This is a genomic window from Pseudomonas sp. S3_B11 (genome assembly GCF_054667715.1).
Genome location: NZ_CP162749.1, coordinates 4,467,671 through 4,524,663, shown reverse-complemented (window position 1 = coordinate 4,524,663; position 56,993 = coordinate 4,467,671). Strand labels below are relative to the sequence as shown.

51 protein-coding genes (2 of these 51 running past the window's edge) are annotated in these 56,993 nt (G+C 61.5%); 21 read left to right on the top strand and 30 right to left on the bottom strand.

The genetic code is table 11. From position 1 onward, the window contains the following. Positions 1-397, bottom strand: the 5' portion of a protein-coding gene (locus tag AB4O22_RS20345; protein WP_223470185.1) for a COG3650 family protein. The gene continues 278 nt to the left of window position 1, outside the view; only the first 397 of its 675 coding nucleotides appear in the window; the start codon lies at positions 395-397; its stop codon lies off the left edge, out of view. Positions 398-457: 60 nt separating this feature from the next. Then, positions 458-1,057 carry a short chain dehydrogenase gene (locus AB4O22_RS20340; RefSeq protein ID WP_003198462.1) on the bottom strand — a complete coding sequence of 200 codons (600 nt, stop codon included), beginning with the start codon at positions 1,055-1,057 and terminating at the stop codon, positions 458-460. 104 nt (positions 1,058-1,161) lie between these two features. Here AB4O22_RS20340 and AB4O22_RS20335 point away from each other — a divergent pair, with 104 nt between their 5' ends. After that, positions 1,162-2,076: a LysR family transcriptional regulator gene (locus AB4O22_RS20335; protein WP_003198464.1), complete on the top strand. Its 915-nt coding sequence runs from the start codon at positions 1,162-1,164 to the stop codon at positions 2,074-2,076. Between the two features lie 122 nt (positions 2,077-2,198). Here the strand turns inward: AB4O22_RS20335 and AB4O22_RS20330 are convergent, their stop codons facing one another. The 9 genes from AB4O22_RS20330 to AB4O22_RS20290 form a co-directional block, all read right to left on the bottom strand. After that, on the bottom strand, positions 2,199-2,678 hold the full coding sequence (locus tag AB4O22_RS20330) for a DoxX family protein (protein ID WP_013692420.1): 480 nt from the start codon (positions 2,676-2,678) through the stop codon (positions 2,199-2,201). Beyond that, positions 2,675-3,433: an HvfC/BufC N-terminal domain-containing protein gene (locus tag AB4O22_RS20325; protein ID WP_053161966.1), complete on the bottom strand. Its 759-nt coding sequence runs from the start codon at positions 3,431-3,433 to the stop codon at positions 2,675-2,677. Before AB4O22_RS20325 ends, AB4O22_RS20330 begins: the two co-directional genes overlap by 4 nt. Continuing rightward, on the bottom strand, positions 3,430-4,299 hold the full coding sequence (bufB, locus tag AB4O22_RS20320) for an MNIO family bufferin maturase (RefSeq protein WP_436263100.1): 870 nt from the start codon (positions 4,297-4,299) through the stop codon (positions 3,430-3,432). Before bufB ends, AB4O22_RS20325 begins: the two co-directional genes overlap by 4 nt. 25 nt (positions 4,300-4,324) lie before the next feature. Next, positions 4,325-4,630 (bottom strand): BufA1 family periplasmic bufferin-type metallophore, encoded by a 306-nt coding sequence (locus AB4O22_RS20315; protein ID WP_013692423.1) that lies wholly within the window; start codon positions 4,628-4,630, stop codon positions 4,325-4,327. A gap of 153 nt (positions 4,631-4,783) precedes the next feature. Beyond that, entirely contained in the window at positions 4,784-5,485 is a 702-nt protein-coding gene (locus AB4O22_RS20310) for an ABC transporter ATP-binding protein (RefSeq protein ID WP_003198474.1), read from the bottom strand. Continuing rightward, complete coding sequence (gene livG / locus AB4O22_RS20305) at positions 5,486-6,253, bottom strand: high-affinity branched-chain amino acid ABC transporter ATP-binding protein LivG (protein ID WP_003198476.1); 768 nt, start codon at positions 6,251-6,253, stop codon at positions 5,486-5,488. Continuing rightward, positions 6,250-7,506 (bottom strand): high-affinity branched-chain amino acid ABC transporter permease LivM, encoded by a 1,257-nt coding sequence (locus tag AB4O22_RS20300; RefSeq protein ID WP_003198478.1) that lies wholly within the window; start codon positions 7,504-7,506, stop codon positions 6,250-6,252. Before AB4O22_RS20300 ends, livG begins: the two co-directional genes overlap by 4 nt. After that, complete coding sequence (gene livH, locus AB4O22_RS20295; protein WP_003198480.1) at positions 7,503-8,426, bottom strand: high-affinity branched-chain amino acid ABC transporter permease LivH; 924 nt, start codon at positions 8,424-8,426, stop codon at positions 7,503-7,505. Before livH ends, AB4O22_RS20300 begins: the two co-directional genes overlap by 4 nt. Positions 8,427-8,656: 230 nt before the next feature. Then, positions 8,657-9,784 (bottom strand): branched-chain amino acid ABC transporter substrate-binding protein, encoded by a 1,128-nt coding sequence (locus tag AB4O22_RS20290; RefSeq protein ID WP_003198482.1) that lies wholly within the window; start codon positions 9,782-9,784, stop codon positions 8,657-8,659. 340 nt (positions 9,785-10,124) lie between these two features. Here AB4O22_RS20290 and AB4O22_RS20285 point away from each other — a divergent pair, with 340 nt between their 5' ends. Next, positions 10,125-10,430 (top strand): DUF2288 domain-containing protein, encoded by a 306-nt coding sequence (locus AB4O22_RS20285; RefSeq protein ID WP_003198483.1) that lies wholly within the window; start codon positions 10,125-10,127, stop codon positions 10,428-10,430. Between the two features lie 287 nt (positions 10,431-10,717). On the opposite strand, the gene AB4O22_RS20280 is transcribed toward AB4O22_RS20285, so the two are convergent. After that, positions 10,718-12,895, bottom strand: coding sequence for a hypothetical protein (locus AB4O22_RS20280; protein ID WP_003198485.1), 2,178 nt, complete (start codon positions 12,893-12,895; stop codon positions 10,718-10,720). A 351-nt stretch (positions 12,896-13,246) separates the two neighbouring features. Between AB4O22_RS20280 and AB4O22_RS20275 the strand changes: the two genes are divergently transcribed. Next, complete coding sequence (locus AB4O22_RS20275) at positions 13,247-14,596, top strand: spinster family MFS transporter (RefSeq protein ID WP_003198487.1); 1,350 nt, start codon at positions 13,247-13,249, stop codon at positions 14,594-14,596. A 138-nt stretch (positions 14,597-14,734) separates the two neighbouring features. On the opposite strand, the gene AB4O22_RS20270 is transcribed toward AB4O22_RS20275, so the two are convergent. Both AB4O22_RS20270 and pobA read right to left on the bottom strand, forming a co-directional pair. After that, positions 14,735-16,270, bottom strand: coding sequence for an MDR family MFS transporter (locus tag AB4O22_RS20270; RefSeq protein ID WP_013692425.1), 1,536 nt, complete (start codon positions 16,268-16,270; stop codon positions 14,735-14,737). A 51-nt stretch (positions 16,271-16,321) separates the two neighbouring features. Continuing rightward, a complete protein-coding gene (gene pobA / locus AB4O22_RS20265) occupies positions 16,322-17,512 on the bottom strand; it encodes a 4-hydroxybenzoate 3-monooxygenase (RefSeq protein WP_003198491.1) in 1,191 nt (396 codons plus the stop codon). A 175-nt stretch (positions 17,513-17,687) separates the two neighbouring features. Between pobA and AB4O22_RS20260 the strand changes: the two genes are divergently transcribed. After that, a complete protein-coding gene (locus AB4O22_RS20260; protein WP_460097026.1) occupies positions 17,688-18,581 on the top strand; it encodes a helix-turn-helix domain-containing protein in 894 nt (297 codons plus the stop codon). A 7-nt stretch (positions 18,582-18,588) separates the two neighbouring features. On the opposite strand, the gene AB4O22_RS20255 is transcribed toward AB4O22_RS20260, so the two are convergent. The 6 genes from AB4O22_RS20255 to arcD (AB4O22_RS20230) form a co-directional block, all read right to left on the bottom strand. After that, the gene (locus tag AB4O22_RS20255; protein ID WP_003198496.1) at positions 18,589-18,765 is read right to left on the bottom strand and encodes a hypothetical protein; all 177 of its coding nucleotides are present in this window, start codon (positions 18,763-18,765) and stop codon (positions 18,589-18,591) included. A gap of 260 nt (positions 18,766-19,025) precedes the next feature. Then, complete coding sequence (locus AB4O22_RS20250) at positions 19,026-19,385, bottom strand: DUF5064 family protein (RefSeq protein ID WP_223470175.1); 360 nt, start codon at positions 19,383-19,385, stop codon at positions 19,026-19,028. Positions 19,386-19,450: 65 nt separating this feature from the next. Beyond that, the gene (gene arcC, locus AB4O22_RS20245; RefSeq protein ID WP_223470173.1) at positions 19,451-20,380 is read right to left on the bottom strand and encodes a carbamate kinase; all 930 of its coding nucleotides are present in this window, start codon (positions 20,378-20,380) and stop codon (positions 19,451-19,453) included. Between the two features lie 156 nt (positions 20,381-20,536). Next, positions 20,537-21,547, bottom strand: a complete 1,011-nt coding sequence (locus AB4O22_RS20240; RefSeq protein ID WP_003198502.1) for an ornithine carbamoyltransferase — start codon at positions 21,545-21,547, stop codon at positions 20,537-20,539. A gap of 84 nt (positions 21,548-21,631) precedes the next feature. Next, the gene (gene arcA, locus AB4O22_RS20235; RefSeq protein WP_223470171.1) at positions 21,632-22,888 is read right to left on the bottom strand and encodes an arginine deiminase; all 1,257 of its coding nucleotides are present in this window, start codon (positions 22,886-22,888) and stop codon (positions 21,632-21,634) included. 31 nt (positions 22,889-22,919) lie between these two features. Beyond that, positions 22,920-24,347, bottom strand: a complete 1,428-nt coding sequence (gene arcD / locus AB4O22_RS20230) for an arginine-ornithine antiporter (protein WP_223470170.1) — start codon at positions 24,345-24,347, stop codon at positions 22,920-22,922. Positions 24,348-24,743: 396 nt separating this feature from the next. Here arcD (AB4O22_RS20230) and arcD (AB4O22_RS20225) point away from each other — a divergent pair, with 396 nt between their 5' ends. Beyond that, a complete protein-coding gene (gene arcD, locus AB4O22_RS20225) occupies positions 24,744-26,171 on the top strand; it encodes an arginine-ornithine antiporter (RefSeq protein ID WP_460105997.1) in 1,428 nt (475 codons plus the stop codon). A 137-nt stretch (positions 26,172-26,308) separates the two neighbouring features. On the opposite strand, the gene AB4O22_RS20220 is transcribed toward arcD (AB4O22_RS20225), so the two are convergent. The 7 genes from AB4O22_RS20220 to gap form a co-directional block, all read right to left on the bottom strand. Further along, complete coding sequence (locus AB4O22_RS20220) at positions 26,309-27,655, bottom strand: CoA transferase (RefSeq protein ID WP_223470166.1); 1,347 nt, start codon at positions 27,653-27,655, stop codon at positions 26,309-26,311. Between the two features lie 34 nt (positions 27,656-27,689). After that, positions 27,690-28,115, bottom strand: a complete 426-nt coding sequence (locus tag AB4O22_RS20215; RefSeq protein ID WP_460097733.1) for a YbaN family protein — start codon at positions 28,113-28,115, stop codon at positions 27,690-27,692. A gap of 179 nt (positions 28,116-28,294) precedes the next feature. Next, complete coding sequence (locus tag AB4O22_RS20210) at positions 28,295-28,885, bottom strand: biliverdin-producing heme oxygenase (RefSeq protein ID WP_223470164.1); 591 nt, start codon at positions 28,883-28,885, stop codon at positions 28,295-28,297. A gap of 168 nt (positions 28,886-29,053) precedes the next feature. After that, positions 29,054-31,648: a TonB-dependent receptor gene (locus tag AB4O22_RS20205; protein ID WP_223470162.1), complete on the bottom strand. Its 2,595-nt coding sequence runs from the start codon at positions 31,646-31,648 to the stop codon at positions 29,054-29,056. A 119-nt stretch (positions 31,649-31,767) separates the two neighbouring features. Beyond that, on the bottom strand, positions 31,768-32,730 hold the full coding sequence (locus tag AB4O22_RS20200) for a FecR family protein (RefSeq protein WP_223470161.1): 963 nt from the start codon (positions 32,728-32,730) through the stop codon (positions 31,768-31,770). 100 nt (positions 32,731-32,830) lie between these two features. Beyond that, positions 32,831-33,352 (bottom strand): RNA polymerase sigma factor, encoded by a 522-nt coding sequence (locus tag AB4O22_RS20195; RefSeq protein ID WP_003198520.1) that lies wholly within the window; start codon positions 33,350-33,352, stop codon positions 32,831-32,833. Positions 33,353-33,601: 249 nt separating this feature from the next. Continuing rightward, positions 33,602-34,603, bottom strand: coding sequence for a type I glyceraldehyde-3-phosphate dehydrogenase (gene gap / locus AB4O22_RS20190; protein ID WP_003198523.1), 1,002 nt, complete (start codon positions 34,601-34,603; stop codon positions 33,602-33,604). A gap of 231 nt (positions 34,604-34,834) precedes the next feature. Between gap and edd the strand changes: the two genes are divergently transcribed. The 11 genes from edd to AB4O22_RS20135 all read left to right on the top strand — a co-directional run bounded on the left by edd (position 34,835) and on the right by AB4O22_RS20135 (position 48,431). Next, entirely contained in the window at positions 34,835-36,661 is a 1,827-nt protein-coding gene (edd, locus tag AB4O22_RS20185; protein WP_003198525.1) for a phosphogluconate dehydratase, read from the top strand. Then, on the top strand, positions 36,658-37,617 hold the full coding sequence (locus AB4O22_RS20180) for a glucokinase (protein WP_460097024.1): 960 nt from the start codon (positions 36,658-36,660) through the stop codon (positions 37,615-37,617). The genes edd and AB4O22_RS20180 overlap by 4 nt, the downstream gene beginning before the upstream one ends. Before the next feature lie 177 nt (positions 37,618-37,794). Then, on the top strand, positions 37,795-38,526 hold the full coding sequence (locus AB4O22_RS20175; RefSeq protein ID WP_003184616.1) for a response regulator: 732 nt from the start codon (positions 37,795-37,797) through the stop codon (positions 38,524-38,526). Continuing rightward, positions 38,516-39,985, top strand: a complete 1,470-nt coding sequence (locus AB4O22_RS20170; RefSeq protein WP_003198529.1) for an ATP-binding protein — start codon at positions 38,516-38,518, stop codon at positions 39,983-39,985. The genes AB4O22_RS20175 and AB4O22_RS20170 overlap by 11 nt, the downstream gene beginning before the upstream one ends. 157 nt (positions 39,986-40,142) lie before the next feature. Then, positions 40,143-41,402: a D-mannose isomerase gene (locus tag AB4O22_RS20165; protein ID WP_223470157.1), complete on the top strand. Its 1,260-nt coding sequence runs from the start codon at positions 40,143-40,145 to the stop codon at positions 41,400-41,402. Positions 41,403-41,518: 116 nt separating this feature from the next. Next, positions 41,519-42,820: an ABC transporter substrate-binding protein gene (locus AB4O22_RS20160; protein WP_038859552.1), complete on the top strand. Its 1,302-nt coding sequence runs from the start codon at positions 41,519-41,521 to the stop codon at positions 42,818-42,820. 181 nt (positions 42,821-43,001) lie between these two features. After that, entirely contained in the window at positions 43,002-43,910 is a 909-nt protein-coding gene (locus tag AB4O22_RS20155) for a carbohydrate ABC transporter permease (protein WP_003198535.1), read from the top strand. Next, the gene (locus AB4O22_RS20150) at positions 43,903-44,748 is read left to right on the top strand and encodes a carbohydrate ABC transporter permease (protein WP_003198539.1); all 846 of its coding nucleotides are present in this window, start codon (positions 43,903-43,905) and stop codon (positions 44,746-44,748) included. The genes AB4O22_RS20155 and AB4O22_RS20150 overlap by 8 nt, the downstream gene beginning before the upstream one ends. A gap of 2 nt (positions 44,749-44,750) precedes the next feature. Continuing rightward, on the top strand, positions 44,751-45,911 hold the full coding sequence (locus AB4O22_RS20145; protein WP_038859362.1) for an ABC transporter ATP-binding protein: 1,161 nt from the start codon (positions 44,751-44,753) through the stop codon (positions 45,909-45,911). Positions 45,912-46,038: 127 nt separating this feature from the next. Further along, positions 46,039-47,385 (top strand): carbohydrate porin, encoded by a 1,347-nt coding sequence (locus AB4O22_RS20140; protein ID WP_027912040.1) that lies wholly within the window; start codon positions 46,039-46,041, stop codon positions 47,383-47,385. Between the two features lie 191 nt (positions 47,386-47,576). Further along, positions 47,577-48,431 (top strand): D-hexose-6-phosphate mutarotase, encoded by an 855-nt coding sequence (locus AB4O22_RS20135; protein ID WP_027912039.1) that lies wholly within the window; start codon positions 47,577-47,579, stop codon positions 48,429-48,431. Positions 48,432-48,586: 155 nt separating this feature from the next. Here the strand turns inward: AB4O22_RS20135 and AB4O22_RS20130 are convergent, their stop codons facing one another. Continuing rightward, positions 48,587-49,447, bottom strand: coding sequence for a MurR/RpiR family transcriptional regulator (locus tag AB4O22_RS20130; RefSeq protein ID WP_170842276.1), 861 nt, complete (start codon positions 49,445-49,447; stop codon positions 48,587-48,589). A gap of 196 nt (positions 49,448-49,643) precedes the next feature. Here AB4O22_RS20130 and zwf point away from each other — a divergent pair, with 196 nt between their 5' ends. The 3 genes from zwf to AB4O22_RS20115 are packed head-to-tail and all read left to right on the top strand — an operon-like array spanning position 49,644 to position 52,496. Then, positions 49,644-51,113, top strand: a complete 1,470-nt coding sequence (gene zwf / locus AB4O22_RS20125; RefSeq protein ID WP_003198549.1) for a glucose-6-phosphate dehydrogenase — start codon at positions 49,644-49,646, stop codon at positions 51,111-51,113. Then, complete coding sequence (gene pgl / locus AB4O22_RS20120) at positions 51,100-51,813, top strand: 6-phosphogluconolactonase (protein ID WP_039010757.1); 714 nt, start codon at positions 51,100-51,102, stop codon at positions 51,811-51,813. Before zwf ends, pgl begins: the two co-directional genes overlap by 14 nt. 17 nt (positions 51,814-51,830) lie before the next feature. Continuing rightward, on the top strand, positions 51,831-52,496 hold the full coding sequence (locus AB4O22_RS20115) for a bifunctional 4-hydroxy-2-oxoglutarate aldolase/2-dehydro-3-deoxy-phosphogluconate aldolase (protein WP_013692437.1): 666 nt from the start codon (positions 51,831-51,833) through the stop codon (positions 52,494-52,496). Positions 52,497-52,675: 179 nt separating this feature from the next. Here the strand turns inward: AB4O22_RS20115 and AB4O22_RS20110 are convergent, their stop codons facing one another. Beyond that, complete coding sequence (locus AB4O22_RS20110; RefSeq protein WP_460097023.1) at positions 52,676-53,863, bottom strand: aminotransferase class V-fold PLP-dependent enzyme; 1,188 nt, start codon at positions 53,861-53,863, stop codon at positions 52,676-52,678. A 17-nt stretch (positions 53,864-53,880) separates the two neighbouring features. After that, positions 53,881-54,117 (bottom strand): DUF3820 family protein, encoded by a 237-nt coding sequence (locus AB4O22_RS20105; RefSeq protein WP_027912035.1) that lies wholly within the window; start codon positions 54,115-54,117, stop codon positions 53,881-53,883. Positions 54,118-54,323: 206 nt separating this feature from the next. On the opposite strand from AB4O22_RS20105, the gene AB4O22_RS20100 reads away from it, so the two are divergent. After that, positions 54,324-54,788, top strand: a complete 465-nt coding sequence (locus AB4O22_RS20100) for a ferritin-like domain-containing protein (protein WP_003198561.1) — start codon at positions 54,324-54,326, stop codon at positions 54,786-54,788. 254 nt (positions 54,789-55,042) lie between these two features. After that, positions 55,043-56,993, top strand: partial view of an FUSC family protein gene (locus tag AB4O22_RS20095; RefSeq protein WP_003198563.1) — the 5' portion only. It continues 50 nt past the right edge of the window; 1,951 of the gene's 2,001 nt are visible here — the first part of the coding sequence; its start codon is at positions 55,043-55,045; the stop codon falls past the right edge of the window.

Here is a 56,993-nt window from a genome sequence, read left to right as displayed (position 1 = left end):
GTCCTGCGGCGCGCAGAATCACTCGTTTGAAGTCAACGTCTTCGCAAGCCGTTCCCGAGCGCTCCAGGCGATACAGTTGTTCAACGTCCAACTGACTGTCGGTGCCAGCCGCTGCGCTGGAGACGATACGGCCACGGACATCGGCAAACAGCTTGCCCTGGTCATCGGCCAAGCTGGCGGCCTGCTGCAGCACGCTAGTGCCACCGCTGTCGCTGACGATGTAGCGGCGCTGTTCCTGGCACGGCTGGAACACCAGCTTGCCGTCGGCCGCCGTGAGCTCGCCCTGCATGCGCGTCTGGCCGGCGTGGGAGGCGCTCTGACGTGGGGCATCGAGCAATTGGCAGCCGGTGAACAGCGGCAGGAGGGCGATAAACAGCAGGGAGCGGGCGGCACGCATCATTGGGTCTCCAGACAAGTGCCGCCAAGTTACTCAGACTGATCCTGCATCACAAGGGGGTTAGCCCACGTGAAAGGTCTGACCGGTTTGCAGGCCTTCGACACTCTTGGCGTAGGCCAATGCGACATCGACGGCCGGAACCGGTTTGTAGCCGCGGAAGTACGGGGCGTACTTGTCCATGGCTTCCAGCAACACGTTCGGGCTCACCGAGTTGACCCGCAAGCCCCGTGGCAACTCGATTGCCGCGGCGCGCACGAAACTGTCCAGGGCACCGTTGACCAGGGCCGCCGAAGCACCACTCTTGATCGGATCGTGGCTGAGCACGCCGGTGGTGAAAGTGAAGGACGCGCCGTCGTTGGCGAACTCGCGGCCGATCAGCAGCAGGTTGACCTGGCCCATCAGTTTGTCTTTCAGACCCAGGGCGAAGCTGTCTTCGGTCATGTCGGCCAGGGGCGCAAAGGTGACGTTGCCGGCGGCGCAAACCAGGGCATCAAAGCGGCCGGTCTTTGCGAACAAGGCACGGATCGAAGCGCTGTCGCTGATATCCACCTGCAGTTCACCGCTGTGGCGGCCGATTCGAACGATCTCGTGGCGCGGCGACAATTCGTTATCAATGGCCGAACCGATGGTGCCGTTAGCGCCGATCAACAGGATTTTCATGAGCTGTTCCTCAATGGGGTGAATGAGTTTTCAGTCTAGAGGGGTTCTTTCCATTGATAATCATGCTAATAGGCAACCTTTGGTTTTCAATTGGAAACAATCCAATGAGCGAAATGGATGACCTGGCGGCGTTCGCCGTGTTGATGGAGGCCGGCAGCTTCACCCAGGCGGCCCAGCAGTTAGGCTGCAGCAAGGGCCAGTTGTCCAAGCGCATCAGTCTGTTGGAGAGGCGGTTTTCGGTGGTGTTGCTGCAACGCACCACGCGGCGCCTGAGCCTCACGGCGGCAGGGGCGGCGTTGCTGCCCCAGGCCCAGGCGCTGCTGGTGCAGGTAGAAAGGGCGCGTCAGGCATTGGCCCGGTTGAAGGACGATATTTCCGGACCGGTGCGTATGACGGTTCCGGTTTCGTTGGGCGAAACGTTCTTCGAAGGCTTGCTGATGGAGTTCGCTCGTACGTATCCCAACGTGCAGATCGAGCTGGAGCTCAACAACGGTTACCGTGACCTGACCCGCGATGGTTTCGATCTGGCGATCCGTTCCGACGCCGCCATCGACGAGCGGCTGGTGGCCCGGCCATTGTTGGCGTGGCACGAAATGACCTGCGCCAGCCCGGCCTACCTGGAACGCTATGGCGAACCTGAGACCCCTCAGGCCCTGGCTGAGCATCGCTGCCTGCTCAACAGCCACTACAGCGGCCGGGAAGAATGGCTTTACCACCAGCAACACGAACTGCTGCGGGTCCGAGTGTCGGGGCCGTTCGCCAGTAACCACTACAGCCTGCTGAAAAAAGCCGCCTTGGCCGGCGCCGGAATCGCCCGGCTGCCGTCGTACCTGCTGCATGAGGAGTTGGCCGACGGACGCCTGCACTGGCTGCTGCGCGACTACCAGACCCGGCGCATGCCGATGTACCTGGTGCACCCGTACCAGGGTGGATTGCCCAAGCGCACCCAGGTGCTGGCTGACTATCTGATCGACTGGTTCAAGCGCAGCGGCGAGGCGTTGGATCGGCTTCAGCGATAGTCCATCCATTGGACAGTCCCTGTGGGAGCGAGCTTGCTCGCGAAGGCGGTGGCACATCCGGCATTTGTGCAAGCTGACCCGCCGCTATCGCGAGCAAGCTCGCTCCCACAGGGGATCTGTGTTCAGTCGTGGGCGTAACGCCTGGCAATCAGGTGGTCGATGGACAGTACCCCCGGCCCGCGCGCCATCAAGTAAAGCAAGACCGCTGCCCAGGTGCCATGGGTCGGGTAGGCGTCCGGGTAGACGAACAGCTGGATGGTCAAGGTCATCCCCAGCAAGGCCAGCGCTGAAAAGCGTGTCGCCAGGCCAAACAGGATCAGGACCGGGAACACATGCTCGGCAGAGGCTGCCAGGTGCGCAGCCAGTTCCGGTGACAGCAACGGCAGGGCGTATTCGCTTTTGAACAGGGGAATAGTCGAGTCCGCCAGCCGCGGCAGACCGATCTGGAAGGTGCCGTCGAACAGGTCGATGGCCAGGCCTTCGATTTTGGTCTGGCCGGATTTCCAGAACACCGCGGCAATCGAGAATCGCGCGATGAAGGCGATCAGGCTGTGGGGGATTTTCTCCAGCCATTGAATGGAACCGGCAATCAGCGTGTTCATGGGGATACCTGTCCAGCTAGGAGGTGAGTGATAGCTCTGTGGCGAATGAGCCCCGCCAGGGTCTGTTCCAGGTCGAGGTCGATTGAGGTTTCAATGGCGGCGGTCAGGGACCGCCCCTGTTGCAGGGCGCTGATGAACCCATGGGCCGCGTGATTGATCGCGAACACTTGCACATCGAGGCCGTCGCGCAGCACCAAGGCGTTTTGTGCAGCAGACGCCTCGAACGGTACGGGTGTCTCGTGCTGATGGGCGGCCCAGATCGTCACCACGGCGAAGGGCGATTGCAGCAGCCGCAGTGACGGGTGCAGACCGATCTTCAGGTGCCTTGTCAGCGTGGGGGATGACAGCGCCTCGACGATGCGTTCTTGCGCCATGGGCTCGGCGTCGGCGGCATGCCAGGCTTGCAGGTGCAGTCGTTCCAGGCGGGCGACGTCCGCCAGATACGGTACGCAGGCGGCGGGTTCGAAGCCTTCGATGAACCCGGCAAAATCATCCCCATAGTTGCTCATCACCGGGCTTCGCGGTGGCGCCGACTGGACGTAGACCCCAGCCATGCCTCGGAAAAATTCCTCGCCCACCAGTTGCGTCACCACCGGGTAATTGTCGGCCAGGGCGTTGATCAATGAGCTGAGCACGTTATTGCGGTACACCGCGAAGCGGCTCTGCGGGTCGGCGCCGTTGGCGCTGACCAGGCCGGGCGGACAAGCCTTGCGCGGGTCGAGCAGGGCGGCGGCGAATGTGCGCTGGTCGCTCATGACCGGGCTCCAACGGCATTTAAAAGTTGATCGGCCTGGCGCGCTTCGGCCAGCAGCACCTCCCATGGGGGGATGTGGTTGTCGCGCTCGATCAAGGTGGCTACCGGCCCGGTCTGCGCCAGAACCTTGAGGTACAGCTGCCAGACTGCGTTGTCGATTGGCGCGCCGTGGTCGTCTATCAACAGACGCTCGCCAAGGCTGTCGGTGTCTTCGGCAAAACCGGCCAGATGGATTTCGCCGGTCGCTTGCAGCGGCAGGGCGTTGAGGTAGGCCAGTGGATCGCGGCGGTGGTTGATGCACGAAACGTAAACGTTGTTCACATCCAGCAGCAGGCCGCAGCCGGTGCGCCGGATCACTTCGCTGATGAAGTGTGGCTCGTCGAGTGTCGAGGCTTCGAACGCCAGATAGGTCGCCGGGTTCTCCAGCAAGAGCGTGCGTTTGAGGCTGGACTGCACCTGGTCGACGTGTTCGCAGACACGGTCTAGGGTCGCTTCGTCGTAGGCCAGGGGGAGCAGGTCATTGAGGAACACCGGGCCGTGGCTGGACCAGGCCAGGTGTTCGGAAAAGGATTGGGGCTGATAGCGGTCGATCAATGCGGCCAGGCGCTGCAAATGCGCGATATCCAGCGGCCCCTCCCCACCGATCGACAGGCCGACGCCGTGCAGCGACAGCGGGTACTGTTCGCGTATCCGCCCCAGGAAGTGGTGAAGCGGCCCGCCGGCCACCATGTAGTTTTCCGCGTGCACTTCGAAAAAGCCCAGATCCGGTCGGGTCTGGAGCACCTCACGAAAATGCTCGCTCTTGAGCCCCAACCCTGCCCTTGGCGGCAGCCGGTTATCATTGGCGAGGGATGGGGTATTCAACATGCTGGCGGGCCTCCGGCAGATGCGATCAGGACTTGGCTTTGAACGCTTCGAGCTGGCCGAAACCGGTGGGGGAGGTTTCGCTTTTGGTAGTGGTGCAAGTGCCTTTGGGTACCGATTTCCAGGCGTTGCCCTGATAGTCCATTTTCGCCGTACCGGCGCAGGTGGTGCCGGCACCGGCGGCGCAGTTGTTCTTGCCTTTGAGGGCGACACCGAAGCATTTCTCCATGGTGTCGTCGGCTGCGTGGACGGTCGAGACGGCTGTCATGCTCAGGGCAGAACCCAGGGCCAGGATCAGGGCGGTGGCGGACAGGGTGCGGGTCGAAACAGTCATGATTATTCTCCAGTCATTCAGGGAAATGAACCGGCGTTAGCGCCGGTCTGCTGAACTAGAGAAGGGGGATGGGGAAGTGTTACAGCGGGTCCTCGATTTTTTTGTCTACTCCAAAAAAAACGGCCCGAAGGCCGTTTTTCTATAGCTGCAGACTCAACCGCCCAGGTACGCCTCGCGCACTTTCGGGTCGGTCAGCAGGGCTTCACCGGTGCCTTGCATCACCACGCGACCGTTCTCCAGCACGTACGCCCGGTCGGCGATTTTCAGCGCCTGGTTGGCGTTCTGCTCCACCAGGAACACCGTCACGCCATCCTTGCGCAGTTGTTCGATGATGTCGAAGATCTGCTGGATGATGATCGGTGCCAGGCCCAGGGAAGGCTCGTCGAGCAGCAGCAGCTTGGGCTTGCTCATCAGCGCACGGCCGATGGCGAGCATTTGCTGTTCGCCGCCGGACATGGTGCCGCCGCGCTGGGTAAAGCGTTCTTTCAGGCGTGGGAAAAGGTGCAGGACCTTGTCCATTTGTTCCTGATAGTCGCCCTTGTCAGTGAAGAATCCGCCCATGGCGAGGTTTTCTTCCACGGTCAGCCGGGCAAATACCCGACGACCTTCCGGCACCACCGCGATGCTCTTGCGCATGATCCGTGACGAGTCCTGGCCCACCAGTTCCTCACCCATGTAGCGGATGCTGCCGCTGTGGGCCTGGGGCGAACCGCAGAGCGTCATCAGCAGGGTGGATTTGCCGGCGCCGTTGGCACCGATCAGCGTCACGATTTCGCCCTGGCGGACTTCGACGTTGACGCTGTGCAAGGCCTGGATCTTGCCGTAGAAGGTGGAAACGTTTTCGAATTGCAGCATTTACGCTTCCCCCAGGTAGGCTTTGATCACTTCAGGATTGTCGCGGATCTGTTCCGGCGAGCCGTTGGCCAGGGGGGTGCCCTGGTTGATCACGACGATGTGGTCGGAAATGCTCATGACCAGCTTCATGTCGTGCTCGATCAGCAGCACAGTGACGTTGTGCTCCTCGCGCAGCACGCCGATCAGCGCTTTCAGGTCTTCGGTTTCCTTGGGGTTCAGGCCGGCGGCCGGCTCGTCGAGCATGAGGATCCGCGGACGGGTCATCATGCAGCGGGCGATTTCCAGGCGTCGTTGCTGACCGTAGGCCAGGGTCCCGGCGGTACGGTTGGCGAATTCCTTGAGGTTGACCTTGTCCAGCCAGTACTCGGCGTACTCCATGGCGTCGCGTTCGCTTTTGCGGAACGCCGGGGTCTTGAACAGGCCGGCAAAGAAGTTGGTGTTCAGGTGACGATGCTGGGCGATCAACAGGTTTTCGACCGCCGTCATGTCCTTGAACAGCCGCACGTTCTGGAAGGTGCGCACCACACCCTTGCGGGCGATCTGGTGGCCGGGCAGGCCCTGGATCGGCTCGCCGTCCAGCACGATGGTGCCACCGGTGGGCTGGTAGAAGCCGGTCAGGCAGTTGAACACGGTGGTCTTGCCCGCGCCGTTCGGCCCGATCAGCGCAACGACCTGTTTCTCTTTCACGGTCAGGGCTACGCCATTGACCGCCAGCAAGCCGCCGAAGCGCATGCTTAAATTTTCAACTTTCAGGATCTCGCGGCTCATTTGCGCAGCTCCATGTGGGGGCGTTGCATAGGAAGCAGACCTTGAGGACGCCAGATCATCATCAGCACCATCAAGGCGCCGAACATCAACATGCGGTATTCGCTGAATTCACGCATCATTTCGGGCAGCAGGATCATCACGATGGCTGCCAGGATCACGCCCAGCTGCGAGCCCATCCCGCCCAGCACCACGATGGCGAGGATGATCGCCGACTCGATGAAGGTGAAGGATTCCGGCGTCACCAGGCCCTGGCGTGCGGCGAAGAAACTGCCGGCAAAACCGGCAAACGCAGCACCGAGGGTGAAGGCCGACAGCTTGATGATCGTCGGGTTGAGACCCAGGGCACGGCAGGCGATTTCGTCTTCACGCAATGCCTCCCAGGCGCGGCCGATCGGCATGCGCAGCAGGCGGTTGATGACGAACAGCGCGGCCAGGGCCAGCAACAGGGCAACCAGGTAGAGGAAGATCACCTTGTTGATCGAGTTGTATTCCAGGCCGAAGTACTCGTGGAAGGTCTGCAGGCCTTCGGCGGCTTTACGTTCGAAGGTCAGGCCGAAGAACGTCGGTTTCTCGATGTTGCTGATGCCGTTCGGGCCACCGGTGATGTCGGTCAGGTTGCGCAGGAACAGACGGATGATCTCGCCAAAACCCAGGGTCACGATGGCCAGGTAGTCACCGCGCAAGCGCAGGACCGGGAACCCCAGCAGGAAACCGAAGGTGGCGGCCATCATCCCGGCGATCGGCAGGCAGATCCAGAAGCTCAGGCCGAAGTAGTGGGACAGCAGCGCATAGCTGTAGGCGCCGACGGCGTAAAAGCCGACATAACCCAGGTCCAGCAGGCCGGCCAGGCCTACCACGATGTTCAGGCCAAGGCCGAGCATCACGTAGATCAGGATCAGCGTGGCGATGTCCACCGCGCCGCGGGAGCCGAAGAACGGCCAGACCAGTGCCACGACGATCAGGCCCAGCACGATCCAGCGCTGGGTCGATGGCAGGGTGAGGAAGTTGCTGGCCTTGGCCGGGATCACCGGCAGGCCGGGCGACGACTTCCACATGGCGCTGATCTGCGTGCTGAACAGCACCCGCAGGAACATCAGCAGCGAACACACGGCGATGGTCGCCAGGATGGCCGGGCTGGTGCCATGCACTTCCAGGTTGATGCCGACGATGGTCAGTTTAAGACCCAGTACCGGGTAGGCCACGGCCCAGACCAGCAGGGCGCTGAAGAGCGCCGATTTGAGATGCCTAGTCATACTTTCTCAACCTCCGGGCGGCCCAGGATGCCGGTCGGCCGGAATAACAGAACCAGAACCAACAAGCCGAATGCCACGACGTCCTTGTACTGGTCGCCGAAGATGTCGGCGCCAAAGGCTTCCGCCACGCCCAGCACCAGCCCGCCGAGCATCGCGCCGGGAATGCTGCCGATGCCGCCCAGTACCGCGGCGGTGAAGGCTTTCAGGCCGACGAGGAAGCCGGCGTTGGGGTTGATCACGCCGTATTGCATGCTCAACAGCACCGCGGCGATGGCCGCCAGGGCCGCACCGATGACGAAGGTCAGGGCGATGATGTTGTTGGTGTTGATGCCCAGCAGGTTGGCCATCTTGATGTCCTCGGCACAGGCGCGGCAGGCGCGGCCCAGGCGGGAACGGGAGATGAACAGCGTCAGGCCGAGCATGGCGACCAGGGTCACCACGAACACCACGATTTGCATGTAGGAAATCAGCACTTCATGTGCCCCACCTGGCCCGATGGCAAAGTTGCCCGGAATCAGGTTGGGTATGGATTTGTCCTTGGAGTCTTGCGAAAGCAGTACCGTGTTCTGCAGGAAGATCGACATGCCGATGGCGGAAATCAGCGGGATCAGACGGTTGCTGCCGCGCAGGGGGCGGTAGGCGATCCGTTCGATGCTGTAGCCATAGGAGCTGGTGACGACGATGCTCGCGATGAAAGCCGCGGTCATCAACAGCGGGACACTGTCGAGTCCCATCATGCTCAGCCCGGCGATGGCGATGAACGCCACGTAGGAGCCGATCATGTACACCTCGCCGTGGGCGAAGTTGATCATTCCAATGATGCCGTAAACCATCGTATAGCCGATGGCGATCAGGGCATACGTGCTGCCAACGGTCAGGCCGTTAACCAGCTGCTGGAAGAAGTGATAGATGTCAGGCATTACAGCGCTCCTAAAAACCTGATACGCATTTCACTGGTGGAGTCATTTTCCCGCCCGGGTCCCGTGGATCTGCATCCACTTCGAACACGAGGTTTGCCAGCGAACCGCTGATGACGGTTTTGAGATTTTCAGGTGGGGAGACTGGCGGATCACGCCAGCGCGGCCCAATACATTTAAAACAAAGCCCACGGCACGCCGTGGGCTTTATTGGCAGTCAGTCAGACCAGGCCTTACTGAGGCGAAGCTTCGGTTTTAGGTTTGCCGAAGTGCCACTCGTAGACCACGAACTTGAAGTCCTTCAGGTCGCCCTTCGCGTCGAAGCTCAGGTCACCGGTTGGGGTCTTGAAGGTGCCGGCGTGGATGGCTTCAGCCACTTTGGCCGCGTCTTCGCTCTTGGCTGTGGTGATGGCCTGGGCAATCACCTGGACAGCGGAGTAGGACGGGAACACGAACGGACCGCTCGGGTCTTCTTTCTTGGCCTTGAACGCGTCAGCCAGGGCGACGTTGGCCGGATCCTGGTCGAAGGATTTCGGCAGGGTCACCAGCAGGCCTTCGGAAGCGTCCTTGGCGATTTGCGAGATGGAGTCGTTACCCACGCCTTCCGGACCCATGAACTTGGCCTTCAGGCCTTTTTCCTGGGATTGACGCAGGATCAGGCCCAGCTCCGGGTGGTAGCCGCCGTAGTAGACGAAGTCGACGTTGGCTTGCTTGAGCTTGGCGATCATCGAGGAGAAGTCTTTGTCGCCGGCGTTCACGCCTTCGAAGACGGCAACCTTGACGCCTTTGCCTTCGAGGGTTTTCTTCACGGCGCTGGCGATGCCTTCACCGTACTGCTGCTTGTCGTGCAGGACCGCAACGATCTTCGGCTTGACGTGGTCGGCGATGTAGTTGCCGGCCGCAGGGCCTTGGGCGCTGTCCAGGCCGATGGTGCGGAAGATCATCTTGTAGCCGCGAGCGGTGATGTCCGGGCTGGTAGCGGCCGGGGTGATCATGACCACGCCTTCGTCTTCATAGATGTCCGAAGCCGGCTGGGTGGAGCTGGAGCACAGGTGGCCGACCACGAACTTGACGCCGTCGTTGACGACTTTGTTCGCGACCGCGACCGCTTGTTTTGGATCGCAGGCGTCATCGTATTCAACGGCGACGAGTTGCTTGCCGTTGACGCCGCCCTTGGCGTTGATCTGTTCGATGGCCATTTTGGAGCCACTGAATTGCATGTCGCCGTATTGGGCTACAGGGCCGGTTTTTGGGCCGGCGATGCCGATCTTGATGGTGTCGGCGGCGAACGAATGGCTGGCAACCCCGGCCAGAACCATAGCGGCAAACAGTTTGGAAATCTGCTTAGTAGCCTTAGTCATAGTGCTCCACTCATGCTGTTGTAGTTTTTATAGTCCTGGCGCCGTAGCAGCAGAACCGGGTCAGATATCTTGGATATCCTCGCGGAAAATGCCCCCGGCAACTGTACCGGTACAGTGTAGAGCGCCGATTGTTGGCAAGGGAAGCTGGCGCTTGGGGGCAAAACCTGAGGGTGTCGCTTAATTGAAAGAAAAAGACAGAATAGCGGCGGGGTTTTGTCCGGTCATATCGGCAATCCTTGGCTTTCCTGCGCTTTTCAATCGGTACTGCAGTTGCTAACGGGTTTTTCTGCCAGAGCACCGACGTTATCATTCGCGCCGATTTCTTTTCCGGACAGGTCCCATGAGTCAAGAACCTAGCACCCTCTATGCCAAGCTGCTTGGTGAAACCGCATCCATCACCTGGAAAGAGCTGGAGCCGTTCTTTGCCAAGGGTGCCCTATTGTGGGTCGATCCGGCACTGGATTTGATCGCAGCCGCCGAGGCCGTCGCCCAGGACGAAGGTACCAAAGTCGCCGCCTGGCTGGCCGCCGACCAGCTCGCCAAGCTGTCTGAAACGCGGGCGCTGGATTTTCTGGAACGCGATCCGCAGCTTTGGGCGGTGGTGGTTTCGCCCTGGATTATGATCCAGGAAAGGGCGTCGAACTGATCGATGCACCAAGTTGGTTCGTATTCGGGCGGGCAAGAAAGTGTGTAGGTGAGTAGCGTGATGGCGTCCTGCCGTGGCGAAACGCCACAGGGGAGGGTGACGTATACGTAACGGGAACAGTTTATGGAGCAGCCTTTGGGCTGCTCAATTGTTTCTGGATGTTGTCCAGGTGCGGGATTCAGGACCGCTATCGCGAGCAGCCTCGCTCCCACATTGGGTCTGTGTTCACAAATCCCTGTGGGAGCGAGCTTGCTCGCGATTGGAGGCAACACGGTGCTGCGCCGGCCTCAGTAAGTCCTGCCAGTATGGTTATTAAGGGAAATAACCTTGGTCTTGCCAATGCGGTGACGGTAGATCTCGCGCAGGTACTTGATGGCTTTTTTCACGCAGTCGCGGGACAGGCGGATGTCGTTGATCGAGACGAACTTGTCCTTGTCGTTGATCAGCTCGCGATACTTCTTCTCGTACATCGGCTTGATCGCGTACCAGTTGGTGTCGAGGATTTTCGCCGGGTTTTCGAATTCGTTGAGCAGGTCGTCGATCCGTTCTTCGTCGAAGTCTTCATTGATGATGAAGTCCAGGATCGAGTTGTCCAGGGTGTCGTCGAAGCGGTACGGGGTGCGGGCGAAGCAGCGTTTGATGAAGGCCACGATCAGGGTCAGGAAATCATCCGACAGGCACGGGCTCTTGGCGATCAGGGTGGTCAGCGACAGGTTGGCCGACGCGCCGATCACCAACGCGTAACGCTTGAGCGTGGTGTTGGGGAACAGGCTGTTGAGGTGGGTCTTGAGCCGGTTCAGGTCCATGTAGGACAGCTTGTAGTCCTTGGGCAGGGAGACGATGGACACCACCGACGAGCAGTTCTTGAAGAAGTGCAGGTCATGCAGGGCCGCGGCGTCGTAGCCGGAATTCTTGTACTGCTCCAGCGACGCCCGGTAGCGCTTGGATTCGATCGGCAACAGACTGATGCCTTCGATGGCCTGGGTGACCTTGTTGAAGTGCGGCAGGTCGATGGAACGGAAGAACAGGTCGTCGATGTTCAGGCGCGGCGGTTCTTTCTCGAACACCTTGAACTTGTCGCCGCTCGGCGCCGGGGTTTCCGGGACGACGGACTCGGCGTAGGCAATCGCCACCGGGCCGGCCAGACTCATGAACAGGTCGTTGGCGTCCAGGCGAATGGTTTCGCCAATGTCGATGCCGGCACGGCGGAAGTAGTTCTGATCGTAGTCGGTGGTAACCGCCTGGGCCGTCAGGATGTTGAAGATCTGCTGGGAGATGTACTGGTTGGCGTGCTTCTCCATGGCATTGACATCAATGTTCTGGATGTTGCCGTCATCGCTTTCTTCGGCATAGCGCATGATGTCGTTGGAGATCAGCATCATCGCGTTCCATGGGCGGATACGGCCCATCACGCTGGCTTCGCTGCTGTCTTCGTTGGCGAAGTTGTACGAGAAATCCCATTCTTCCGACAGGTACTTGCACAGCAGGCGTCCGGCGTTGATGTGCAAGGCTTCGGACATTTCGCTGCGATGGTCGGAAATATTCGGCAGTACGCAGATGCCGCTGGTGAAAATCGGTTCGAAGACGAAGGAGTGACCGCTCTTGCTGTCGTGTTCGTCCATCGGCTTGGTGTCGAACGTCTTGTTCATGTACGAGTATTGCTGGGCCAGGCCGAACTCCGAGGCCATGCCTGAACCGGTACCGCCGCCAGCACTGAAGATCGAGAAGTACAGGCGCGACTGGTTGGCCTTGATACCGCAGCTGTCGATCAGGTACGAGTGGATCATTTTCCAGTCGGGGCTGGAGAAGCGCTGGGTGTCCTTGTTCAGGATGATCTTGGCCAGGTACTGGCCCAGGATCGGCGCGTTACCGGCGCCACCGGCGTGGACTTCCGACAAGTCCATGATCTTCATCTTGCTGTAGTCGCGCAAAAAGCCGCTTTTCTCGCCCTTGCGCGAAAAACGGATACGCCCGGCGATGTCCTTGTCCAGGTCGCCGAGCATCACCAGCGGTTCCACCAGGAACACCGGTTTGCTGGCCTTGCTGGTGCCAAGACGCAGGTTGTTGCGGATCCACTGCGCGGGGCTGTAGCCCTTGTCGCTGTAAGCCTTGTCTTCAGCATTGAATTCGTTGAGGTAGAACTTGCGGGCGTTGTACACCAGCTCCGCCACGTCCAGGGCGATGTTGGAACCGCAGCGCCCCAGGCCGATCAGGCACACCGACGGGAATTCCTGCTGGGCGCGGTCGCTCTCGTCTTCCACCAGATGGGGCGGTCGCGGGAACACCGCGTCGCGCAGGCCATCGAGGTTGTCGAGGATCCGGTCGGTGTTGGTTTCGGTGAAATACAGATACTGCTGAGTCGACAGGGGACGCGAGCTGCTCGATGGTTTCGAGACTTCAGGGCCGTTGGCGGCCGGGCTCAGGGTCAGATCGGATACCGCAGTGGCTGTTTTTTTGGAAGTCATTGTGCGCCATATGCCTGAACTGGTTGGCTCGACGAGCGCTGTCATCGAGCCATCGCGGATGGGAGCTCGCGTCCTGGATGGCGCGAAGGTCGGCCCCGAGCGTCCAGGGCTATAGCCTGGGCGCCGCTCGAGAGATTCTTTCCTGATAGGTTGAATCGGCCACCGGCAGGCGATCTTTAATCAAGAATGGGCGAAATGATGGCAATTGTTACAGGAAATTGACCGTTATCAAGAAACGCGCCGCTCGCCATGGGTGGGTATCAGCCTTGCGAATGATTGGAGACAGTCCGCACACCGCTGTCTAGATTGCAGATTCCGCTAATGCTCCATAACAATAAAAGAGACGGACCCATGCAGAACTCGACCCAAGCGGCGAATGCCTGGCGCATTCTGTTCCTGTTGTTCCTGGCCAACCTGTTCAACTTCTTCGACCGCACCATCCCGGCGATCATCATCGAGCCGATCCGCATGGAGTGGAGCCTCAGCGACTTCCAGATCGGCATCATCGGCACCGCTTTCACCATCGTCTACGCCATTGCCGGGTTGCCATTGGGACGCATGGCCGATACCGGTTCGCGCAGCAAGTTGATGGGCTGGGGCCTGGCGACCTGGAGCGCGCTGACGGCGGTCAACGGCCTGGTGGGCAGTTTCTGGGCGTTCCTGCTGGTGCGCATGGGCGTCGGGATCGGCGAGGCGAGCTATGCGCCGGCGGCCAACTCGCTAATCGGCGATCTGTTCCCGGCCCATCGCCGGGCGCGGGCCATGGGCATCTTCATGCTGGGCCTGCCGATTGGCTTGTTGCTGGCGTTCTTCACCATCGGCGCGATGGTCAAGGCCTTTGACAGCTGGCGCGCGCCGTTCTTTATCGCCGCGGTACCAGGCTTGGTGCTGGCGTTGTTCATGTTCTTCATCAAGGAGCCCAAGCGCGGCGCGGCGGAAACCGTGCAGGTGTCCCAGGAAAAAATCGACCGGCCGATCCGTCGAGTGTTGGCGATTCCCACTTTCCTGTGGTTGGTGCTGGCCGGGTTGTGCTTCAACTTCGCCACTTATGCCTGCAACTCCTTCCTGGTGCCGATGCTGCAACGCTACTTCCTGATGCCGTTGCACGAGGCGGCGGTGGCCACCGGGATCATGGTGGGCGTGACCGGTTTGTTCGGCTTGACCCTCGGCGGCTGGATCGCCGACAAGATTCATCAGCGCGTGCCCAGTGGTCGCTTGCTGTTCGCCGCGTTCAGCCTGGTGATCTCGACGCTCACCACTGCCTGGGCATTGCATGCCGGGCGGATTGAAATCGGTGTGTTCGTCGCGGTGTTCAGTGTCGGCTGGTTGTTCGCCTATACCTTTTATACCTGCGTGTACACGGCGATCCAGGACGTGGTCGAGCCGCGCTTGCGGGCTACGGCGATGGCGCTGTTCTTCGCTGGCCTGTACTTGCTCGGTGGCGGCCTGGGGCCGGTGGTGGTGGGTGGCTTGTCCGACTACTTCGCCCGCACGGCCATGGCCGCGGCCGGGGTCGACCAGATGACCGAGGCGTTCAAGGCCATCGGCCTGCATGATGCGATGTACCTTATCCCGGTCGCGCTGTTCCTGACCATGGTGTTCCTGTTCCTGGCGTCACGCTGCTTCGTGCGCGATGCCAAGCGGATGAAGGACGGGATGAGCGCGGTGGTGCTGCCCGAAGGTGTCGTGGCGACTGCCTAAAGAGATTTTGTGGCAATGATGCTGATCGTTCCCACGCTCTGCGTGGGAACGCCTCGACGGACGCTCTGCGTTCGGCTCTGCAGGGGCGCGGAGCGTCCCGGGCTGCATTCCCACGCAGAGCGTGGGAACGATCATGTGCTAGCGGACCTTCTCATCTCGCCCGCGCAGCAAGCGATTGGGCATCGCCAGCGCCGCGGCCAACCCCAGCAGCGACACCGCCGCGCTGATCGCCAGCAAATGCCGGAACGTCGCCTGCAACTCCTGGCGCAAGGCATTTTGTGCCTCGCCCGGGGCGGCGTTGAGGCCGTCCAGCAAGACGCTGCCGGAATGCCCTTCACCGATCATCGACGAGCTGGCAAGCTGGGCGAAGCTTGAATCCTGCAGCAAGGCCAGCAGCAACGCCGACATCAGTGCCACGCCCACCGCGCCGCCAAGGGAGCGGAACAGGTTGGTGGTGCTGGTGGCGACGCCGATGTCCTGTTGGTGCACGGCGTTCTGCGCACCCACCAGTGAAGTGGGAAACTGCATGCCGGAGGCGATGCCGCTGAGCAGCATGAACAGGCTGCTCAGCCAGAGCGCGGCGGGCGGGGTGAAAGCCATGCCGAGGATAGCGAACGGGAAGAGCAGGGCGCCGCTCAGGATCATCGGCTTGTAGCGCCCCGTGACCGAGGTCCGGCGTCCGGCGAAATACGCGCCGATCGGCAGCCCGATTGCCAGCGGCAACAAGTGCAACGCCGCACTGTCGGCACCGGCGCCGGTCACGCTCTGGAAGCGCAATGGTACCAGCACCGTCAGGGAAATAGCCTGGAAGCTGGTGAAGAACACCGTGCACCAACACAGCACCGCATCGCGGTTGGCGAACAGGTGCATCGGCAACAACGGCTCCCGCGCCCGGCGCTCGTGCCAGGCGAACACCCCCAGCGCTGCGCCTGCGCAACCCAGCAATCCCAGCACTTCACGGCTGTGCCAGGCATGGCCCTGGCCGACCTGGGTGATCCCCAGCAGCAGCGCCGTCAGGCCGATGATCAGCAACACGGTGCCCAGGTAATCGATGATCGGCGTGCGTTGCGGCACCGGCAACCCGACCAGGCTGCGTCGGGCCACCCACCAGGCCACCAGTCCCAGCGGCAGGTTGATCCAGAACACCCAGCGCCACGACAGGTACTCGGTCATGTAGCCGCCGAGCACCGGCCCGGCGACGCTGGCCACCGCGTACATGCTGCTGAAATAACCCTGGTAGCGACCGCGTTCGCGGGGCGGGATGATGTCGCCGATGATCGCCTGGCTCACCGAAATCATCCCGCCGGCGCCGATGCCCTGGAAAATCCGCGCCAGCACCAGTTGCTCCATGTTTTGGGCCAGGCCGCAGAACAGCGAGGCCAGGGTGAACAGGCCCATGCCGAACAGCATCAGCGGCCGGCGACCGTAGAGGTCACCGAGCTTGCCGTAGATCGGCACCGCCACGGTCATGGCGACCATGTAGCCGGAAATCACCCAGGCCAGCAGGCTGACGTCGGCAAACTGTGCGGAGATGGCCGGCATCGAGACGGCGACGATGGTCTGGTCCAGCGCACCCAGGAAAATCGCCAGCATCAGGGCTGCCAGCACGCTGCGGATGGCCGGTTTTGGGGCTTGGAGCGTATTGAACTGAGTCAAGGCAGAACCTGCGGGCATCGCACCGGAGAGGCAAAATGGACGAAACCCGCAGTTTAAGTCGATAGGCGACTATTCGATAGCCTCGTAAGGAAGTCCGACGTAATTTTCCGCGATAGTCTTGCGACCGGCCTCGGAGTCGACGAAATATTCCAGCTCGGCTTCGCTGATGCGCTGGTTGAAGGCATCGTCGTCGAAGCGGTGCAGCATCGAAGTCATCCACCAGGAAAACCGCTCGGCTTTCCAGACGCGCCGCAGGCAGATGGCCGAATACTTCTCCAGCAGATCCACACGGCCGTCGCGATAGACCTTGAGCAGGATATTGAATAGCGTGCTGACATCGCTGGCCGCCAGGTTCAGCCCCTTGGCGCCGGTGGGCGGGACGATGTGGGCCGCATCGCCCACCAGGAACATCCGCCCATACTGCATCGGCTCGACCACGAAGCTGCGCAGCGGGGCGATGCTTTTCTCGATGGACGGGCCGGTCACCAGGGCTTCGGCCAGGTCGGCGGGCAGGCGGTTTTTCAGTTCATCCCAGAAACGCTCGTCCGGCCAGTCGGCCACTTGTTCTTCGGCGGGCACTTGCAGGTAATAACGGGTGCGGGTCTTGGAGCGCATGCTGCACAAGGCAAAGCCGCGTGCGTGGCGAGCATAGACCAGTTCTTCGTGGACCGGCGGTGTGTCGGCCAGCACGCCGAGCCAGCCAAACGGGTAGACCCGTTCGAAGACCTTGAGTTTTTCCGCAGGAATGGACTGTCGCGCCACGCCGTGGAAACCGTCGCAACCGGCAATGTAGTCGCAGTCCAGGCGCCAGGTTTCCCCTTCATGCTCGAAGGTCACGAAAGGGGTTTCGGTTTGCATGTCGTGGGGCTGGGCATTGCTGGCCAGGTACAGGGTCCGGGCGCCGGCGGCTTCGCGGGCGGCCATCAAGTCGCGGGTCACTTCGGTCTGGCCGTAGACCATGACATTTTTACCACCGGTCAGGCCCTTGAGGTCGATGTGCACCCGCCGATCGTTGAGCACCAGTTCAAAACCGTCATGGGGCAGGCCTTCGGTGTCCATGCGCTGACCAACGCCAGCCTGGCGCAGCAGCTCGACCATGCCTTGCTCCAGCACACCGGCGCGGATGCGGCTCAGTACGTATTCCGGGGTCTGGCGTTCGAGGATGACAGTGTCGATCCCGGCGTTGTGCAGCAACTGGCCGAGCAGCAGGCCAGAGGGGCCGGCACCGATAATAGCGACTTGGGTCTTGAGGGTTTTCATTGTTGTTATGACTCGCACGAAGCACGCGACCAGGGTCGGTGTTGATTATTAGAAATCGAGTGCCTACATTTTTCGCTTGCGGACCTGTCAGTTGAAGGGGAAAACTGAGCCGATACCTGTTCTTTTTACCAATTGGTGCGATTATCGCCCGCAACCCCAGGCCCGGATCCATGTTATGAAAAAACCTGACCTGCCTTCGATCCCGGTGTTCAAGCTCTATGGCGAGAGCCAGGAATGGCCGACGCCGGACTTGTTGCACTGCGAGACCATCTCCAAGCGCAGTCGCGAGCATCAATGGGAAATCAAGCCTCATCGGCATGCCGATCTGTGCCAGTTGTTGTTCGTCTTCAAGGGCCAGGCGGAACTGGAAATCGAGGGCCGGCGCACGCTACTCACCGAGCCGGCCGTGCAGATCCTGCCGCCGCTGTCGGTCCATGGCTTTCGTTTTTCCGAGGATGTGGAAGGTTACGTGGTGACCCTGGCGGCGCCGCTGGTCACGCACCTGCAAGCGCAACTGGGGCATTCGGTCAACGTCCTGGCCCAGGCCGAAAGCTACCCCGCCCTTGAGAATGCCGAGTACCTCAACAGCCTGTTCAGCGCCTTGCAGAATGAGTACGTGGGGCATCAACCGGCGCGGGAAATGCTGATGCATGCGCTGGTCAGCGTGATCATGGTCTGGGTCAGCCGCCAGGTGATGGAGCGCCACACCCAGGCCCAGCGCCCGCAACGGGCCCGGGAATACCTCAACGGCTTCATTCAGTTGGTGGAAGAAACCTATCGCGAGCACGTCAAGGTCGAGGACCTGGCCCATCGCCTGGGTATTTCCGTGTCGCACCTCAACGGCACCTGTCGGGAACTGGCGGGGCAACCGGCGTTGCAGATCATGCATGAGCGCCAGTTGCTGGAAGCCAAGCGCCTGCTGACCTACACCGGCATGACCATCTACGAGATTTCCGAAATGCTCGGGTTTTCCGATCCGACCAACTTCACCCGGCTGTTCCGCCGACGCGTCGGCATCTCGCCCAAGGCGTTCCGGGACCGGCTCAAGACCGATCAACAGGACGACTGACCACGCCTCAGCGCAGGGCGTTGAGGGTTGCGCTGTGGGGGATGCACCGTTCGAAGTTGCAACTGGCGTATTCACGGGGCAGTTGCCTGGCCTGCTCGACCCGGTAGGCCGCAGTGCCGTACAGCGCAAGCGTGGCGGCGCAGGTGACGAAAATGGCGAGGCGTCTTTTTATTTTAATGTTCATGGCGGTGACCTCTGAACGAATACCCGGGGGTACTACTTTCAGAATAGGTCAGCTATAGCGAGTTGCCAGCCAGGCAGGCTTTGTGTGTAACCCGATATTCAGAACACTGATATCCCTTTGTGGGAGCGAGCTTGTGGGAGCAAGGCTTGCCCGCGATGCAAACACCTCGGTGCAACTGATAGACCGAGGCGATGCCATCGCGGGCAAGCCTTGCTCCCACAGGTCTGCTCCCACAAACAGGGGTAGGGGTTTTCAGGCGGTTATGCCAGGTGTTCTGGTTTCATCGGGTCGCCCGGCTTGACGTCCAGTTGCTTGCGCACGTCCTCGAACATTTCGTCGTAGTACTTGTGCATCGAGCCGATGCTCGCGGTCTTGGGCAAGCCATACTTCTGGGCGACGCGCGTGGCATGGCGGGCGAAGTCGAAGGCCTGGTCCTTGGCCAGGAAGAACGTCTCGTCCAGGGACTTGTCTTCGACGGTGCCATGCACCCGGAATGACATGCCCGTGCCCTCCTTGCCGTCCTGATCGACCTTGTAGTCGATGCACAGGTTGTAGCTGAAGTCATCCTTGTTCAGCGCATGGCGCTCCATGTGCAGGTGTCCGGGTTCGAACATGGCCATAAGCAACTCTCCTTTGAAGGCATGGGGAGTAGGGCAGACCCTGGATCCGCCCCGCAAGTTTCCTGTTATCGATAAGCGATGCCAGGTGTCGCCGTGCTGATGCGGGTACCGGCCTTGCCCTGGACGATCGCTTCGATGTCCGAGAGTGAACCGATCACCGCAACCTTGCCAGTGTTGCGCGCGAATTCGCAGGCGGCCTGGACCTTCGGCCCCATGGAGCCGGCGGCGAAGCCGAGCTTTTCCATTTCGTCGGGGTGGGCCTGGGCGATGGCTTTCTGGGTCGGCTTGCCGAAGTCGATGAACGCGGCGTTGACGTCGGTGGCGATCACCAGCAGATCGCTTTCCAGCTGTTCGGCGAGCAGCGCCGAGCACAGGTCCTTGTCGATCACCGCTTCCACACCTTGCAGCTTGCCGTCGGCGTCGTACATCGTCGGGATGCCGCCACCGCCAGCGCAGATCACGATGCTGCCCTTTTCCAGCAGCCATTTGATCGGGCGGATTTCAAAGATGCGCTTGGGCCTGGGGCTTGCGACCACGCGGCGGAACTTGTCGCCATCCGGGGCGATGGCCCAGCCTTTTTCGACGGCCAGTTTCTGCGCCTCTTCCTGGCTGTAGACCGGGCCAATGGGCTTGGTGGGTTTTTGGAAGGCCGGGTCGTTGGCGTCCACTTCCACCTGGGTCAGGAGCGTGGCGAAGGGGACTTCGAAATCCAGCAGATTGCCCAGTTCCTGTTCGATGATGTAGCCGATCATGCCTTCGGTTTCGGCGCCGAGCACGTCCAGCGGATACGGGGTGACTGAGGTGTAGGCCGCCGCCTGCAACGACAGCAGGCCGACCTGCGGGCCGTTGCCGTGGGCGATGACCAGTTGGTTGCCAGGGTGGATTTTCGCGATCTGTTCGGTCGCGGTGCGGATGTTGATGCGTTGATTGTCTGCGGTCATGGGTTCACCCCGACGCAGGAGGGCGTTACCGCCCAGGGCAACGACGATACGCATGGTGCTGTCCTTTCAAAAATGGAACGAGAACGCAGTGATGATCGTTCCCACGCTCTGCGTGGGAACTCCGCCCGGGACGCTCCGCGTCCCCTGTGACGCAGAGCGTCACCGGATGCATTCCCACGCAGAGCGTGGGAACGATCACTCTTCAAGCGCCTAGATATCCGCCAACGCCGACACCAGGATCGCCTTGATGGTGTGCATGCGGTTTTCCGCTTGCTCGAAGGCGATGTTGGCCGGCGATTCGAACACTTCCTCGGTCACTTCCACGCCATTGGCCAGGTTCGGATAACGGGCGGCGATGTCCTTGCCGACCTTGGTTTCGCTGTTATGGAACGCTGGCAGGCAGTGCATGAATTTCACCCGCGGGTTGCCCGAGGCTTTCATCATTTGCGCGTTGACCTGGTAGGGCAGCAATTGCTCGATGCGCTCGTCCCAGGCTTCCACCGGCTCGCCCATGGACACCCAGATGTCGGTGTGGATGAAGTCCACGCCCTTGACGGCTTCCTTCGGGTCTTCGGTGATGGTGAGGCGCGCGCCACTTTCGGCGGCGAAGGCCTGGCACTGGTCGATGAAATCCTGGTGCGGCCACAAGGCTTTCGGCGCGCCGATGCGCACGTCCATGCCCAGTTTGGCGCCGATCATCAGCAGCGAATTGCCCATGTTGTAGCGGGCATCGCCCAGGTAGGCATAGCTGATGTCATGCAGCGGCTTGTCGCTGTGTTCGCGCATGGTCAGGGTGTCGGCGATCATTTGGGTGGGGTGGAATTCGGCGGTCAGGCCGTTGAACACCGGCACCCCGGCGAACTTGGCCAGTTCCTCGACGATTTCCTGTTCGAAGCCTCGGTACTCGATGGCGTCGAACATCCGGCCCAGGACCCGGGCGGTGTCTTTCATGCTTTCCTTGTGACCGATCTGCGATGACACCGGGTCGATGTAGGTGACGTGGGCGCCCTGGTCATGGGCCGCGACTTCGAAGGCGCAGCGGGTGCGGGTCGAGGTTTTCTCGAAGATCAGCGCGATGTTTTTGCCTTGCAGGTGTGGACGCTCGGTGCCGGTGTATTTGGCACGCTTGAGGTCGCGGGACAGGTCCAGCAAGTAGTGCAACTCGCGGTTGGTGTGGTGCATCAGACTCAGCAGGCTGCGGTTGCGCATGTTGAACGCCATGATGTGGATCTCCTCAGGTGTAGGTTATCCCCGGGGCCGGTCTCTGCCGTGGGATGCAGAGCAGTGCCGGCCCAGGCTCAAAGGTTAGTAATCGATCGGGTCGCGGATGATCGGGCAGGTCATGCAGTGACCGCCGCCCCGGCCCCGGCCCAGTTCGCTGGCACTGATGGTGATGACTTCCACACCGGCCTTGCGCAGCAGCGTGTTGGTGTAGGTGTTGCGGTCGTAGCCGATCACCACGCCTGGCTCCACGGCCACCACGTTGTTGCCGTCGTCCCATTGCTCGCGTTCGGCGGCGAAGCTATTGCCGCCGGTTTCCACCACTCGCAGCGCTGGCAGCTTGAGGGCCGCGGCCACGGTGTCGAGGAAACTGCTGTCCTCGCGGCGCACGTCGATGCCGCCGGGTTTGCTCTCGTCAGGGCGCAGGGAGAAGGCGACGATCTGGCTCACCACTTCCGGGAAAATCGTGACCAGATCGCGGTCGCAGAAGCTGAACACGGTGTCCAGGTGCATGGCGGCGCGGGATTTCGGCAAGCCGGCGACGATCACTCGCTCCACGGCTTTGTTCTTGAACAGGTTCAGCGCCAGTTGGCCGATGGCCTGACGGGACGAACGTTCGCCCATGCCGATCAGCACCACGCCGTTGCCGATGGGCATCACGTCGCCGCCTTCGAGGGTGGCGTTGCCGTGCTCCTGGTCCGGGTCGCCGTACCAGACCTGGAAGTCAGCCTGGGTGAACTCGGGGTGGAATTTGTAGATGGCGCTGGCCAGCAGGGTTTCCTGGCGGCGCGCCGGCCAATACATAGGGTTCAGGGTTACGCCGCCGTAGATCCAGCAAGTGGTGTCGCGGGTGAACTGGGTGTTGGGCAGCGGCGGCAGGATGAAGCTGGAGTGCCCGAGGAAGTCGCGGAACATCTGGATGGTCTTGCCACCGAAGCTGTCCGGCAGGTCATCGGCCGAGACGCCACCGATCAGGAATTCGGCGATATGGCGCGGCTCCAGGCTGCGCAGCCACGAACCGACTTCGTTCACCAGGCCCAGGCCCACCGAGTTGGCGGTGATCTTGCGCTGCAGGATCCAGTCCAGGGCTTCGGGGATGGCGACGATGTCGGTCAGCAGGTTGTGCATCTCCAGCACGTCGATGTCGCGCTCGCGCATCTTGGTGACGAAATCGAAATGGTCGCGCTTGGCCTGGTTGACCCAGATCACATCGTCGAACAGCAGTTCGTCGCAGTTGTTCGGGGTCAGCCGCTGGTGGGCCAGGCCTGGGGAACACACCATGACTTTACGTAATTTGCCGGCTTCGGAATGCACGCCGTATTTCACTTTTTCCGTGGTCATTACAAATCCTCCAGTTAGAACAATCAGCCAACTACAAGGTCAGGAAGCCGTCGTAGAGCCCGTAGGCCGCCACCAGGGCGCCTGCGATCACTGCGGCGAAAATCAGCTTCTCGACAGAGGTGAAAATCGGTTTGCCCAGCTCGCGCTTGGCCTTGGCGAACAAAATCGCGCCTGGGGCATAGAGCAGGGCGGAGAGCAGCAGGTACTTGATGCCGCCGGCATACAGCAGCCACACCGCATAGATCAGGGCGATGGCACCGATGGCCAGGTCTTTGCGGCGCTCGGCCAGGGCGTTTTCATAGGTCTCGCCGCGCACCGCCAGCAACACGGCGTAGGCCGCCGACCACAGGTACGGCACCAGGATCATCGAGGTGGCGAGGTAGATCAGTGACAGGTAGGTGCTGGCCGAGAACAGGGTGATGACCAAAAACACCTGGACCATCGCGTTGGTCAGCCACAGGGCGTTGGCCGGTACGTGGTTGGCATTCTCCCGGCGCAGGAACTCGGGCATGGTGTGGTCTTTGGCGGCGGCGAACATGATCTCGGCGCACAGCAGCACCCAGGACAGCAGGGCGCCGAGCAGCGAGATGATCAGGCCGACGCTGATCAGCACCGCGCCCCAGTGTCCCACGACATGCTCCAGCACGGCGGCCATGGACGGGTTCTGCAGCTTCGCCAGTTCTGGCTGGGTCATGATGCCCAGGGACAGCACGTTCACCAGCATCAGGAACAGCAGCACGGTGATGAAACCGATGACGGTGGCCTTGCCCACGTCGGTGCGTTTCTCGGCGCGGGCGGAAAAAATACTCGCGCCCTCGATGCCGATGAACACCCACACGGTGACCAGCATCATCCTGCGCACCTGGTTCATCACGCTGCCCAGGTCCGGGTTCATCGTGCCCCAGATGTCCCGGGTGAATATCTCGAGCTTGAAGGCGAACACCGCGATCAACACGAACAGCACCAGCGGCACGACCTTGGCGACGGTGGTCACCAGGTTGATGAACGCGGCTTCCTTGATGCCGCGCAGCACCAGCCAATGCACCGCCCACAACAACACCGAGGCGCCAATCACCGCAGCTACGGTGTTGCCTTCACCAAAAATCGGGAAAAAGTAGCCCAAGGTGCTGAACAACAATACGAAGTAGCCGACGTTGCCCAGCCAGGCGCTGATCCAGTAGCCCCAGGCGGATGAGAAACCCATGTAGTCGCCGAACCCGGCCTTGGCGTAGGCATACACCCCGCCATCCAGATCGGGTTTGCGGTTGGCCAGGGTCTGGAACACGAAGGCCAGGGTCAGCATGCCGACGGCGGTAATCGCCCAGCCGATCAGCACGGCACCGACATCGGCACTGGCCGCCATGTTTTGTGGCAAGGAAAAGATTCCCCCGCCGATCATTGAGCCGACCACCAGTGCAACCAGCGCACCCAATCGAAGTTTTCCGGGTGTATCAGACATTTGCGAGACTCCAGTGCAGGAGAAGAGAGTCGACAGACTAAGTCGATTTGAAAGTTGAATATCTGATCTGGATCAGTGCATGACAACATTCCATTGTTAATGAAGGAGTTAACACCATCCGTTGGCGTCTTGAAGTTGCTCGAAAGGCCCGTTTCAGGGCCTTTGGCAAAGGGTTTGTGAAGGTTTTCTTGCCGCAGGATTATTCACGCTAGTTGATTTCCGTTGAGTCGCAACTATTTTGTAGGCTGCATTCGTGACAAAAAGATAATGGGTGTCATGGTCTTTTTAATTACGCTCTTGGAGAATGGCCGAGTCATAAGCCTTTGGACTTTGTGTGGATGACGTTATTCAAAAACGTTATGTCGCTTTATTTACTTAATTTAATAGTGAGAAAAAATGCCGCAGCCGATTGAAAAGTTGCCACTGGGCGCACTGATCGCACTGGTGGTGGGGTCAATGATCGGCGGTGGGATTTTTTCCCTGCCGCAAAACATGGCGGCTCGGGCCGATGTCGGTGCGGTGCTGATCGGCTGGTCGATTACCGCCGTCGGCATGCTGACCCTGGCCTTCGTGTTCCAGACCCTGGCCAATCGCAAGCCGGAATTGGATTCGGGCGTGTACGCCTATGCCAAGGCCGGCTTCGGCGACTACATGGGCTTCTCGTCTGCCTGGGGCTACTGGATCAGCGCCTGGATGGGCAATGTCGGCTACTTCGTGTTGCTGTTCAGCACCTTGGGCTACTTCTTCCCGGTGTTCGGCCAAGGCAACACGCCGGTGGCCATCGGGTGTGCGTCGTTATTGCTGTGGGCGGTGCATTTCCTGGTGCTGCGCGGGATCAAGGAGGCGGCGTTGATCAACCTGGTGACCACCGTGGCCAAGGTCGTGCCGCTGTTGATGTTCGTCGTCATGGCCGCCGTGGCCTTCAAGGCCGAGATTTTCACCCGCGATATCTGGGGCGCGATGAGCCCGGACCTGGGCAGTGTGATGGACCAGGTGCGGCACATGATGCTGGTGACGGTGTTCGTGTTCATCGGCATCGAAGGCGCCAGCGTCTATTCGGCACGGGCAGAGAGACGTGCGGACGTAGGGCGTGCGACGGTGATCGGGTTCCTCGGGGTATTGGCGCTGCTGGTGCTGGTGAATGTGTTGTCCCTGGGGGTCATGAGCCAGCCGGAACTGGCGCAGTTGCAGAACCCGTCCCTGGCCGGTGTCCTGGAGCACATTGTCGGGCCTTGGGGGGCGTTGCTGATCAGCCTGGGGCTGGCGGTTTCACTGTTGGGAGCCTTGTTGTCCTGGGCACTGCTGTGCGCTGAAATTCTCTATGCCACCGCCCGGGACAGGATCATGCCGGCGTTCCTGACCAAGGAGAATGCCAACCACGCGCCGGTCAACGCGCTGTGGCTGACCAATGGCATGATCCAGCTGTTTTTGCTGATCACTCTGTTTTCCGCAGGCACCTACACCAGCCTGATCTATCTCGCCTCGTCGATGATCCTGGTGCCATACCTGTGGTCGGCGGCCTATGCGGTGCTGCTTTGCGCCAGGGGGGAAACCTACGAACAGGGCTCGGCCCGGCGCATGAAAGACCTGTTCATCGGTGGCGTCGCGCTGTGCTACGCGGTGTGGCTGCTGTACGCCGGCGGCGTGAAATACCTGCTGCTGTCGGCGCTGTTGTACGCGCCCGGGGTGATCCTGTTTGCCCAGGCCAAGCGCGAGCAGCGCCAACCCTTGTTCACCCATGTGGAAAAGGGGATTTTTGCTTGCGTGATGTCAGGGGCGGGTATGGCGGCGTATGGGTTGTACAGCGGGTTTTTGGCGTTGTGAGGCTTACCGCGATGTTGAGGCGATTCCTGTGGCGAGGGGATTTATGTGGGAGCAAAGCTTGCTCGCGAAACAGGCGCCTCGATTTCTGAGAGACCGCATCGCTTCCATCGCGGGCAAGCCTTTCCCACATCAACCCGTCACCACCGTGCTCGATGCGCGCCCAGTTCCGCCGCTGGCAAGGTCCATTGCAGCGGCGTCCCGGTGATTTTCAAGGGCACCTGCAGGCGATGGGCCGGTCCCCATGGGGTCTGTTCGACCACCAGGCCCTGATCATCCTCGGCCTCGGCTCGCAATGGGCTCGAATCCCCGGCGCCACGTTCGATCAACAGCTTCGCCGTGCGTGCCAGTGACAAGCGTGCCGAGCCGCCGTGACCGCTTGCCAGGCGCCGGGACAACAACACCAGGGCGCTGGCCGCCAGCAGATAGCCGGTGCCGTGATCCAGCGCTTGCACCGGCAGCGGTGTCGGTTTGTCGGTGTGTTTCCAGCCCATGCCGGTTTCGGCGATGCCGCTGCTCATTTGCACCAGGCTGTCGAAGCCGCGCCGGTTCTGCCACGGACCGCTCCAGCCATAGGCATTGAGGCTGACGTCGATCAGGCCGGGGGCCATCTGCCGGCGCTGCTCGGCGCCGTAGCCCAGGCGTTCCAGGGCGTCGGCACGGTAGCCGTGCAAGAGGATGTCGGTGTCCTTGAGCAATGCCTCGAACGCCGCGCGATCTTCGGCCCGATGCAAGTCGAGGCGGGCGCAGCGTTTGCCCAGGGTGACTTCTGGCACCACGCCGGGTTCGTTCCAGGTCGGCGGGTCGATGCGCAGCACGTCGGCCCCCAGGCCGGCGAGGAAGCGGCTGGCGATGGGGCCGGCCAGCACGCGGGTCAGGTCCAGCACCTTGAGCCCCGCCAGTGGCTGGGTCACGGAGCCGAGCCAGGGTTTGCGCTGCTCTCCAGTCGTTTCACTCAGGTGTACCAGCGGCTCGGCATTCACCGCCAGGCCTTGGGGATGGACCTGCCACGCCTGCCACGAACGCATCTCGGCAGCACAACCGCCAGCGTCGACCACGGCCTGTTCCAGCTCGGCCTTGTTCCATCGGGCCACCCTGGCCGCCATGTCGGCGCGGTCGGTGCAGGTGCCGAGGACTTTTTCCGCCGCAAGGCGATGATGCGGTGCGTTGGTGTGCAGGCGAATCCAGCCGTCGGCGCTGGCGTAGTCGCCGGCCACCGGGTCCCACATCGGCGGCACGCTCCAGCCGATGGGGCGCAGGGAGGTGGAGAACCAGAACGACGCCAGGCGTCGGTCGACCTCGACAGGTGGCAGGCGAGCGGTTTGTTGCTGGATGAGTTCGGCGGTCGCCTGCCCGGCCACGGCGATGCTGGCGCTGGCCAGCTCCGTGACGGCGAAGGCCGAGGGCAGCGCACCGTCGCCAGTGAAGGTGATCGGGGTCGTGGGCAAACCGAGTGCGGTTTGCATGGACGTGAGCAGATCTGACATCGAAAGCCCTCCAGTACGAGAGGGCGATCATAGTTCAAAAATCCGTTGGGGGTCGCTGCGCATCCCGGCGGTAGCAAGAGCCCTGTGCCTGTTCCGGGCGCGACCAGATCCACAGATTGCCCAGGCCCATGCCGGCGAGCGCGAGGTAAACCGGCCAGCCGTGGTCGAGCAGCACCAGCATCAAGCATGCGCAGAGCAGCATGCTGGTGGTGGCACCGATCTTGGCCCGGCGCGGGATGACCTTGCCGTTGCGCCAGTTGTGCAGCATCGGCCCGAACAGGCGATGGTTCTCCAGCCAGGCGCTCAGGCGCGGTGAACTGCGGGTCGCGGCCCAGGCGGCCAACAGGATGAACTCGGTCGTCGGCAAGCCGGGCACGACGATGGCGACCAGGCCGATGGCCAGGCTGGTGTAGGCGAGCAGGGCGAAGAGCAGTTGGGTGAGTTTTGAGGGGCGGTTCATCAGCGTTTTTTCAATCACGCACAATTCCTGTGGGAGCGAGCTTGCTCGCGATGGCGGTGGGTCAGTTGGCATTGATGTCGGCTGTGCTGACGCTATCGCGAGCAAGCTCGCTCCCACACTGGTTTCTGGGTGACTGAAGATATGCATCCACCCATAAATCTTCTGTGGGGCGGTGTGAATCAGGCCAACTCGGCCGCGTAGGCTTGTTCCAGCAGCACCGTAAACCGGTTGAATGCGTCCAGCGCGCCTTGGTCCGCCTCGGCTTCCTGCTGTTCGGTGAAGACCAGGCCGTCTAGGGTGCGGGTGAAGGATTTCCAGCCTTCGGCGCGCCCTCCGGCAGGTTCTGCCAAGTGCCGGGCGCCGAAGGTCTCGCTCAATCCCAGGCCCACGGCACGCTTGATCAGGAACGCGGCGCCGAGCTTGGAGCCTTCGGAGACGAACAGCCAGCCCAGGGCTTCGGCCTGGGTCGGGTTTTTCACCGCGCCGGCCACTGGCGCAGGGACTTCGGTGTCCAGGTCTGCCAGATCCGCCTTGGCCGCCTCTGCCCGGCACCGGGCCGGGAGGTCGGGGATCAGGGCGGACAGTTCGGCGTCGTTGTACAGCGCCACCAGCTCCGACTGGAACAGGTACTGGGCGACGACGAAACGGGCGAAGCTGGCCGGGGTTTCGAACGGGGCGTGGGCCTTGACCAGCGCGTCGAGCCGGCTGTGGGGCTCGTGGGTGATCTGGTTCAGGCGTTGGGAGCGTGAAGCGGGATGTTGTGTGTTCATGAAAAAATCCTTCGAATTAGAACGGTGTGGCAAGGGGTGTGGGAGCAAAGCTTGCTCGCGAAACAGGCGCCTCGATCTCTGAAAGACCGCATCGCCTGCATCGCGGGCAAGCCTTGCTCCCACATGACTCTCCTCATCACAGGTATTTGTTTTGCCTGGCAAATCGAGTCAGATATCCCAGATCAGGTTCACCGCGAAGTTACGCCCCGGCGCCGTCAGGCGATCGAGGTTGGCGGGGCTCAGCACCGCCGCTTCGCCGACGCTGTCGTAGCCGCGCACGTCGTCCCACAGCCAGTACTTCTTGTCGGTGAGGTTGTAGAGGCCGCCGCTGACGGTTACATCGTCGGTCACCTTGTAGAAACCGCTCAGGTCGAGGATGCCGAAGCCCGGTGTCTTGAACTGGCTGCTCACGCCATCGGGCGAGTTGAAGTTGCTGTCGTCGACGCGGTCCTTTTTCTTGACCAAGGTCCAACTGAGCAAAGTGCCGTAGCGGTCCTGGTCGTAGCCCAGGCCGAACACGCCGGTCAGCGGGTTGACGCTGTTGAGCGGCTCGCCGGTGTCGTTGTTGCGACCGTACGCGTAGGCCACCGAGCCTTGGGTGTACAAGCCCTTCGGTGCGCCAAACACGTCCAGTTCCAGGCGTCCCCTGGCCTCGGCGCCCTTGATGGTGGCGTGCTCGATGTTGTTGCTCTGGAAGGTCAACTGGTCGGCGCCGGGGGTGATGGCATCTTCGTTGATGAAGTCGCGGTACTTGTTGTAGAACACCGCCACGTCGAACGAGCCGGAATCGAAACGGCCGCGCAGGCCGGTCTCGTAGCTCTTGCTTTTTTCCGGTTCCAGATCGGGGTTGGGTTCTACGCTATAGCCGGCGCCGGGGTTGTCGAAACGACCGTACAGGGCCTTGGCGGTCGGGGTGCGAAAGCCTTCGGCGTACTGGCCGTACCAGGTGTACTCATCGCTCAGGGCGTAGGTCACGCCGAACTTCGGTGAGACGCGGTGCCAGGTCTTGTTCTTGCCGCTGATGTCACCGCCGCCGCTGGGGTCCACGGTGTTGAGGAATTCCTCGGTCAGGTGCGGCTTGAGCCGGGTGTAGTCGTAGCGCAGGCCAGGCGTGAAGGTCCATTTGTCCCAACTGATCTGGTCCTGGGCGAACAGGCTGTAGGTGTTGATGGTCGGGTCGGGGAAATCGCTGGCTTTTGCCAGCACGTCCCGGGTGCTGATGGCGCCTACCGCGGAGCAACCGACGCCGACCGCCAGGCACACGCCATTGCCGCTGCGCGAGCCGGTGACTTTCTGCTGCTTGAGGGTGGTGCCGTAAGTCAGCGCGTGATCGGTGTCGGCGACGCTGAAGGCCTTGTCCAGTTGCGCGTCGAAGACCCACTGTTTCTCTTCATAGAGGGTCTCCCGGGTGCGCAGGACCCGGCGGGTGATGGGGAAGTAGAATTCGGCGGTGCTCTGGTCGGTCTTGGCGACCTGGTGATTCAGGCTCCACTTCATGTGATCGGCCAGCAGGCTGTCGAGGGCGAAGCTGTGCTCCAGGCCGAAACGCTCGCGGGTGATGGTGTCGTTGCCGGTGCGCCACTGGTACATGCCGCCGGGCAGCACAGAGGCGGGGATGGCCGGTTGGCCGTTGGCGTAGGGGCCGCCGTAGGCGCTTTTCAGGTCGCTGTCGCGGTCGTCCTTGTATTTCTCGTAGACCAGGCCAAGGCGTGAGTCATCGCTGTAGTTCCAGCCGAGCTTGGCCAGCACGTTGTTGGCGCGCACGTCTTCGGGGTTGGCGGCGGTGCGGTCCAGGCCCGTGCCGTTGTGGCTGCCGTAGGATTCGGTTTCATGACCGTCGCGTCGGCTGTAGTGCAACAGACTATCGAACTGCCCGCTGCGACCGGCGACGGTGGCGGACTTGAGCCAGCTCTCGTCGGCGGAGCTGTAGCCGGTCTTCAGGCGGGCGCCAACGTCTTGGCCCGGCTTGATGATGTCATCTGGATCGAGAGTGAAATAGCTGACGGCACCACCAATGGCATTGCTGCCGTACAGCACCGAGGCCGGGCCGCGCAGGATTTCCACGCGCTTGATGATTTCCGGGTCGACGTAGTTGCGCTGGGTCTTGGCGTAGGGGCCGTTGAAGAAGCCGCCGGGGATCTCCACGCCGTCGACCTGGGTCAGGATCCGGTTGCCGTCGATGCCGCGGATATTGTAGCCGCTGATACCGCCGCGCTGGCCCGCGCCGCCCACCGATACGCCCGGCTCATAGCGCACCAGGTCCTTGAGGGTATTGACGTTGTTGCGGTCCAGTTCCTGGCGGTCGTGGACGGTGACCGTGCTCGGCACGCTGATGATGTCCTGTTCCTGGCGGGTGGCGCTGATGGTCACCTGTTGCAACTCCAGCGCGCTGCCGGCACTGCGTTTTTCCAGGACGATGCTGTTGTCGCCCAGCTTGCGGTAGCTCAGGTTGGTCCCCACCAACAGGCGCTCCAGGGCTTTTTCAGGTGGCAGCGAGCCGTTCACCCCAGGCGAGGCGACGCCTGCAGCCAGTTCCGCCGGCATGCCGACTTGCCAGCCGGTGATCGCAGTGAATGCATTCAGGGCCGAGACCAGTGGCTGCCGGGCGATGGCAAAGCTGTAGTCGCCCATGTTGCGTGCAGCGGGTTGCACGGTGGTGGCGGCCAGGACGAGCGGCGCTGTGCCGGCCATCAGCAGGGCAGCGGTGAGTAATGACAACGTGCAAGAGGGGGCAAGAAACCGGCAAGTAAGGCGAGAGGACATCGATAGCGCTCCGTGTCGCATCTGTTATAGGTGCAGATTCACATCGTTGGATGCGAATCAATTGCATTGGCTATAACGAGACGAATCAACGGAGCCTATCGAGTAAAAATAATTCTCATTTAGTTCAGGATCACCAGCGCAGGGAACTCCTGGAGCCGCGCCGAGGTGATATGGGCCAGCGAACGGACCACGTCCAGTGGCTGGTCGAGGCGGTAATTGCCAGTCACAGCGACGTTGGCCAATTGTTCGTTACTGTTGATGATCCAGCCGGGGTAATAGCGTCGCAGCTCGGCCAGTACCTGGCTCAGTGGCCGGTTTTCGAACACCAGCCGACCCTGGACCCAGGCCAGGTCAGTGTTGGCATCGAGCCGGGCCGGGCGGTCGAAGCCGTTGGGGCCGATGCGGATGCTTTCGCCGGCTGACAGCCGCACATGGGTGTCGTTGCGGGTGGCCCGCAGGTCCACGTCGCCGCGCTGCACCTGGACCTGGGCCACGCCGTCGAGGTAACGCACGGCGAACGTGGTGTCGCTGACGCTGGCCATGACCGGGCCTGCATCGATTTCCAGCGGCAGGCTACGGTTGCCCGGGACTTCGAAAAACGCCTCGCCCTTGTACAGACGCGCCACCTGCCGCTGCTCGTTGAACGTGCTGGAGAAGGCCGAATCGGTGTTGAGCAGGACCTTGGAGCCGTCCTCCAACTGCAAGCGCTGGCGCTCACCGACCACGGTCAGGTGGTCGGCCTGCAAGCGCAGGGGCAGGTCGCTGAAGTTGAACAGGCCGAGAAACAGCACGGCGGCAGTGGCCAGGGGTTTCCAGTGGGCGCGCAGGCGCGACAGCGCGGTGACCTTGGGCGTGGCTTCAAGTTGGCGGGCACTTTCCATCACCTGCGGGCCGTTCCAGATCGCCTGGGCCCGGGCGAACGCCTCGCCATGGCGTGGATCGGCCGCCAGCCAGGCGTGGAACTGCCGCGTCTGTTCCTCGCTGGGGTTGTCCAGCAGGATCAGCCAGTCCAGCGCCTGCTCCATGGCATGGGCGGTTTGCTGCGTCGCAGTGGGCTCGGCAGAGCGGTGATTGTCCGTCACAGTCGGTTCTCGGTATTTAGCGGCACGGGCTCAAGCTACAAGCTGTACGCAGCAAGTGGCAAGCGTGTGCGCAGCTTATGGCCTGAAGCGTGGAGCCGGGTCACTGCTCGCCGTGGCTACGTTCAGCCACACCCACACAGATCGCCATGATCAATTTCAGTTCCTTTTGCACGGTGCTCAGGGACACGCCCAGGCGTTCGGCGATTTGCTGGTAACTGTGGCCATGCAGGCGGCTGAGAATGAAGATCTGCTGCTGTCGCGAACTCAGGGCCTGGAGGCTGACGTTCAGGCGCTCGAGCAGTTGTTGGGCATGGGCGGCGTCCTCGGCGCTGCTCTGGGGGGCGACGACGTTGTGGACGACCTCCGGCGGTACGTCATCCAGCAAGGTCCGCGACTGGATGCGCCGGGCGCGCAGATGGTCCAGCGCCAGGTTGCGGGCAGTCTGGAAGACAAAGGGTTCGAGGTGCTCGACCGTGCGTTCGCCCAGTGCGCGGGTGACGCGCAGGTAGGTTTCCTGGAGCAGGTCTTCGGCGGTACTGGGGTTGCTGACCATGCGCTCGAGGGTGCGCAGCAGCGGCGTGCGCTGGGCGAGGAAGACGTGATGAAAGCGCGATTGACTCACGGTAGGGCCCGATCTGGTTCGAGTAGATGATAATGCTTATCATCTGTCGAGCGGGTCAAGCCTTCATTTCATCACGCCGAAACCCTGTGTGGAGCGCAAACCTGTGGGAGCAAAGCTTGCTCGCGATAGCGATTTCAAAGCCAGCACAGATGCTGCATGTGACGGTGTCATCGCGAGCAAGCTTTGCTCCCACAGGCCTGCTCCCAGGGTTTGCTCTTACAGGCCCGCTCCACATTGGCCAGCAATGAGTTACTCGGCGTTACACAGCGCCAGGCAGTTATCCAGCATGCGGTTGGAGAAGCCCCATTCGTTGTCATACCAGGCCAGTACCTTGAGCAGCTTGCCGCTGGCCTTGGTGTGGTTGGCGTCGAAGATCGACGACAGCGGGTTGTGGTTGAAGTCACTGGAGACCAGCGGCAGGGTGTTGTAACCGAGGATCTTCGAATGCTGGCTGGCATGGCGCAGCAGTTCGTTGACTTCTTCGGCCGACGCTTCGCGCTTGAGCTGCACGGTCAGGTCGACCAGGGACACGTTGATCACCGGTACACGCACCGCCATGCCGGTCAGCTTGCCCGCCAGTTCCGGCAGCACCAGGCCCACCGCCTCGGCGGCGCCGGTCTTGCTCGGGATCATGTTCTGCGTGGCCGAACGGGCGCGGTACGGGTCGCTGTGGTAGACGTCGGTCAGGTTCTGGTCGTTGGTGTAGGCATGGATGGTGGTCATCAGGCCGCTTTCGATGCCCAGCTCGCGGTGCAGTACCTGGGCCACTGGGGCCAGGCAGTTGGTGGTGCACGAAGCGTTGGAGATGATCTGGTGGGACTGGCGCAGGATATCGTGGTTCACGCCGTACACGACGGTGGCATCGGCGCCCTTGGCCGGGGCCGAGATGATCACCTTGCGGGCGCCGGCGCTGATATGCGCGGCTGCCTTGGAGCGATCGGTGAACAGGCCGGTGCATTCGAACACGACGTCGATTTTTTCAGCCGCCCAAGGCAGTTCGGCCGGGTTGCGGATGGCGCTGACCGAGATGCGGTCGCCATTGACCGTCAGGCTTTCGTGATCGTGCTGCACGTCGGCATCGAACGTGCCGTGGACGGTGTCGAACTTGAGCAGATGAGCATTGATTGCACTGTCACCCAGGTCGTTGATGGCGACGATCTGCAGGTCGCGACGATAGCCTTGGGTATACAGTGCACGGAGGACGTTGCGGCCGATGCGGCCAAAACCATTGATTGCGATTCTAAGAGTCATTAACTGCGCCGCCGTCGATTTGTTGTTGGAATTACAAGATTATTCGCATAAAAATAGAAAACAAGCCTTTTTAGTGGCAATATTTTGTTTTATCTACAACGAGTGACCTGAATCAACTGGTCCGAATGGTCAAGAAACCGTCTGTCGCCTCGCCTTTTACACAGCGTGCAGCGGGCTTTTGATCAGCATAGACAATCAGGTCGCCACACCCGTTAGCCTGGAGTTCTACACATGCATCCCCGCGTTCTTGAGGTCACCGAACGGCTTATCGCCCGCAGCCGCGCCACGCGTCAGGCTTACCTTGCATTGATCCACGGTGCAGCCAGCGACGGTCCGATGCGCGGCAAGCTGCAGTGCGCCAACTTCGCTCACGGCGTGGCTGGTTGCGGCACCGAAGACAAGCATCACCTACGGATGATGAACGCCGCCAACATCGCCATCGTGTCGTCCTATAACGACATGCTCTCGGCCCACCAGCCCTACGAAACCTTCCCGGAACAGATCAAGAAAGCCCTGCGCGAAATCGGCTCGGTCGGCCAGTTCGCCGGTGGCACGCCAGCGATGTGCGACGGCGTGACCCAGGGCGAGGCGGGGATGGAACTGAGCCTGCCGAGCCGCGAAGTGATCGCCCTCTCAACGGCGGTGGCGCTGTCCCACAACATGTTTGACGGCGCACTGATGCTCGGCATCTGCGACAAGATCGTCCCGGGCCTGATGATGGGCGCGCTGCGCTTCGGTCACTTGCCGACGATCTTCGTGCCAGGCGGGCCGATGGTCTCGGGCATTTCCAACAAGGAAAAAGCCGACGTCCGCCAGCGCTACGCCGAAGGCAAGGCCACCCGCGAAGAGCTGCTGGAGTCGGAGATGAAGTCCTACCACAGCCCCGGCACCTGCACCTTCTACGGCACCGCCAACACCAACCAGTTGTTGATGGAAGTGATGGGCCTGCACTTGCCGGGCGCCTCGTTCGTCAATCCGAATACGCCATTGCGCGATGCCCTGACCCGTGAAGCGGCGTTCCAGGTCACGCGCATGACCAAGCAGAGCGGCAACTTCATGCCCATCGGCGAAATCGTCGACGAACGCTCGCTGGTCAACTCCATCGTTGCGCTGCACGCCACTGGCGGCTCTACCAACCACACCCTGCATATGCCGGCCATCGCCATGGCGGCGGGCATCCAGCTGACCTGGCAGGACATGGCCGACCTCTCCGAGGTGGTGCCAACCCTGAGTCACGTCTACCCGAACGGTAAGGCCGACATCAACCACTTCCAGGCGGCGGGCGGGATGTCGTTCCTGATCCGTGAATTGCTGGAAGCCGGTTTGCTCCACGAAAACGTCAACACCGTGCTCGGTCACGGCCTGAGCCGCTACACCCAGGAACCGTTCCTCGAGGATGGCGAGCTGGTGTGGCGCGACGGCCCGATCGAAAGCCTCGACGAAAACATCCTGCGCCCGGTAGCTCGCGCGTTCTCGTCTGAAGGCGGCCTGCGGGTGATGGAAGGCAACTTGGGCCGTGGCGTGATGAAGGTCTCCGCCGTGGCCTTGGAAAACCAGGTTGTCGAAGCGCCTGCGATGGTGTTCCAGGATCAACAGGACCTGGCCGACGCGTTCAAGGCCGGCCTGCTGGAGAAAGACTTCGTCGCGGTGATGCGTTTCCAGGGCCCGCGCTCCAACGGCATGCCGGAGCTGCACAAGATGACGCCGTTCCTCGGCGTATTGCAGGACCGTGGCTTCAAAGTGGCGCTGGTGACCGACGGGCGCATGTCCGGCGCATCGGGGAAAATCCCGGCGGCCATTCATGTCAGCCCCGAAGCTTATGTCGGTGGTGCGTTGGCCCGGGTGCAGGAGGGCGATATCATCCGTGTCGATGGCGTCAAAGGCACCTTGGAATTGAAGGTGGACGCCGAGGAATTCGCCGCGCGCACGCCGGCCAAGGGCTTGTTGGGCAACAACATCGGCACTGGTCGCGAGCTGTTCGGTTTCATGCGCATGGCCTTCAGCTCGGCGGAGCAGGGCGCCAGCGCCTTCACCTCTGCCCTGGAGACGCTTAATTGAAACTGGCTTTGGTCGGTGATATCGGTGGGACCAACGCACGCTTTGCGCTGTGGAAAAACCACACCCTGGAAAACATCCAGGTGCTGGCAACGGCGGATTATGCCTGCCCGGAAGATGCAATTCAGGTGTACCTCAGTGGCCTGGGCCTGAAGCCGGGCGCCATCGGTTCGGTGTGCCTGTCGGTGGCCGGTCCCGTGAGCGGCGATGAGTTTCGCTTTACCAACAATCACTGGCGCCTGAGCAACCTGGCGTTCTGCCAGACCTTGCAGGTGGAGAAGCTGTTGCTGGTCAACGACTTCTCGGCCATGGCCCTGGGCATGACTTGCTTGCGTCCCGATGAGTACCGGGTCGTGTGCGAAGGCACCCCGGAGCCGTTGCGCCCGGCAGTGGTGATCGGCCCGGGCACCGGGCTGGGCGTCGGTACGCTGCTGGACCTGGGCGAGGGTCGTTTCGCGGCGTTGCCGGGGGAGGGCGGCCATGTCGACCTGCCCATGAGCAGCCCGCGGGAAACCCAGCTGTGGCAGCACATCTACAACGAAATCGGCCACGTCAGCGCCGAAACCGCCCTGAGTGGCAGCGGCTTGCCTCGGGTGTACCGGGCCATTTGCGCAGTGGACGGCCATGTGCCGGTACTCGACACCCCCGAGTCCATCACTGCAGCCGGCCTGGCGGGCGACCCGATTGCCCTGGAAGTGCTCGAGCAGTTCTGCCGCTGGCTGGGGCGCGTGGCCGGCAACAATGTATTGACGCTGGGTGGGCGCGGCGGTGTCTATATCGTCGGGGGCGTGGTCCCGCGGTTTGCCGATTTCTTCCTCGAAAGTGGTTTCGCCCGTTGCTTCGCCGACAAGGGCTGCATGAGCGATTACTTCAAGGGCATTCCGGTCTGGCTGGTGACCGCGCCGTACTCGGGCCTGATGGGCGCGGGTGTGGCGTTGGAGCAGTCGACTCCCGTTTGAAATGTGATCCCCTGTGGGAGCGAGCTTGCTCGCGATAGCGGCGTATCAGTCAGCATCAATGGCGACTGACACTCCGCTATCGCGAGCAAGCTCGCTCCCACAAAGGTTTTGTAGTGTGTTTGCAGTCCTCATCCATCAGGCATAATCGCCCCCATACAAACAACAAGGACGAGGCCCGTGAGTTCAGTGAACAAATCGATTTTGTTGGTTGACGACGACCAGGAGATTCGCGAACTGCTGGACACCTACCTCAGCCGTGCGGGGTTCCAGGTGCGGACCACACCCGACGGTGCCGGGTTTCGCCAGGCGCTGAACGATGCACCGAGCGACCTGGTGATCCTTGATGTGATGCTGCCCGATGAAGACGGCTTCAGCCTTTGCCGCTGGGTTCGCCAACACCCACGCCAGGCCCATGTGCCGATCATCATGCTCACCGCCAGTTCCGACGAGGCCGACCGGGTCATTGGTCTTGAACTGGGCGCCGATGATTACTTGGGCAAGCCTTTCAGCCCACGGGAATTGCAGGCGCGCATCAAGGCGCTGCTGCGTCGGGCGCAATTCGGCCAGGAACGCTCCGGCGGCGAAGTGCTGGCCTTCGATGAATGGCGGCTGGACATGGTCAGTCATCGGTTGTTTCACACCGACGGTGAAGAAGTGATTCTCTCCGGTGCCGATTTCGCCCTGCTCAAGTTGTTTCTCGATCATCCCCAGGAAATCCTCGATCGCGACACTATCGGCAATGCGACCCGTGGTCGTGAGCTGATGCCCCTGGACCGAATCGTCGACATGGCAGTCAGTCGCCTGCGCCAGCGCCTGCGTGATACCGACAAGCCGCCACGGCTGATTCGCACGGTGCGTGGCAGCGGTTATCAGCTGGCGGCCAGTGTGGTTGCCAGCAATGGTCATTGACTGGATCAAAAAAGTCGCCCGACGGGTACCGGTACCGCGCTCGTTGCTGGGGCGGATGCTGTTGCTGACCTTGCTGGTGGTGCTGTTCGCCCAGACCCTGTCCAGCCTGATCTGGGTCTCGCAACTGCGCGCCACCCAGCTCGAAGGCCTGGTCACCAGTGCCCGCAGCCTGGCCCATTCGATGACCGCCAGCGTCAGTTATTTGCGTTCGCTGCCAGTGGCGTACCGGCCATTGGTGCTGGACCAGTTGCGCAGCATGGGCGGCACGCGGTTTGTCGTGACGCTCAACGATAAGCCCCTGGGCATGGATGTGCTGCCGATAACGCCGCGCAAACTGGCGGTGCTCAAGGCAGTGGACGACGTGCTGCGCCGGTCCCTGGGCAATAGCGCGGACATCTCGGTGAATTTTGTGAGCCCCGACGACCTGCGGATCTTCAATGCCGGGCTCAAGCTCGATGAGCTGCCCCGTTCGTGGGCTCACTACGCCTTGACCCTGGAACCGGTGAACCCGCCGGTGCTGGTCACGCAGATCCAGATGGCGCCGGGGGAGTGGCTGTACATCGCCTCGCTGCTGCCCGAACCCTACACCAGCCTCGAAGAGCAAGACCTGCCCAAGCAACAGGTCGGTTTCATCGTGCTCACCAGCAGCTTGTTATTGCTGTTCATCGGTTTGCTGGTGCACTGGCAGAGCCGACCGCTCAAGCGTTTGGCCCGGGCCGCGCGGGACATGTCCCTGGGCGCCGAGGTGGAGCCGGTGGCCGAGGGCGGCGGCAGCGAAGTGGTGGAGGTGGGGCGGGCGTTCAATGCCATGCGCGAACGCATCAGCCGTTACCTGACGGAGCGCAGTCAATTGTTCAGCGCGATCTCCCACGACTTGCGCACACCGATCACCCGATTGCGGCTGCGAGTCGAGCTGCTGGAAGACGAGAACCTGCAGGCCAAGTTCGGTCGTGACCTGGATGAGCTGGAACTGCTGGTCAAAGGCGCGCTGCAATGCGTCAAGGACACCGACATCCACGAAAACATCGAGCCGGTGGACCTCAATCATGTGCTCGATTGCCTGGTCGAACCTTACCTGGCGCCCAACGGCAACGGCCGGGTGACCCAGGATGGCCGGGCCCTGGCGCCATATCCCGGCAAGCCGCTGGCCCTCAAGCGCTGCATCGGCAACCTGATCGACAACGCCTTGAAATACGGCCAGAACGCCCACCTGCACATCGATGACGATGAAACTGCCTTCATCCTGCACGTCGACGACGAAGGCCCCGGCGTGCCGGAACAGCGCCTGGAGCAGGTCTTCGAACCGCACTTCCGCCTCGCCGGGCAGCAGCAAGGCTATGGCCTGGGCCTGGGCATCGCCCGCAACATCGCCCACAGCCATGGCGGGGAAGTGAGCTTGCAGAACCTGCGCGAAGGGGGGTTGCGGGTGACGTTGCAGTTGCCTCGCAGTGTGGAGTAGCCAGCCGTGTTGACTGATCGTTCCCACGCAGAGCGTGGGAACGATCATCAAAGTAAATGTCACAGCTTGGTGACATAACTCGCCCCTTTCGTTACCTGCCCCTCGCCATCCCTTGTTTAGACTCCCTGCGTCAAAACAACAAAAAAGGTACCACCCAATGGACACCTTCCAACCGGCCTTCAGCAGTTGGCTGAACGCCCCTGCCCACCAGCAATGGCTTGCCGACGAAGGCTTGCGGCTGCTGGCGTTCGCCAAGGCGTCGAAGCTGGCGGACGGCTTCGGCAACCTGGACGAGCGCGGCCACCTGCCGGCCGATGCCCGGGCCGAGACCATGAACACTGCGCGCATGACCCACAGCTTCGCCATGGCCCACATCCAGGGCCTGCCGGGGTTTGCCGAGCTGGTGGACCACGGCGTCCAGGCGCTGAGCGGCCCCTTGCGCGACGCCGAGTACGGTGGCTGGTTTGCCACGACGCGGCCTGGTGAAGACGGCGCGGGCAAGGCGGCTTACCTGCATGCATTCGTTGCCCTGGCGGCCAGTTCCGCAGTGGTGGCCCAGCGTCCCGGCGCCCAGGCGTTGCTGGACGAAGCGGTGCGGATCATCGATGAGCATTTCTGGAGCGAAGAAGAGGGGGCACTGCGCGAATCCTTCAACCGCGACTGGAGCGAGGAAGAGGCCTATCGTGGCGCCAACAGCAACATGCACGCCACCGAAGCCTTCCTCGCACTGGCCGATGCCACCGACGACCCACGCTGGCTGGCTCGCGCCCTGCACATCGTCGAACGGGTGATCCACACCCATGCCGCCGCCAACGACTACCTGGTGGTGGAGCATTTCGATCGACACTGGCAGCCGCTGCGCGAATACAACCAGGACAACCCTGCCGATGGTTTCCGTCCCTACGGCACCACCCCTGGTCACGGTTTCGAATGGGCGCGACTGCTGCTGCACCTTGAAGCGGCGCGCGTCCAGATCGGCATGCTGACCCCGGGTTGGCTGGCCCAGGATGCGCAAAAACTCTTCGATCAGAACTGCCGTCACGGCTGGAACGTCGACGGTGCGCCGGGCATTGTCTACACCCTGGATTGGGACAACCGCGCCGTGGTTCGCCATCGCCTGCACTGGGTCCACGCCGAAGCGGCGGCCGCTGCCAGCGCCTTGCTCAAGCGCACCGACGAGGCGAAGTACGAAGCCTGGTACCGGCGCTTCTGGGAGTTCTGTGACAAACATTTCATCGACCGCTGCAACGGCAGTTGGCATCACGAACTCGATCCGCAAAATTGCCCCAGCGCCGATATCTGGTCGGGCAAGCCGGACCTGTATCACGCCTGGCAGGCGGTCCTGATTCCGCGCCTGCCCCTGGCACCAAGCATGGCGTCAGCCCTGGCGCGGTTATCCAGTCCTTCGCCTGTGTAACCATGTCGTGACATTTGCACGTCCCTTCGTTACCTGCGAAGGGATTCCCTCTGATTAGAATCCATGCAGCGCAAGCACCAGACTTGCATGCATAACAACAAGAAAGGTAATTCTAGATGAATGCGATTTCTCGCCTCGCTACTGTCATTTCTCTTGCTTCCTTGCTTCCCGTCGCAGCATTTCCTGTCACTACCCTTGCCGCCGAATCCAAAGGTTCCGTGGAAGTCGTCCACTGGTGGACGTCGGGTGGCGAAAAAGCCGCGGTCGATGTGCTCAAGGCCCAGGTAGAAAAAGACGGCTTTACCTGGAAGGACGGCGCTGTCGCCGGTGGTGGCGGTTCCACTGCCATGACCGTGCTCAAGAGCCGTGCCGTGGCCGGCAACCCACCGGGCGTCGCCCAGATCAAGGGCCCGGACATCCAGGAATGGGCGTCCACCGGGCTGCTCGACACCGACATCCTCAAAGATGTTGCCAAAGCCGAGAAGTGGGACAGCCTGCTCGACAAGAAAGTCTCCGATACCGTGAAGTACGACGGTGACTATGTCGCCGTGCCGGTGAACATCCACCGCGTCAACTGGCTGTGGATCAACCCGGAAGTCTTCAAGAAAGCCGGCATCACCAAGAACCCGACCACCCTCGAAGAATTCTACGCAGCCGGCGACAAGCTCAAGGCCGCGGGCTTTATTCCGCTCGCCCACGGTGGCCAGCCTTGGCAGGACAGCACCGTATTCGAAGCCGTGGTGCTCTCGGTCATGGGCGCTGATGGCTACAAGAAAGCCCTGGTCGACCTGGACAACAAGGCGCTGACCGGTCCGGAAATGGTCAAGGCGCTGACCGAGCTGAAGAAAGTCGCGACCTACATGGACGCCGACGGCAAGGGCCAGGACTGGAACCTTGAAGCGGCCAAGGTCATCAACGGCAAGGCCGGCATGCAGATCATGGGTGACTGGGCCAAGAGCGAGTGGACCGCGGCGAAGAAAGTCGCCGGCAAGGACTACGAGTGCGTGGCCTTCCCGGGCACCGACAAGGCCTTCACCTACAACATCGACTCCCTGGCGGTGTTCAAGCAGAAAGACAAGGGCACTGCGGCTGGCCAGCAGGACATCGCCAAGGTCGTGTTGGGCGAGAACTTCCAGAAAGTCTTCAGCATCAACAAAGGCTCGATCCCGGTTCGTAACGACATGCTCGGCGACATGGCCAAGTACGGTTTCGACTCCTGTGCCCAGACCGCTGCCAAGGACTTCCTGACAGACGCCAAGTCCGGCGGCCTGCAGCCAAGCATGGCGCACAACATGGCGACCACGCTGGCCGTACAGGGTGCGTTCTTCGATGTGGTGACCAACTACATCAACGACCCGAAAGCCGACCCTGCCGATGCCGCCAAGAAACTCGGCGCAGCGGTTCAGTCTGCGAAGTAATTAGCGCCGCTTCCCTTGTGGGAGCGAGCTTGTGTGGGAACAAAGCTTGCTCGCGATGAACGATAACGCGGTCATTGGAAAGACCGAGGTGCCTTCATCGCGAGCAAGCTCGGTTCCCACACAAGCCCGCCCCCACACAGGGAATGTTTTGTAGTCCTTTTCTCTTGTACTGGATCTTCCCATGAGTTCTGTTGCTGTGTTCAGCAAGGCCTCGCCGTTCGATGCATTGCAGCGCTGGCTCCCGAAACTGGTGCTGGCGCCGAGCATGTTCATCGTCCTGGTGGGCTTCTATGGCTATATCTTGTGGACGTTCGTCCTGTCGTTCACCACTTCGACGTTCCTGCCGAACTACAAGTGGGCAGGCCTGGCGCAATACGCGCGGCTGATGGACAACGACCGCTGGTGGGTGGCGAGCAAGAACCTGGCGCTGTTCGGCGGCCTGTTCATCGGTATCACCCTGGTGATCGGTGTGTTGCTGGCGGTGTTCCTTGACCAGCGCATTCGTCGCGAAGGTTTCATCCGCACCATTTACCTGTACCCGATGGCGCTCTCGATGATCGTCACCGGTACGGCCTGGAAATGGCTGCTCAACCCGGGCATGGGCCTGGACAAATTGTTGCGTGACTGGGGTTGGGAAGGCTTCCGCCTGGATTGGCTGATCGACCCGGATCGCGTGGTGTACTGCCTGGTGATCGCAGCGGTGTGGCAGGCCTCGGGCTTCATCATGGCGATGTTCCTGGCCGGCCTGCGGGGTGTCGATCAATCGATCATCCGTGCCGCGCAGATCGATGGCGCGAGCATGCCGCGCATCTACTGGAAAGTGGTGCTGCCGAGCCTGCGCCCGGTGTTCTTCAGCGCCGTGATGATCCTGGCGCACATCGCAATCAAGAGCTTCGACCTGGTGGCCGCAATGACGGCCGGCGGCCCGGGCTACTCCTCCGACCTGCCAGCCATGTTCATGTATTCCTTCACGTTCAGTCGCGGTCAGATGGGCATGGGCTCGGCCAGTGCAATCCTGATGCTCGGTGCGATTCTCGCAATCATCGTGCCTTACCTGTACTCCGAGCTGAGGACCAAGCGTCATGACTAGTCTCGCTGCCAAACCTTCCATCAGCCTGAGTCGCATCGCCATCTACGCGGTGCTGATCCTCGCCGTACTGCTTTACCTGGTGCCGTTGGTGGTCATGCTGTTGACCAGCTTCAAGACGCCGGAAGACATCAGCACCGGCAACCTGTTGAGCTGGCCGACCGTGGTCAGTGGCATCGGTTGGGTCAAGGCCTGGGCCACCGTCGACGGTTACTTCTGGAACTCGATCAAGATCACCGTCCCGGCGGTGCTGATCTCTACCGCCATCGGTGCCTTGAACGGCTACGTGCTGTCGATGTGGCGTTTTCGCGGTTCGCAGTTGTTCTTCGGCCTGTTGCTGTTCGGGTGCTTCCTGCCGTTCCAGACCGTCCTGCTGCCGGCCTCGTTCACCCTCGGCAAGATGGGCCTGGCCAGCACCACCACAGGCCTGGTGTTCGTGCACGTGGTCTACGGCCTGGCCTTCACCACGCTGTTCTTCCGCAACTACTACGTCAGCATTCCCGATGCACTGGTGAAGGCGGCGCGACTGGACGGTGCGGGGTTCTTCACCATTTTCCGGCGGATCATCCTGCCGATGTCCACCCCGATCATCATGGTCTGCCTGATCTGGCAGTTCACGCAGATCTGGAACGACTTCCTGTTCGGCGTGGTGTTCTCCAGCGGTGATTCGCAGCCCATTACGGTGGCGCTGAACAACTTGGTCAACACCAGTACCGGGGCCAAGGAATACAACGTGGACATGGCGGCGGCGATGATCGCCGGGCTGCCGACCCTGCTGGTCTATGTGGTCGCAGGCAAGTATTTCGTGCGCGGTCTGACGGCCGGCGCAGTCAAGGGGTAATCATGGCAACGCTTGAACTTCGCAACGTAAACAAGACCTATGGTGTCGGCCTGCCGGACACCCTGAAGAACATCGAGTTGTCGATCAAGGACGGGGAGTTCCTGATCCTGGTCGGACCTTCGGGCTGTGGCAAGTCGACACTGATGAACTGCATCGCCGGCCTTGAGACCATCACTGGCGGCGCGATCATGATCGGCGATCAGGATGTCAGCGGCATGAGCCCGAAAGATCGCGATATCGCCATGGTGTTCCAGTCCTACGCGCTGTACCCGACCATGAGCGTGCGCGAGAACATCGAGTTCGGTCTGAAAATCCGCAAGATGAAACAGTCGGACATCGACGAAGAGGTCAACCGCGTGGCCAAGTTGCTGCAGATCGAGCACCTGCTCAATCGCAAGCCCGGCCAGCTCTCCGGCGGGCAGCAACAGCGCGTGGCCATGGGCCGTGCGCTGGCGCGGCGGCCGAAGATCTACCTGTTCGATGAACCACTGTCCAACCTCGACGCCAAGCTGCGGGTCGAGATGCGTACCGAAATGAAGCTGATGCACCAGCGCCTGAAGACCACCACGGTCTACGTGACCCACGACCAGATCGAAGCGATGACCCTGGGCGACAAAGTGGCGGTGATGAAGGACGGGATCATCCAGCAGTTCGGCACGCCGAAAGACATCTACACCAACCCGGCCAATCTGTTCGTGGCGAGCTTCATCGGTTCGCCACCGATGAACTTCATCCCGCTGCGCCTGCAACGCAAGGACGGTCGCCTGCTGGCGCTGCTCGACAGCGGCCAGGCTCGTTGCGAACTGCCGATGGGCATGCAGGACGCCGGCCTGGAAGACCGCGAAGTGATCCTGGGCATGCGCCCGGAGCAGATCATGCTGGCGGGCAGCGAGGCCAATGGCTTGCCGACCATTCGCGCCGAAGTCCAGGTCACCGAACCTACCGGGCCGGACACCCTGGTGTTCGTCAATCTCAACGACACCAAGGTCTGCTGCCGCCTGGCGCCGGACGTTGCACCGCAGCCGGGGGAAACCCTGACACTGCAGTTCGATCCGTCGAAAGTGCTGCTGTTCGACGCGCAGTCCGGCGAGCGCCTGGGCGTGGCTGGCCAGCCGCAAGCCGATGCCCGGTCGGCGAACGTGGCGCAGTTCAAAGGCCGATGAAGAACAAATGGGGGAGCAGGCCTGCTCCCACAGCAAGGAGTATGCGGTGGATGGGGACATCCGCCGCAATCGTTGTAAACCGCGTTAGATAAAAACAGTTAATAACAATAAAGACGAGGATGTAGGGATGAAGAAGAAAAATAACGCCCAGCTTATCTGCCAGTTGTCAGCCGTTGCGGCGATGATGCTGGCCGGTAGCGCACACGCTGCCGACGCGTTCAGCGCCGATTCGCAGTGGATGACGGGTGACTGGGGTGGCGAGCGGACCAAGCTGATCGAGCAAGGTATCGATATCAAGGCTGACTACGTCGGTGAAGTGGGCGCCAACTTGCATGGCGGCTACAACAACGACAAGACGGCGCGTTACTCCGACCAGTTCGGTCTGGGTGTGGCGCTGGACCTGGAAAAACTGATGGGCTGGGATAACACCCAGGCCAAGGTCCAGCTCACCAACCGTAACGGTGAAAACATTTCAAATGACCGTGTCGGCGACCCGCGTGCCGGCACCTTGAGTTCTTCCCAGGAAGTCTACGGCCGTGGCCACATGGTCCGTCTGACCCAATTGTGGATCAAGCACCAGTTCCTCGATGGCAAGCTGGACGTCAAGGCCGGTTACTTCGGCGAAGGCGAAGACTTCAACACCTTCCCTTGCGAGTTCCAGAACCTGGCATTCTGCGGGTCCCAAGCGGGTAACTGGGCGACCGGCATCTGGTACAACTGGCCGGTCATGCAGGCGGCGATTCGCGTAAAGTACAACATCACGCCTGAGTTCTATGCGCAGATCGGTGCATACAACCAGAACCCCTCGCAACTGGAGCACGGTAACGGCTTCAAGCTCAGCGGCAGTGGCACCAAGGGTACTGTCATCCCAGTCGAGCTGGTCTGGTCGCCGAAGGTCAACAACCTGCCGGGCGAATACCGTGTCGGTTACTACAAGAGCACGGCCGATGCCAATGACGTCCGTGAAGATGACAATGGCGATGATGCCGCGACCACCCGCAACGCCTATCGCAGTCACGACAGCAAGCACGGCTACTGGTTTGTCGCTCAACAACAACTCACCACTCACAACGGTGACGCTTCCCGCGGTCTGAACATCGCGGCCAACGCGACCTTCCACGACAAGGACACCAACTTCGTCGACAACTACCAGTCGCTGATGTTTGTGTACAAGGGGCCGTTTGATGCGCGTCCTAAAGATGACATCGGGATTGGCTTCTCCCGTATCCATGTCAACGATGACGTGAAGAAAAACGCCGAGCTGACCAACATTGCCAATGGTGTTAGCGACTACAACGACCCACTGTTCGCACCGCTGCGTAGCACTGAGTACAACTACGAACTCAACTACGGCGTCCACGTCACCAACTGGCTGACCGTGCGTCCCAACCTGCAATACATCACTCACCCAGGTGGTGTGGATGAAGTCGACAACGCGCTGGTGGCCGGCCTGAAAATTCAGTCGGTGTTCTAACGCTGTTGCGATAAGCTCCTCTCTATGTGCGCATATTTGCGGACGGCCAAGGCTGTCCGCTTTTTTTTGGGGCGCGTGTTTGGTTGCGCGCAGACCTGTGGGAGCAAGCTTAGCTCCCACAGATAAATCGCCTTGCCACAACAAGCGTTGCAAACAGATGAGCAATTCAATGATTTCCAGGACCGCGGCCCATGCATGAGCATCCGCTACAACGCTTTTTCAGATCCTTGCGCGAACGCCCGGTGTTCGCGTGGGAGCGCTATCGGCAGCGCGATGTGTTGGTGATCGACCACCCGTTGTGCCAGGCGGTGTTCAGTCGCCAGGGCGCACAGTTGCTGCATTTCCAACCGCGAGGCCAAAAGCCGTGGTTGTGGTGCGCGGCCAAGTGGCCACACGTCGGGGCGATCCGCGGCGGGGTGCCGGTGTGTTGGCCTTGGTATGGTCGTCATCCCAGCGAAAACGCCTGGCCATCCCATGGCTGGGCGCGGTTGATCGACTGGAAGTTGCTCGACAGCCGCAGTGATGAAGACGGTGTGCATTTGCACTGGCAACTGCAGCTGTGCGACTGGCAAGTGGACCTGCATGCAGACTTGGGTGAACGCATGGAACTGCGCCTGAGCACCGAGCACCAGGACAGCCTGCCGTGCCAGCTGAGCCAGGCTTTGCATGCGTATTGGCGTATTGGTGACGTCGGTGAGGTAGCGCTGTCTGGGCTCGAGGGCGCACAGGGTTACGATCAGTTGAACCGTGCGGTTTGTCAGCAGGAAGGCGAGTTGCGGGTCGAGGGCGGCTGCCAGCGGGTGTTCCAGCATGAGGGGGAATTGCAGCTCAAGGACCACGCCTGGCAGCGCGAATTGTGCATCGACACCGGCGACAGCGCCGACACCGTGGTCTGGCATCCCGGCGCACGGCCGTTGCTGGGGGTGAGTTGGGATGAGGTTAGCGAATTCGTCTGCGTCGAAGCGGCCAGTGGCGGCACCGACAGCCTGTGCCTGGCGCCGGGGGAGCGGGCGCATCTGAGTTTGCAGGCGTGGGTGGGGGCTTAGCTCTGGATCTGCGGTGAGGCGGCTGGCCCCATCGTCGGATCGCTCCCCGGAGCAAGCTCGCTCCCACAGGGGGGCTTGTGAACGCCGAAGATCCAGTGTGGGAGCGAGCCTGCTCGCGAAGACGGACTATCAGGCACCGAAGATTCTGGACCGAATCAGTTGAACTCATCCCCCACCGGATACCGGCTGGCATTCAAGCTTTCCTTGATCTTGCGCAGATGCGGCTGGAAGTCCACGCCCCGACGCAGGGTCATGCCGGTGGCGAGCACGTCCAGTACGGTGAGCTGGATGATCCGTGAGGTCATCGGCATATAGATATCGGTGTCTTCGGGCAGCGGAATGTTCAGGCTCAAGGTACTGGCCTTGGCCAATGGCGAGCCTTCGGCGGTCAGGCCCAGCACCGACGCGCCGTTTTCCCGGGCGATGCGCGCCACTTCCACGAGCTCGCGGGTACGACCGGTGTAGGAAATGATCACGAACAGTTCACCGGTATGGGCCACCGACGCGATCATGCGCTGCATCAGTACGTCGGCGTGAGCGGTCACCGCCAGGTTGAAGCGGAAAAACTTGTGCTGGGCATCCAGCGCCACCGGGGCGGAGGCGCCGAGACCGAAGAAGTGGATCTGCCGGGCCTGGATCAGCAGGTCCACGGCGCGACTGATCAAATTGGGATCAAGGGCCTGGCAGGCGCTGTCCAATGAGGCAATGGCACTGCCAAAGATTTTCCGGGTGTAGGCTTCCGGGTTGTCGTCGGCCTCCACCGCACGGCTCACATAAGCAGCGCCGCTGGCCAGGCTTTGGGCCAGTTGCAGCTTGAGTTCCGGGTAACCGCTGACGCCGAACGAGCGGCAGAAACGGTTGACGGTCGGTTCACTGACCGAAGCCGCCTGGGCGAGGGCAGCGATGCTGAAGCGGGTCGCCTGCTGCGGGTTGAGCAGGATGATCTCGGCCACTTTGCGTTCGGCCTTGTTCAGGTCTTCAAGGCGACTCTGGATCTGTTCCAGTAAATTTCGCACGCGGTCCATACAAGATTCCTAGGAAGACGGGTCTTTGATACGACCCTTTGCGGTGGCCTATCCTACTGATGGCTCCGACGGACCACCACTCGGAATCGGTATTTTCGAAAAATGTTGTGGTTATTACTACATTTTTCCTTGAGTGATACCTTGAAAAAAGGTATTTGTAGTTTAACTTGATAAAAGAACAAACATCATGCCTTCGATTACGGTTGAACCGTGCACCTTTGCCTTGTTCGGCGCGTTGGGCGATCTGGCCTTGCGCAAGCTTTTTCCTGCCCTGTATCAGCTCGATGGCGCCCAGTTGCTGCACGAGGACACGCGAATCATTGCGCTGGCCCGTGAACCCGGCAGCGAGCAGCAGCACCTGGCATTCATCACCGCCGAACTGCGTCGCTACGTCGGGGAAAAAGACCTGGATGAAGGCGTTCTCGAGCGTTTCCTGGCACGGTTGACCTACCTGCACGTGGATTTCCTCAAGGCCGACGATTACGTCGCCTTGGCCGAAGCAGCCGGTTCGACCCAGCAGGTCATTGCCTATTTCGCCACCCCTGCGGCGGTGTATGGGGCGATCTGCGAGAACCTGGCGAAGGTTGGCTTGAGCGAAAACACCCGTGTCGTGCTGGAGAAACCCATCGGCTCGGACCTGGAGTCTTCGCGCAAGGTCAACGACGCCGTGGCGCAGTTCTTCCCGGAAAACCGTACCTATCGCATCGACCATTACCTGGGTAAAGAGACGGTCCAGAACCTGATCGCGCTGCGGTTCGCCAACAGCCTGTTCGAAACCCAGTGGAACCAGAACTACATTTCCCACGTGGAAATCACCGTGGCCGAGAAGGTCGGTATCGAAGGCCGCTGGGGCTATTTCGACAAGGCCGGTCAACTGCGGGACATGATCCAGAACCACCTGTTGCAGCTGCTGTGCCTGATCGCCATGGACCCACCGGCCGACTTGTCCGCCGACAGTATCCGTGACGAGAAGGTCAAGGTGCTCAAGGCCCTGGCGCCGATCAGCCCGGAAGGCCTGACCACCCAGGTGGTGCGCGGCCAGTACATCGCCGGCCACAGCGAGGGCAAGGCAGTGCCTGGCTACCTCGAAGAACCCAACTCCAACACCCAGAGCGACACCGAGACGTTCGTCGCCCTGCGCGCCGACATCCGCAACTGGCGTTGGGCCGGGGTGCCGTTTTACCTGCGTACCGGCAAGCGCATGCCGCAAAAGCTGTCGCAGATCGTCATCCACTTCAAGGAACCGTCCCACTACATCTTCGCGCCCGAGCAGCGCTTGCAGATCAGCAACAAGCTGATCATCCGCCTGCAACCGGACGAAGGGATTTCCTTGCGAGTGATGACCAAGGAGCAGGGCCTGGACAAGGGCATGCAATTGCGCAGCGGTCCGTTGCAACTCAACTTCTCCGACACCTATCGCAGCGCACGTATTCCCGATGCCTACGAGCGGTTGTTGCTGGAAGTCATGAACGGCAATCAGAACCTGTTTGTCCGTAAAGATGAAATTGAAGCCGCGTGGACGTGGTGTGACCAGTTGATCGCCGGGTGGAAGAAATCCGGCGATGCGCCCAAGCCGTATGCGGCTGGGTCCTGGGGGCCGATGAGCTCCATTGCACTGATCACGCGGGATGGGAGGTCATGGTATGGCGATATCTGAATTGAAACTGCCGCAGGGCGTTAGCGCCCATGAATTCAAGAACCCGGTGGTGCTGGCCGAAGGCCTGGCGCTGAACGTGGCCGAGCAGTTGCGCAATGCAATCGAGGCGCGCGGTGCGGCGACCCTGGTGGTCTCCGGTGGCCGCAGCCCGGTGGCGTTTTTCCAGCACCTGGCCAAGCAGGCGCTGGACTGGTCCAAAGTGGTGGTCAGCCTGGCCGATGAGCGCTGGGTACCGGTTGAACACGCCGACAGCAATGCCGGCCTGCTCAAGCGTTACCTGCTGCAAGGCGCGGCGGCCAAGGCCCAGTTCCTGAGTCTTTACAGCGCCAGCACCAACCTGGAAGCGGCTGCCGAGCAGGCCGATCGCCTGTTGGCCGAGCTGCCGCCGATCGATGTGCTGGTATTGGGCATGGGCGATGACGGGCACACTGCCTCGCTGTTCCCAGGTAGCCCGAACCTGGCCCAGGCCCTGGACGCCAATGGCACACGTCGCTGCTGGCCGATGCTGGCGCCGACCGTGCCGCACCAGCGCTTGACCATGAGCCGCGCCTTGCTGGCTTCGGCGCAACATAAAGTGCTGTCGATTTCCGGTCAGTCGAAATTGACCACCTTGAACGCTGCGGTGGCCGGTGACGATGTCGCCGAAATGCCGATCCGCGCGTTTCTGCAATCTACGTTAGAGATTTACTGGTGCCCATGAACCAAGGATCAGCCGCTATGACAAACCCATCCCCGACCGTTTCCATGGCGGACAAAGTTGCCCTGATCGACAGCCTCTGCGCCAAGGCGCGGATCCTGCCGGTGATCACCATCGCCCGTGAACAGGACATCCTGCCGCTGGCCGATGCCCTGGCCGCCGGTGGCCTGACGGCGCTGGAAGTGACGCTGCGTTCCCAATACGGCCTCAAGGCCATCCAGGTGCTGCGCGAGCAACGTCCGGAGCTGGTGACCGGTGCTGGCACGGTGCTCGACCGCCACATGCTGGACGCCGCCGAGGCGGCCGGTTCGCAGTTCATTGTCACCCCGGGCATCACCCGTGATCTGCTTGAGGCCAGCGTCTACAGCCCTATCCCGTTACTGCCAGGTATCAGCAACGCTTCGGGCATCATGGAAGGCTACAGCCTGGGCTATCGCCGCTTCAAATTGTTCCCGGCCGAAGTCAGTGGCGGCGTCGCGGCCATCAAGGCCTTGGGTGGCCCGTTCGGCGAAGTGAAATTCTGCCCGACCGGCGGCGTGAGCCCGGCCAACATCAAGAGCTACATGGCGTTGAAAAACGTGATGTGTGTGGGCGGAAGCTGGATGCTTGATCCTGAGTGGATCAAGAACGGCGACTGGGCCCGCATTCAGGAATGCACCGCCGAGGCCTTGGCGCTGCTGGACTGATTGTTTTACCGAACCTCGTTGGGTGTTCTACGGTTTTACGGTGCGCTTGGTCGGCGCGCCGTTTTTTTTTGCCTGGGTTTTATCTCTCCAAGCAGGGTGAACACTGAATTTGTGGCGAGGGGATTTATCCCCGTTGGGGCGCGCAGCGGCCCCAACGGGGATAAATCCCCTCGCCACAACTACATTCGGTTCAGGTGAATAAGTGCTTGGGTCAACCGCTCGATATCACTCGCCAAGGTAATCAGCCCCGGGGTAATGCGAATGCACGGCCCGACGCTGGTATGGCGCACCACGGTGAAGATTCCATGCTCATTGAGCAATCGATCGGCCATCGCTTGTTGATCGGCTCGGGCGGTGAAGCGCATCGCGGTGATCCCGCAATAGAGACGCCGGTCATCCGGGGTCATGACTTCGATGCCCGGCACATCGCGCACGGCGCTCACCCACAGGTCACGCAGATAACAGAGGCGCGCGCCTTTGGCCGAAGCGCCACCCAGGGCCTGGTGTTCTTCGAAGACCAGCGGCAGGGTGAGCAAGGCAGGGATGTTGGGCGTGCTGTGGGGCGTGCGCGAGCGGACGTCGGTGGCGGGGTAGCTGTCTTCGTCCATGTCCGGGTCGATGTCGGCCAAGCGCTGCGGGGCGATGTACAGGAAGCCCTGGGAGAGGGGCCCGCCAATCCACTTCTGCAGGTTGAACCCGGCGAATTCGATCCCGAGCTTCTTCAGGTCGAAATCGATCTGGCCCAGGGCGTGGGCACCGTCGAGGATGATGTCGACGACAAACTCGCGGGCACTCTCGGCGATGGCCTGGACCGGCATCACCAGCCCGGTGAGGTGGTTGACGTAGGTCAGCGCCATCAACTTGAGGCGAGGGTAGCGAATGAACGCTTCGCGGTAAGTGCCCACCAGGCTTTCGAAACTGGCCGGGTGCTGGTGGACGATTTCGATCACCTCCACGCCACGCTGGCGGGCCAGCCAGCGCATTGCACTCTTGACCGAGGCGTATTCCAGATCACAGATCAGTACTTGATCCCCTGGCTTGAGGCCGTTGTAGTTGCGAATCAGCGTCTGCAAGGCATCCACCGCGCTGCCGGCCAACCCCACGCTCTGGGGTGAAGCGTGGATAAGCTGGGCCACCTGTCGACGAATGGCTTCGCCGTGTTCACGGTCGAAATGCTGGCGCACGTACACCGAGTTGCCTCGGTTGATGAACTCGATGTTGCGCTGGTACTCCTCCACCACGGTGCGGGACATGCGTGCGAAGTAACCGTTTTCCAGGTTGAGCGGCCCGACGGGATCGACGTCATAGCGGCCGACAAACGTCTGCCAGAAAGCTTCATCGTGGGCGCGTAGCGTGTTTTCGGGCATGACGGGGGCTCAACTGGTCAGGGGCGAGGCTTGGGCTTGCCGTGTTTGGCACGCAATGGATCGAGCAGGTCCGACAGCCCGTTGTGATCGATTTCCTGCATCAGTGCCAGCAAACCACCCAGTTCACCGTGAGGAAAACCCTCGCGGGCGAACCAGTTCAGGTATTGACCGGGCAGGTCAGCCAGGATTCGACCCTTGTATTTGCCGAATGGCATTTGACGCGTGACGAGCAATTCGAGCTTTTCCGGGTTCATGGCAATCGTCTGATTCAAGTCTGCCTCGAAAATACAGGCATTCTGCATGCAGGCCAAATGACAGATCATGCAAATAACGCGGATACAGTTTTCTGGTTTTTTGTTAACTGGCTGATTTTAAAGAAAATTAACTGGGTTCTTTGACTGGCATGGCCGATGCAACATCCCTTGCAGGTTTTTTATTCACCAAGCAAAGGAACTGAAAAATGACTGACATCAACAAAGAATCCATCTCCGTCTTGAACGACCTGATCGAGACCAGCAAAGATGGCCAGGAAGGCTTCAAGACCTGCGCTGAAGACATCAAGCACCCACAACTCAAGGCGCTGTTCGTTCAACGTGCTGCCGATTGCGCGACTGCTGCGGCCGAACTGCAAGCGGCGGTTCGTTCCCTGGGCGGCGATCCGGAAACCTCCACCAGCGTCGCCGGTGACCTGCACCGTCGTTGGGTGGACGTGAAATCCATGTTCACCGGCAAGGACGAAGAAGCGGTGCTCAACGAAGCCGAGCGTGGCGAAGACCATGCGCTCAAGGCCTACAAGGAAGCGCTCGAGAAAATCACCAAGCACAACCTGGTCGGCATTCGTGACCTGGTTGAGCGTCAGTACCACGGTGTGCAACGCAACCATGACCAGGTCAAGGCCCTGCGCAACCAGGCGCGCGCCAGCTAACAACGCGTCCTGATCGAAAAAAAACGCCAGCATGCTGGCGTTTTTTTGTGGCGACGACTCAGATTTAAGGTGAACACTGTTGTGGCGAGTGAGGGCGATGGCATTTCAACTCGCTCAGCATCAAACAGAAAAGTGTGTTGTTGAATCCATCAATAATCAGCTCTGGACTCGGATAGATAGCTAGCTAATAATTGCGTCGCCTATCCCCCTGCATTGCATCTATTGTTACTGGCGTCCCCCAAAGAGTTTTTCGCGTGCCCATTACCTTCCAGGCCTTGTTTGCCCCTGACCGCCTCGCTTTGCAGTTCGCCATCAAGACGGTGCTTGGTGCTGGGCTGGCGTTGTGGCTGGCGCTGCGCTGGGGGCTGGAGCAGCCGTCATGGGCGCTGATGACCGCGATCATCGTCGCCCAGCCACTGTCCGGGATGGTGGTGCAGAAGGGGTTGGCGCGATTGGTCGGCACGCTGGCGGGCACCGTCATGTCGGTGGTGTTCATGGGCCTGTTTGCCCAGGCGCCCTGGTTGTTCCTGCTGGCCTTGGCGCTCTGGCTGGGGTTGTGCACAGCGTGTTCGACGCTGCTGCGCAGTGCCTGGTCGTATTCGTTCGTGCTGGCCGGTTACACGGTGGCGATCATTGCCTTGCCAGCCATTTCCCATCCGCTGGGTGTGTTCGAGCAGGCGGTGGCGCGCTGCACCGAGATCAGCCTGGGCATTGTCTGCGCCACGGCGGCCAGTGCCTTGCTCTGGCCGTTGCGGGTCGAGCGGCAACTGGCCGGTCAGGCCCTTGCGGCCTGGCAGAGCGGCATGCTGGCCGCCCGCGTGACCCTGGCTGGCGATGTCCAGGCGCGAAAAGGGTTGCTGGAAATTCTGGGCAGGATCGTCGCGGTGGATGCCCAGCGCGAACATGCCTGGTTCGAAGGCAGCCGTGGTCGACAGCGAGCCCGAGCCATCAGCGGCTTGAGCCAGAAATTGCTGATGTTGCTGCGCCTTTCGCGCTCGGTGCGGCGGCAGTGGAAACAGCTCGACCCCGAGGAGGCCGAGGCCCTCCAACCCTGGATGAACGAGGTACAGCAGGCCCTCGATGCCGACAGTGCGACCTTGCAGGCCTTACGCCCCCGGGTATGGGATGCGTCTCACGACCCGCAGATCAGCTCGGCGCAAAGTTACTGCCTGGCGCGGTTCGCCCTGTTGCTCGATACCGCCCTGGCCGCCTGCGCAGCCTTGACGGCGGTACGGGAGGGCAGGGAGGCGGCGGATCCACCGCGAACCCTGGCGCCTCATCGTGATCTGTCCCTGGCCATGGTCTTTGGTGCTCGCAGCGCCCTGGCGTTCCTGGCGGTTGCCTGTTTCTGGCTGGCGACTGCCTGGCCCGCCGCTTCGGGTGCGCTGGTGCTGACGTGCGTGGTGTGCAGCCTGTTTGCCAGTCGCGAAAACGGCGCGCAGATCGGCATGAGTTTTCTGCGGGGCATCCTGTTGGCCGTGCCGACGGCGTTCGTGATCGGTGAACTCGTACTCCCGCAATGGAGCAGTTTTGCGATGCTCTGCATGGCCATGGGCGTGCCGTTGTTTTTCGGCGCGCTGGGTATGGCCAAGCCGCAGATCTTCGCCACGGCGACCTCGTTCTGCCTGCATTTCGTGGTGCTGATTTCACCGCTCAATGCCATGAAGTACGACGTCGCGGCGTTCTTCAACAACGCCCAGGCCATGATGATTGGCGTGGGCGCGGCGGTGCTGGCCTTCAATCTGCTGATTTTGCGCAACCCGGCCTGGCACAGCCGCCGCCTGCTGGCCGCGACCCTCCACGATCTGGTGCGCCTGACCCATCGCAGTCTGCGTGGCGCCGAGAGCTGGTTCGGCGGGCGCATGGCCGACCGGCTGTTGCAGTTGGCGCGGCATTACCCCGAATTGCCGGTGCAGGCGCGCAGCCGTTGGGATGATGGTTTGCTTGGGTTGGACATTGGCGATGAACTGTTGCATTTGCGCCTGAGCCTGGCCGTCGCCCAGGTGCCCGATACCCGGGCGCAGCGCCGTTATTTCGAAGCGCTGGAGCAGGTGCTCGAACACGGCCCGACCGGTGACCAGGCCGATGCGCTGGCCCCGGCAAGCGCCGAGCTCCTGAAGGTGTTGTCGAGCCAGCCGCCCGGTGACGCATTGAAGCTGGCCCAGGGCGCGGTGGTGCAATTGCAAAACAGCTGGCGCGCCTGGT

Bases quoted from the DNA above. Each gene is read 5' to 3' on its own strand.
- pgl (WP_039010757.1), top strand. From the start codon at position 51,100: ATGGCGATATCTGAATTGAAACTGCCGCAGGGCGTTAGCGCCCATGAA.
- AB4O22_RS20155 (WP_003198535.1), top strand. From the start codon at position 43,002: ATGAGTTCTGTTGCTGTGTTCAGCAAGGCCTCGCCGTTCGATGCATTG.
- AB4O22_RS20115 (WP_013692437.1), top strand. From the start codon at position 51,831: ATGACAAACCCATCCCCGACCGTTTCCATGGCGGACAAAGTTGCCCTG.
- livG (WP_003198476.1), bottom strand. From the start codon at position 6,253: ATGAGCCGCGAGATCCTGAAAGTTGAAAATTTAAGCATGCGCTTCGGC.
- AB4O22_RS20335 (WP_003198464.1), top strand. From the start codon at position 1,162: ATGAGCGAAATGGATGACCTGGCGGCGTTCGCCGTGTTGATGGAGGCC.
- AB4O22_RS20150 (WP_003198539.1), top strand. From the start codon at position 43,903: ATGACTAGTCTCGCTGCCAAACCTTCCATCAGCCTGAGTCGCATCGCC.
- AB4O22_RS20285 (WP_003198483.1), top strand. From the start codon at position 10,125: ATGAGTCAAGAACCTAGCACCCTCTATGCCAAGCTGCTTGGTGAAACC.
- AB4O22_RS20290 (WP_003198482.1), bottom strand. From the start codon at position 9,784: ATGACTAAGGCTACTAAGCAGATTTCCAAACTGTTTGCCGCTATGGTT.
- AB4O22_RS20135 (WP_027912039.1), top strand. From the start codon at position 47,577: ATGCATGAGCATCCGCTACAACGCTTTTTCAGATCCTTGCGCGAACGC.
- AB4O22_RS20250 (WP_223470175.1), bottom strand. From the start codon at position 19,385: ATGGCCATGTTCGAACCCGGACACCTGCACATGGAGCGCCATGCGCTG.
- AB4O22_RS20110 (WP_460097023.1), bottom strand. From the start codon at position 53,863: ATGCCCGAAAACACGCTACGCGCCCACGATGAAGCTTTCTGGCAGACG.
- edd (WP_003198525.1), top strand. From the start codon at position 34,835: ATGCATCCCCGCGTTCTTGAGGTCACCGAACGGCTTATCGCCCGCAGC.
- AB4O22_RS20310 (WP_003198474.1), bottom strand. From the start codon at position 5,485: ATGCTGCAATTCGAAAACGTTTCCACCTTCTACGGCAAGATCCAGGCC.
- gap (WP_003198523.1), bottom strand. From the start codon at position 34,603: ATGACTCTTAGAATCGCAATCAATGGTTTTGGCCGCATCGGCCGCAAC.
- AB4O22_RS20220 (WP_223470166.1), bottom strand. From the start codon at position 27,655: ATGTCAGATCTGCTCACGTCCATGCAAACCGCACTCGGTTTGCCCACG.
- AB4O22_RS20275 (WP_003198487.1), top strand. From the start codon at position 13,247: ATGCAGAACTCGACCCAAGCGGCGAATGCCTGGCGCATTCTGTTCCTG.
- AB4O22_RS20325 (WP_053161966.1), bottom strand. From the start codon at position 3,433: ATGAGCGACCAGCGCACATTCGCCGCCGCCCTGCTCGACCCGCGCAAG.
- AB4O22_RS20330 (WP_013692420.1), bottom strand. From the start codon at position 2,678: ATGAACACGCTGATTGCCGGTTCCATTCAATGGCTGGAGAAAATCCCC.
- AB4O22_RS20300 (WP_003198478.1), bottom strand. From the start codon at position 7,506: ATGACTAGGCATCTCAAATCGGCGCTCTTCAGCGCCCTGCTGGTCTGG.
- pobA (WP_003198491.1), bottom strand. From the start codon at position 17,512: ATGAAAACCCTCAAGACCCAAGTCGCTATTATCGGTGCCGGCCCCTCT.
- AB4O22_RS20215 (WP_460097733.1), bottom strand. From the start codon at position 28,115: ATGAACCGCCCCTCAAAACTCACCCAACTGCTCTTCGCCCTGCTCGCC.
- AB4O22_RS20255 (WP_003198496.1), bottom strand. From the start codon at position 18,765: ATGAACATTAAAATAAAAAGACGCCTCGCCATTTTCGTCACCTGCGCC.
- AB4O22_RS20145 (WP_038859362.1), top strand. From the start codon at position 44,751: ATGGCAACGCTTGAACTTCGCAACGTAAACAAGACCTATGGTGTCGGC.
- arcC (WP_223470173.1), bottom strand. From the start codon at position 20,380: ATGCGTATCGTCGTTGCCCTGGGCGGTAACGCCCTCCTGCGTCGGGGT.
- AB4O22_RS20270 (WP_013692425.1), bottom strand. From the start codon at position 16,270: ATGCCCGCAGGTTCTGCCTTGACTCAGTTCAATACGCTCCAAGCCCCA.
- livH (WP_003198480.1), bottom strand. From the start codon at position 8,426: ATGCCTGACATCTATCACTTCTTCCAGCAGCTGGTTAACGGCCTGACC.
- AB4O22_RS20160 (WP_038859552.1), top strand. From the start codon at position 41,519: ATGAATGCGATTTCTCGCCTCGCTACTGTCATTTCTCTTGCTTCCTTG.
- AB4O22_RS20170 (WP_003198529.1), top strand. From the start codon at position 38,516: ATGGTCATTGACTGGATCAAAAAAGTCGCCCGACGGGTACCGGTACCG.
- AB4O22_RS20210 (WP_223470164.1), bottom strand. From the start codon at position 28,885: ATGAACACACAACATCCCGCTTCACGCTCCCAACGCCTGAACCAGATC.
- AB4O22_RS20105 (WP_027912035.1), bottom strand. From the start codon at position 54,117: ATGAACCCGGAAAAGCTCGAATTGCTCGTCACGCGTCAAATGCCATTC.
- AB4O22_RS20205 (WP_223470162.1), bottom strand. From the start codon at position 31,648: ATGTCCTCTCGCCTTACTTGCCGGTTTCTTGCCCCCTCTTGCACGTTG.
- arcA (WP_223470171.1), bottom strand. From the start codon at position 22,888: ATGACCACGGAAAAAGTGAAATACGGCGTGCATTCCGAAGCCGGCAAA.
- AB4O22_RS20240 (WP_003198502.1), bottom strand. From the start codon at position 21,547: ATGGCGTTCAACATGCGCAACCGCAGCCTGCTGAGTCTGATGCACCAC.
- AB4O22_RS20280 (WP_003198485.1), bottom strand. From the start codon at position 12,895: ATGACTTCCAAAAAAACAGCCACTGCGGTATCCGATCTGACCCTGAGC.
- zwf (WP_003198549.1), top strand. From the start codon at position 49,644: ATGCCTTCGATTACGGTTGAACCGTGCACCTTTGCCTTGTTCGGCGCG.
- AB4O22_RS20315 (WP_013692423.1), bottom strand. From the start codon at position 4,630: ATGACTGTTTCGACCCGCACCCTGTCCGCCACCGCCCTGATCCTGGCC.
- AB4O22_RS20340 (WP_003198462.1), bottom strand. From the start codon at position 1,057: ATGAAAATCCTGTTGATCGGCGCTAACGGCACCATCGGTTCGGCCATT.
- arcD (WP_223470170.1), bottom strand. From the start codon at position 24,347: ATGTCTGATACACCCGGAAAACTTCGATTGGGTGCGCTGGTTGCACTG.
- AB4O22_RS20100 (WP_003198561.1), top strand. From the start codon at position 54,324: ATGACTGACATCAACAAAGAATCCATCTCCGTCTTGAACGACCTGATC.
- AB4O22_RS20260 (WP_460097026.1), top strand. From the start codon at position 17,688: ATGAAAAAACCTGACCTGCCTTCGATCCCGGTGTTCAAGCTCTATGGC.
- arcD (WP_460105997.1), top strand. From the start codon at position 24,744: ATGCCGCAGCCGATTGAAAAGTTGCCACTGGGCGCACTGATCGCACTG.
- AB4O22_RS20140 (WP_027912040.1), top strand. From the start codon at position 46,039: ATGAAGAAGAAAAATAACGCCCAGCTTATCTGCCAGTTGTCAGCCGTT.
- AB4O22_RS20165 (WP_223470157.1), top strand. From the start codon at position 40,143: ATGGACACCTTCCAACCGGCCTTCAGCAGTTGGCTGAACGCCCCTGCC.
- bufB (WP_436263100.1), bottom strand. From the start codon at position 4,299: ATGTTGAATACCCCATCCCTCGCCAATGATAACCGGCTGCCGCCAAGG.